General features: G+C 32.6%; 43 protein-coding genes and 4 pseudogenes (2 of these 47 only partly in view). 19 read left to right on the top strand and 28 right to left on the bottom strand.

From position 1 onward, the window contains the following. From JBKA6_RS04535 to glpK, 10 genes are all read right to left on the bottom strand, one after another. Positions 1 to 620: the 5' portion of a vWA domain-containing protein gene (locus JBKA6_RS04535; protein ID WP_096686289.1), read on the bottom strand. The gene continues 385 nt to the left of window position 1, outside the view; 620 of the gene's 1,005 nt are visible here — the first part of the coding sequence; its start codon is at positions 618 to 620; the stop codon falls past the left edge of the window. Continuing rightward, positions 610 to 1,545, bottom strand: a complete 936-nt coding sequence (locus JBKA6_RS04530) for a BatD family protein (RefSeq protein ID WP_096686287.1) — start codon at positions 1,543 to 1,545, stop codon at positions 610 to 612. Before JBKA6_RS04530 ends, JBKA6_RS04535 begins: the two co-directional genes overlap by 11 nt. A gap of 6 nt (positions 1,546 to 1,551) precedes the next feature. Next, on the bottom strand, positions 1,552 to 2,418 hold the full coding sequence (locus JBKA6_RS04525) for a DUF58 domain-containing protein (RefSeq protein WP_096686285.1): 867 nt from the start codon (positions 2,416 to 2,418) through the stop codon (positions 1,552 to 1,554). 38 nt (positions 2,419 to 2,456) lie between these two features. Continuing rightward, positions 2,457 to 3,449 (bottom strand): AAA family ATPase, encoded by a 993-nt coding sequence (locus tag JBKA6_RS04520; protein ID WP_096686283.1) that lies wholly within the window; start codon positions 3,447 to 3,449, stop codon positions 2,457 to 2,459. A gap of 78 nt (positions 3,450 to 3,527) precedes the next feature. Continuing rightward, positions 3,528 to 4,418 carry a bifunctional methylenetetrahydrofolate dehydrogenase/methenyltetrahydrofolate cyclohydrolase FolD gene (folD, locus tag JBKA6_RS04515; RefSeq protein WP_096686281.1) on the bottom strand — a complete coding sequence of 297 codons (891 nt, stop codon included), beginning with the start codon at positions 4,416 to 4,418 and terminating at the stop codon, positions 3,528 to 3,530. Positions 4,419 to 4,454: 36 nt separating this feature from the next. Then, the gene (ffh, locus tag JBKA6_RS04510) at positions 4,455 to 5,789 is read right to left on the bottom strand and encodes a signal recognition particle protein (RefSeq protein ID WP_096686279.1); all 1,335 of its coding nucleotides are present in this window, start codon (positions 5,787 to 5,789) and stop codon (positions 4,455 to 4,457) included. A gap of 30 nt (positions 5,790 to 5,819) precedes the next feature. Next, positions 5,820 to 6,863, bottom strand: coding sequence for a tRNA preQ1(34) S-adenosylmethionine ribosyltransferase-isomerase QueA (gene queA, locus JBKA6_RS04505; RefSeq protein ID WP_096686277.1), 1,044 nt, complete (start codon positions 6,861 to 6,863; stop codon positions 5,820 to 5,822). Positions 6,864 to 7,035: 172 nt separating this feature from the next. Beyond that, positions 7,036 to 8,184 carry an alpha-hydroxy acid oxidase gene (locus JBKA6_RS04500; RefSeq protein WP_096686275.1) on the bottom strand — a complete coding sequence of 383 codons (1,149 nt, stop codon included), beginning with the start codon at positions 8,182 to 8,184 and terminating at the stop codon, positions 7,036 to 7,038. Between the two features lie 35 nt (positions 8,185 to 8,219). Continuing rightward, positions 8,220 to 8,975 carry an MIP/aquaporin family protein gene (locus JBKA6_RS04495; protein ID WP_096686272.1) on the bottom strand — a complete coding sequence of 252 codons (756 nt, stop codon included), beginning with the start codon at positions 8,973 to 8,975 and terminating at the stop codon, positions 8,220 to 8,222. A gap of 51 nt (positions 8,976 to 9,026) precedes the next feature. Continuing rightward, positions 9,027 to 10,529: a glycerol kinase GlpK gene (gene glpK / locus JBKA6_RS04490; RefSeq protein ID WP_096686270.1), complete on the bottom strand. Its 1,503-nt coding sequence runs from the start codon at positions 10,527 to 10,529 to the stop codon at positions 9,027 to 9,029. Positions 10,530 to 10,796: 267 nt separating this feature from the next. On the opposite strand from glpK, the gene JBKA6_RS04485 reads away from it, so the two are divergent. Continuing rightward, positions 10,797 to 13,235 (top strand): YfhO family protein, encoded by a 2,439-nt coding sequence (locus JBKA6_RS04485; protein WP_096686268.1) that lies wholly within the window; start codon positions 10,797 to 10,799, stop codon positions 13,233 to 13,235. Here JBKA6_RS04485 and folK read toward each other — a convergent pair. Next, positions 13,212 to 13,748 carry a 2-amino-4-hydroxy-6-hydroxymethyldihydropteridine diphosphokinase gene (gene folK, locus JBKA6_RS04480; protein ID WP_096686266.1) on the bottom strand — a complete coding sequence of 179 codons (537 nt, stop codon included), beginning with the start codon at positions 13,746 to 13,748 and terminating at the stop codon, positions 13,212 to 13,214. The two genes, JBKA6_RS04485 and folK, sit on opposite strands and share 24 nt — an antisense overlap. Positions 13,749 to 14,025: 277 nt before the next feature. On the opposite strand from folK, the gene JBKA6_RS04475 reads away from it, so the two are divergent. Beyond that, the gene (locus JBKA6_RS04475; protein ID WP_157776948.1) at positions 14,026 to 14,562 is read left to right on the top strand and encodes a hypothetical protein; all 537 of its coding nucleotides are present in this window, start codon (positions 14,026 to 14,028) and stop codon (positions 14,560 to 14,562) included. A 214-nt stretch (positions 14,563 to 14,776) separates the two neighbouring features. On the opposite strand, the pseudogene JBKA6_RS07545 reads toward JBKA6_RS04475, so the two are convergent. The 3 genes and pseudogenes from JBKA6_RS07545 to JBKA6_RS04465 all read right to left on the bottom strand — a co-directional run. Next, positions 14,777 to 15,005 (bottom strand): annotated as a pseudogene (locus JBKA6_RS07545) (transposase); the annotation flags it as partial. A gap of 954 nt (positions 15,006 to 15,959) precedes the next feature. Beyond that, entirely contained in the window at positions 15,960 to 16,553 is a 594-nt protein-coding gene (locus JBKA6_RS04470; RefSeq protein ID WP_096686262.1) for a YceI family protein, read from the bottom strand. A 62-nt stretch (positions 16,554 to 16,615) separates the two neighbouring features. Beyond that, a pseudogene (locus JBKA6_RS04465) lies at positions 16,616 to 17,222 on the bottom strand (IS1595 family transposase); the annotation flags it as partial. Between the two features lie 203 nt (positions 17,223 to 17,425). On the opposite strand from JBKA6_RS04465, the gene JBKA6_RS04460 reads away from it, so the two are divergent. Together JBKA6_RS04460 and JBKA6_RS04455 are read left to right on the top strand one after the other, a co-directional pair. After that, positions 17,426 to 18,850: a BspA family leucine-rich repeat surface protein gene (locus JBKA6_RS04460; protein WP_096686260.1), complete on the top strand. Its 1,425-nt coding sequence runs from the start codon at positions 17,426 to 17,428 to the stop codon at positions 18,848 to 18,850. A gap of 320 nt (positions 18,851 to 19,170) precedes the next feature. Further along, entirely contained in the window at positions 19,171 to 20,901 is a 1,731-nt protein-coding gene (locus JBKA6_RS04455; RefSeq protein ID WP_096686258.1) for a BspA family leucine-rich repeat surface protein, read from the top strand. Between the two features lie 275 nt (positions 20,902 to 21,176). Here JBKA6_RS04455 and JBKA6_RS04450 read toward each other — a convergent pair whose 3' ends face one another. Then, positions 21,177 to 21,992, bottom strand: coding sequence for an alpha/beta hydrolase family protein (locus tag JBKA6_RS04450; protein WP_096686256.1), 816 nt, complete (start codon positions 21,990 to 21,992; stop codon positions 21,177 to 21,179). Continuing rightward, positions 21,989 to 23,350 carry an oxygen-independent coproporphyrinogen III oxidase gene (gene hemN, locus JBKA6_RS04445; protein WP_197703099.1) on the bottom strand — a complete coding sequence of 454 codons (1,362 nt, stop codon included), beginning with the start codon at positions 23,348 to 23,350 and terminating at the stop codon, positions 21,989 to 21,991. Before hemN ends, JBKA6_RS04450 begins: the two co-directional genes overlap by 4 nt. Before the next feature lie 259 nt (positions 23,351 to 23,609). Between hemN and JBKA6_RS07540 the strand changes: the two genes are divergently transcribed. The 9 genes from JBKA6_RS07540 to dnaG all read left to right on the top strand — a co-directional run bounded on the left by JBKA6_RS07540 (position 23,610) and on the right by dnaG (position 33,341). Continuing rightward, positions 23,610 to 23,753 carry a hypothetical protein gene (locus JBKA6_RS07540; RefSeq protein ID WP_157776946.1) on the top strand — a complete coding sequence of 48 codons (144 nt, stop codon included), beginning with the start codon at positions 23,610 to 23,612 and terminating at the stop codon, positions 23,751 to 23,753. Between the two features lie 20 nt (positions 23,754 to 23,773). Further along, the gene (locus tag JBKA6_RS04435; protein ID WP_157776945.1) at positions 23,774 to 24,304 is read left to right on the top strand and encodes a DUF4199 domain-containing protein; all 531 of its coding nucleotides are present in this window, start codon (positions 23,774 to 23,776) and stop codon (positions 24,302 to 24,304) included. Positions 24,305 to 24,463: 159 nt separating this feature from the next. Further along, on the top strand, positions 24,464 to 25,513 hold the full coding sequence (locus JBKA6_RS04430; RefSeq protein ID WP_096686248.1) for an NAD-dependent epimerase/dehydratase family protein: 1,050 nt from the start codon (positions 24,464 to 24,466) through the stop codon (positions 25,511 to 25,513). Continuing rightward, positions 25,506 to 26,846, top strand: coding sequence for a glycosyltransferase (locus JBKA6_RS04425; RefSeq protein ID WP_096686246.1), 1,341 nt, complete (start codon positions 25,506 to 25,508; stop codon positions 26,844 to 26,846). The genes JBKA6_RS04430 and JBKA6_RS04425 overlap by 8 nt, the downstream gene beginning before the upstream one ends. A gap of 12 nt (positions 26,847 to 26,858) precedes the next feature. After that, on the top strand, positions 26,859 to 28,025 hold the full coding sequence (locus tag JBKA6_RS04420) for an AIR synthase related protein (protein ID WP_096686244.1): 1,167 nt from the start codon (positions 26,859 to 26,861) through the stop codon (positions 28,023 to 28,025). A gap of 26 nt (positions 28,026 to 28,051) precedes the next feature. After that, a complete protein-coding gene (gene folP, locus JBKA6_RS04415) occupies positions 28,052 to 28,876 on the top strand; it encodes a dihydropteroate synthase (protein WP_096686242.1) in 825 nt (274 codons plus the stop codon). Positions 28,877 to 28,974: 98 nt separating this feature from the next. Next, entirely contained in the window at positions 28,975 to 30,213 is a 1,239-nt protein-coding gene (locus JBKA6_RS04410) for a BspA family leucine-rich repeat surface protein (RefSeq protein ID WP_096686240.1), read from the top strand. Positions 30,214 to 30,512: 299 nt separating this feature from the next. Further along, entirely contained in the window at positions 30,513 to 31,289 is a 777-nt protein-coding gene (locus tag JBKA6_RS04405) for a DUF3108 domain-containing protein (protein ID WP_096686238.1), read from the top strand. A gap of 84 nt (positions 31,290 to 31,373) precedes the next feature. Then, entirely contained in the window at positions 31,374 to 33,341 is a 1,968-nt protein-coding gene (gene dnaG, locus JBKA6_RS04400) for a DNA primase (RefSeq protein WP_096686236.1), read from the top strand. 201 nt (positions 33,342 to 33,542) lie between these two features. Here the strand turns inward: dnaG and JBKA6_RS07535 are convergent, their stop codons facing one another. After that, positions 33,543 to 33,680 (bottom strand): hypothetical protein, encoded by a 138-nt coding sequence (locus JBKA6_RS07535; protein ID WP_157776944.1) that lies wholly within the window; start codon positions 33,678 to 33,680, stop codon positions 33,543 to 33,545. Positions 33,681 to 33,993: 313 nt separating this feature from the next. Here JBKA6_RS07535 and menB point away from each other — a divergent pair, with 313 nt between their 5' ends. From menB to JBKA6_RS08010, 3 genes are all read left to right on the top strand, one after another. Then, entirely contained in the window at positions 33,994 to 34,809 is an 816-nt protein-coding gene (gene menB / locus JBKA6_RS04395; protein WP_096686234.1) for a 1,4-dihydroxy-2-naphthoyl-CoA synthase, read from the top strand. A 65-nt stretch (positions 34,810 to 34,874) separates the two neighbouring features. Next, the gene (locus JBKA6_RS08015) at positions 34,875 to 35,504 is read left to right on the top strand and encodes a M48 family metalloprotease (protein WP_317044152.1); all 630 of its coding nucleotides are present in this window, start codon (positions 34,875 to 34,877) and stop codon (positions 35,502 to 35,504) included. Between the two features lie 22 nt (positions 35,505 to 35,526). After that, complete coding sequence (locus tag JBKA6_RS08010; RefSeq protein ID WP_317044151.1) at positions 35,527 to 36,126, top strand: M48 family metallopeptidase; 600 nt, start codon at positions 35,527 to 35,529, stop codon at positions 36,124 to 36,126. Here the strand turns inward: JBKA6_RS08010 and JBKA6_RS04385 are convergent. Both JBKA6_RS04385 and fbaA read right to left on the bottom strand, forming a co-directional pair. Continuing rightward, positions 36,115 to 38,145 (bottom strand): putative porin, encoded by a 2,031-nt coding sequence (locus JBKA6_RS04385; RefSeq protein WP_157776943.1) that lies wholly within the window; start codon positions 38,143 to 38,145, stop codon positions 36,115 to 36,117. The genes JBKA6_RS08010 and JBKA6_RS04385 overlap by 12 nt on opposite strands. A gap of 153 nt (positions 38,146 to 38,298) precedes the next feature. Continuing rightward, complete coding sequence (gene fbaA / locus JBKA6_RS04380) at positions 38,299 to 39,357, bottom strand: class II fructose-bisphosphate aldolase (protein ID WP_096686230.1); 1,059 nt, start codon at positions 39,355 to 39,357, stop codon at positions 38,299 to 38,301. Between the two features lie 202 nt (positions 39,358 to 39,559). Between fbaA and JBKA6_RS04375 the strand changes: the two genes are divergently transcribed. Together JBKA6_RS04375 and JBKA6_RS04370 are read left to right on the top strand one after the other, a co-directional pair. Next, positions 39,560 to 43,861, top strand: a complete 4,302-nt coding sequence (locus JBKA6_RS04375; protein WP_096686228.1) for a hypothetical protein — start codon at positions 39,560 to 39,562, stop codon at positions 43,859 to 43,861. Between the two features lie 217 nt (positions 43,862 to 44,078). Further along, positions 44,079 to 45,280, top strand: a pseudogene (locus JBKA6_RS04370) (IS256 family transposase). 575 nt (positions 45,281 to 45,855) lie between these two features. Here JBKA6_RS04370 and JBKA6_RS04365 read toward each other — a convergent pair. Further along, positions 45,856 to 46,923, bottom strand: a complete 1,068-nt coding sequence (locus JBKA6_RS04365) for a hypothetical protein (RefSeq protein ID WP_096686226.1) — start codon at positions 46,921 to 46,923, stop codon at positions 45,856 to 45,858. Between the two features lie 549 nt (positions 46,924 to 47,472). On the opposite strand from JBKA6_RS04365, the gene JBKA6_RS04360 reads away from it, so the two are divergent. Further along, complete coding sequence (locus tag JBKA6_RS04360; RefSeq protein WP_096686224.1) at positions 47,473 to 48,024, top strand: FKBP-type peptidyl-prolyl cis-trans isomerase; 552 nt, start codon at positions 47,473 to 47,475, stop codon at positions 48,022 to 48,024. A gap of 76 nt (positions 48,025 to 48,100) precedes the next feature. On the opposite strand, the gene JBKA6_RS04355 is transcribed toward JBKA6_RS04360, so the two are convergent. The 8 genes and pseudogenes from JBKA6_RS04355 to lipB form a co-directional block, all read right to left on the bottom strand. Next, entirely contained in the window at positions 48,101 to 49,504 is a 1,404-nt protein-coding gene (locus tag JBKA6_RS04355; RefSeq protein WP_096686222.1) for a nicotinate-nucleotide adenylyltransferase, read from the bottom strand. 114 nt (positions 49,505 to 49,618) lie between these two features. Then, positions 49,619 to 50,674, bottom strand: coding sequence for a thiamine-phosphate kinase (thiL, locus tag JBKA6_RS04350; protein WP_096686220.1), 1,056 nt, complete (start codon positions 50,672 to 50,674; stop codon positions 49,619 to 49,621). 34 nt (positions 50,675 to 50,708) lie between these two features. Beyond that, positions 50,709 to 51,212, bottom strand: a complete 504-nt coding sequence (locus JBKA6_RS04345; RefSeq protein WP_096686218.1) for a DUF192 domain-containing protein — start codon at positions 51,210 to 51,212, stop codon at positions 50,709 to 50,711. Further along, positions 51,209 to 52,030, bottom strand: coding sequence for a prolipoprotein diacylglyceryl transferase (gene lgt / locus JBKA6_RS04340; protein WP_096686216.1), 822 nt, complete (start codon positions 52,028 to 52,030; stop codon positions 51,209 to 51,211). Before lgt ends, JBKA6_RS04345 begins: the two co-directional genes overlap by 4 nt. 6 nt (positions 52,031 to 52,036) lie before the next feature. Next, positions 52,037 to 52,279 carry a membrane protein insertion efficiency factor YidD gene (yidD, locus tag JBKA6_RS04335; protein WP_096686214.1) on the bottom strand — a complete coding sequence of 81 codons (243 nt, stop codon included), beginning with the start codon at positions 52,277 to 52,279 and terminating at the stop codon, positions 52,037 to 52,039. A 43-nt stretch (positions 52,280 to 52,322) separates the two neighbouring features. After that, the gene (locus tag JBKA6_RS04330; protein WP_096686212.1) at positions 52,323 to 54,773 is read right to left on the bottom strand and encodes a 3-hydroxyacyl-CoA dehydrogenase/enoyl-CoA hydratase family protein; all 2,451 of its coding nucleotides are present in this window, start codon (positions 54,771 to 54,773) and stop codon (positions 52,323 to 52,325) included. Positions 54,774 to 54,793: 20 nt separating this feature from the next. After that, positions 54,794 to 57,130: pseudogene (locus tag JBKA6_RS04320) on the bottom strand (acyl-CoA dehydrogenase). Between the two features lie 256 nt (positions 57,131 to 57,386). Then, positions 57,387 to 57,671, bottom strand: the end of a protein-coding gene (gene lipB / locus JBKA6_RS04315; RefSeq protein WP_096686206.1) for a lipoyl(octanoyl) transferase LipB. 429 nt of this gene lie beyond the right edge of the window; the window shows 285 of its 714 coding nt (coding positions 430–714); its start codon lies beyond the right edge, outside the window — the gene reads right to left on this strand; it ends in the stop codon at positions 57,387 to 57,389.

Here is a 57,671-nt window from a genome sequence, read left to right as displayed (position 1 = left end):
ATATAACCTGTGTTATTAACCCCATCGGTCAGTAATATTATTACCTTACTCTTAGTCTGACTCTCTTTCAATCTATTTACAGCCACACCTAAGCCTACCCCTATGGCCGTGCCAGGCTCTAAAAGCCCATTTTTAATAGACATAATAGAACTATTTACAACCTTATGATCCGTGGTGAGAGGACACTGAGTAAATGATTCAGCCTCATAGGCTACGATTCCAAATCTATCTGATGATCTCTTATTTACAAATTCCGAAGCAACTTGCTTTACAGCATCTAATCTATTAGGAGCGAAATCTCTAGCCAACATACTTCCAGATACATCTATAGCCATAACTATATCTATGCCCATAGTATTTCTCTTCTTATTGTTAGTCTCTACATACCTAGGCCTAGACATAGCTATTATAAAAAACACTATAGCTAATAATCTCAAAGCATTAAGGATCCACCTATAACGAGACCAAATATCTCTATAAAAGCTAAACCCTTTAATGCTGGAAATCTGTAACTCAGAATGACTTTTTTTACGCCTAAAATAATGCCATACACACAGAAGTGGAATTATAATTAGAAAGTATAAAAACTCCGTATTTAATATTTCGAAATTATCTTTCATTTTCTGCCTCTATAAATTTAGTTTCTACAATTAACTCTTCCACATATACTCTAAATTTTTCAGCTTGATCGTGGGTAGATATAGCTCTGGCAAATTTCACTAAATCAGATATAGATAATAACTCTCTAAGAGTTTCTAAATAATCCTTTGAAATGACCCCCTCGTGAATACCACTCTTATCGAAATATGAAATAATCTCATAAGAAGTTAATTCCATGGCAGAGAAAAAGAATCTCTCCTCAAAGAAAATTCTCAAAATATCTGTCAACTCAGAATAGTATTGCTTAAATAAACCCTCTGTTAATAATTTTTTCTCATCTAATTCCTTCAATCGTTCTAAAGCTATGATATGAGCGGGCTTTTTAATTACTATTTTAGGCTTTACCTCCCTATTCTTCATCATATATCTAATTATCAAATACACTATAAATATGATTATTATCCCTAACAAGACATAAGGCAATATCTCTATAAATGTATAAGGCTCATCTATAATATCTCTGTTTTCCCTGAGTTTTACTTGCCCATTATCAATATCTAATTCAGGAGAAATCACATCTACCATAGTGGGCTTAGAAAATTTGATATCATCTTCAATTTCAAATTTCAGAGGTGGAAGCACGTATTGTCCAGTATCGAATTTTGTTATTACAAAAGATTGTTTTTTTATGATCCTTTCATCTATAACAAGTGAATCCATTTCAGAGGAATCTACGATCTCAAATGGTCCTATGGAATCTTTTATAATAGGAAAAACACTTTCTTTTCCTAACTCAGTAGATATAGATAGGTCGAATTTTATCTGTTCTCCTATCTGAATTTTATTAGTATCTAACACGGCTTTTATCTCCGCCTGACTTTGAGCAAAGACCTTTGCGGATATAAAAAAAGTAGCTACAAATAATAGTCTAACTAAATATCTCATCTCTAACTATCTCTTTTGCTTGAAATATTCTAATAACTTTTTTACGTAAGATTCAGAAATTTCACTCTCTATATTCCCCGCCTTACAACTTGTAAAAGTATCCTTAAAATACTTGGATTTACTCAAAAAATAATCTCTATAAGACCTTCTCACACCTCTAGAGGAAGTATTTATCAGTACATGCTCACCTGTCTCACTGTCGAGCATATCGACCATACCTAAATCAGGCATTACCTTCTCTCTCTTATCGTATACCTTTATACCTACTATGTCGTGTTTTTTACTGGCTACTTTTAAATCTACTTCGTAATAATCATCCATAAAATCAGACAAGATAAAAACTATAGATCTCTTTTTAATAGCTTCTGATAAAAATTTAATAGCCTTGGCTATATCTGTCTTCTTACTTTTGGGGCTGAATTCTACTAACTCTCTTATTATGCGCAGCACATTTTTCTTACCCTTTTTAGGGGGTACGAATAACTCTATTATATCCGAAAAAAGTATTAGGCCTACTTTGTCGTTATTTTGTGAAGCTGAAAAGGCTAATGTGGCACATATTTCTGTTATATTATCCCTCTTTAATTGATCGGTAGTTCCAAAATTCCCCGAAGCACTAATATCAACCAATAGTATGGTGGTCAATTCTCTCTCCTCTTCAAAAATTTTTACATGAGGCTTATTTAACTTAGCCGTCACATTCCAATCTATATCTTTTATACTATCTCCATAATCATAACGTCGGACCTCACTGAAAGTCATACCCCTCCCCTTAAAGGAGCTATGATATTCACCAGAAAATATATCATTAGACAATCTCCTGGTTTTTATCTCAATTCTCTTTACCTTCTTGATCAGTTCTTTTGCATCCATATATCTAAAAAATATATTTTAAAATCGAGATAAAATCACTAAGGAACCTCCACTGTATCTATTATTTTCTTTATAATATCTTCTGAAGTAATATTTTCAGCCTCGGCTTCATAAGTTATTCCTATCCTGTGTCTTAGAACATCTACTACAATATCTCTAATATCTTCAGGTATGACATACCCCCTTCTCTTTATAAAGGCATGACACTTAGCAGCCGTTGCAATACTAATAGTACCTCGTGGTGAAGCTCCAAAACTAATAAGTGGTTTTAACTCGCTCAATTGGTATTTCTCAGGATTACGAGTCGCAAAAATTATATCTAAAATATAATTCTCTATTTTGTCGTCCATATATACTTCCTTGACCATCTCCCTAGCTCTAATTATCTGCTCGGTAGTGATTACAGATTTTACCTCTGTCTTTAAATTACTCAGATTTTGCCTCATTATGTTTCTCTCATCCTCCATCTCTGGATAAGATATAACTACCTTTAACATAAATCTATCCATCTGTGCTTCGGGAAGAGGATAGGTTCCCTCTTGTTCCAAAGGGTTTTGGGTGGCTAAAACCAAAAATGGCTCTTCTAGTTTGAAACTCTCATCATTGATTGTAACCTGTCTCTCTTGCATAGCCTCCAATAGAGCTGATTGCACCTTAGCTGGAGCTCTATTTATTTCATCGGCAAGAACAAAATTTGCAAAAACAGGACCTTTTTTTATAGAAAAATCATTGTTTTTCATATTAAAAATAACAGTTCCTATCACGTCTGAAGGCAATAAATCTGGAGTAAACTGTATTCTGCTAAAAGATCCATCTATACTTTTTGCTAGAGTATTTATAGCCAGAGTCTTTGCCAATCCAGGAACCCCTTCCAAAAGAATATGTCCTGATCCTAAAAGCCCTATCAAAAGGCGTTCTACCATAACCTCCTGACCTACTATAACTCTGCCTATCTCCATATTTAATAGGTCTATAAAGGCACTTTCTCTATGGATTTTTTCATTAATTACTTTAATATCTACTGTGTTCATTTAAAAAAAATTAAATTTTACCTCGCCGCAAAAATATTATTTTTTGCTTTTTTACAAAAAAACATCAATTAAAATGTATCAAGTAGAACTTTTAGTTAAACTAAATTCTCTAGCTATCAAAGTGTTTTTAAGAAGCATAGCAATGGTCATAGGTCCCACCCCTCCAGGCACTGGAGTGATATGAGATGCCTTTTTACTAACCTCTTTGAAATCTACATCCCCCACTAGAGCAAAGCCTCGCTTTTTAGTCGCATCCTCTACCCTATTTATACCTACATCTATGACTACAGCACCCTCTTTCACCATATCGGAAGTTAAAAAATTAGGAATCCCTAAAGCTACTATTATAATATCTGCCTGTAGACTTATACTCTTTAAATCTACAGTATGACTATGAGCCAGAGTTACAGTGCAATTACCTGTCTCTCCCTTTCTACTCAACAACAGACTAACAGGTGTCCCAACTATAGTACTTCTCCCTATTACAACAGCGTGTTTGCCACGAGTTTCTATATTATTCCTCTTTAAAAGCTCTATAATTCCAAAGGGAGTAGCTGGAAGATAAGTATCTAATCCCAACACCATCTTGCCTATATTCTCAGGATGAAAACCATCTACATCCTTCTTAGGATCTACAGATAATGTTACTCTATTAAAATCTATGTGTTTGGGAAGAGGAAGCTGAATTATAAAACCATCAACATTTGGATCTTTATTCAAATCCTGGATTTTATCCAAAAGATCTGATTCAGATATGCTCTCCGATAATCTTATCAACGTAGAGTCAAAGCCAACTTGATCGCAAGCTTTTACTTTAGCATTTACATAGACTTGGCTTGGAGCATGATCCCCAACTAAGACAACAACGAGATGAGGCCGCCTATTGCCTCGTTCAATGAGTCTTTGAACTTCTATAGATATCTCCTTCTTTAATTGAACTGATAGTGTTTTTCCATCTAAAATCTTCATGATAAATATTATCAGTTATTATTTTTTTTTACCTTTTTACCTCTTGATTCCCATCATCTGCATCAAGTTATTCATACCGCCTTTTTGACTATTATTGAATAACTTCATAACCTTCTTGATTTGCTCAAACTGTTTTAATAATTGGTTTAAATCTTGTATAGAAGTGCCTGAACCACTTGCTATAAGATGTTTTCTATTTTTACTTATAGGAACTATAAGCTTTCTCTCTTTTGGAGTCATAGAACCTATAATAGCCTCTATGGTCTTAAAATGATCCACATCACCAATCTCAGTGGACATCTTCCCCATACCTGGCATCATACCCATTACATGCTTAACGCCTCCCATTTTTTTTATATGTTGTATATGTTTTAAAAAATCTTCGAAAGAAAATGTGTTCCTAGCTATATTACCAGATAGCTTCTTAAACTCCTCCTTATCAAACTCTTCTTGTGCCTTTTCCACCAAAGAGACTATATCTCCCATGCCCAATATCCTATTGGCCATCCTATCTGGATAGAACACATCTAGATCCTTTAGCTTTTCTCCAGTACCTACAAATTTTATAGGCTTATCTACCACATATTTTATGGATAAGGCAGCTCCTCCCCTAGTATCTCCATCTAGTTTAGTCAATACAACCCCATCAAAATTCAAATGGTCGTTGAATACCTTTGCGGTATTCACTGCATCTTGCCCAGTCATAGAATCCACTACAAAAAGAGTTTCAGATGGATTCACCCTCTTATGTATGGACGATATCTCATCCATCATCTGCTCGTCTATAGCCAGACGACCAGCTGTATCTATTACAACTACATTATGATTATTTTTTTTAGCATACGATATAGCATTCTCGGCTATACTAACAGGGTTTTTATTGTCTTGTTCATAAAAAACTTCCACTTCTGCCTGCTCTCCAATAATTTTCAATTGTTCTACAGCCGCAGGACGGTATACATCACAAGCCACTAATAATGGAGTTTTTTTCTTTTTACTCTTTAAAAAATTAGCTAACTTCCCAGAAAAAGTGGTCTTCCCAGATCCTTGCATACCAGAGATTAGGATCACAGCAGGGCTGCCATCGATATTTATATCCTTATTTCTACTACCCATGAGCTTTGTCAACTCGTCGTTGACGATCTTTATCATCAACTCATTAGGACGCAAAGAGGATAAAACTTTTTCTCCTATAGCTCTTTTCTTCACCATATCGGTAAAGGTCTTTGCCACTGTAAAATTCACATCAGCACTCAAAAGAGCACGACGGACCTCTTTAACAGTCTCAGCTACATTTATCTCCGTAATCTTCCCATGCCCCTTTAAGGTATGAAGAGCTTTTTCTAATTTATTATTTAAACCTTCAAACATAATTTTAAATAATATTGTTTTTTTAAACTACTACAAAATCAACATGCAGTCTCCATAAGAATAGAAATTATACTTGTGCTTTATAGCCTCTTTATAAGCATCCAAAATAGGATAGTCCCCAGCAAAAGCTGAAACCATCGTCAAAAGAGCTGTTTTTGGCATATGAAAATTGGTCAACATACAGTTGGCAATTGAAAAATCATACGGTGGATATATAAACTTATTAGTCCATCCATCAAAAGGATTAAGCCTCCTATAAGTAGACACTGAACTCTCTATAGAACGAATACAAGTCGTACCTACTGCACATACTTTTCTCTCATTGTCCAAAGCCTTATTTATAATATTACAGGCTTCAACATCTATAATTACCCTCTCAGATCCCATCCTGTGCTTTGGAAGTGCCTCTACCTCTATCACGCTGAAAGTAGGCAAGCCCAAATGAAGGGTTATTTCTGCAAGATTTATACCTTTTATCTCTAATCTCTTTAAGAGGTTTTTAGAAAAGTGTAACCCAGCTGCAGGTGCAATTATAGAACCCTCATGTTTAGAATACACAGTTTGATATCTCTCTATATCGCTTTCATCTGGCTCTCTCTCCATGTACTTAGGTATAGGAGTATCGCCTAAATCCCTCAATTCTTTTCTAAACTCTTCATAAGTCCCCTTGTGTAGAAATCTCAAAGTCCTACCACCAGAAGTAGTGTTGTCTACTACCTCAGCCACTAAACCCGATTCAAAGAACAACTTATTCCCTATACGTATTTTTCTAGCAGGATCTACTAAGGTTTCCCATAACTTGTATTGTTTGTTTAACTCTCTCAAAAGGAATACTTCTATTTTAGCTCCTGTTTTCTCCTTTACAGCATGTGTTTTAGCAGGAAAGACCTTGGTGTTATTCAATATCATAACATCATCCTCGTCGAAATACTCTATTATATCTTTAAACAATCTGTGCTCTATAGTGCCTTTATCTCTGTGTACAACCATGAGCTTACACTCATCCCTTTCCTTAGATGGCCATTTTGCTATTAAATCTTTAGGTAAACTGTAATTAAACTTTGATAATTTCATTAATTTGTATAGAAAAGTACTACTCTGGTCTACGAAATTTAACCAGAAAATCTGCGAATTTACAACATTAGAAAAGGGAAGTCAAATATTTCTAAATAATATTTAGAATACCGCCTCCCTAACCTATTTCTAGTAAATAAATATAATAGATGATATGATATGCTATGTCACACTACATCAAATGATCAGGCAAATCTGAAACCTTATTACAACACAGCTGTTCCATGACTTGATAAAACTGTCTTTTTAATATAGATATTGTGTGATCTCCTCCTTTTTTACCCAAGGCACCCACTCCATACATAAAAGGTCTTCCCATAAATGTAAACTTAGCTCCAGAGGCTATAACTCTAGCTATATCAGGACCTGAACGCATTCCACTATCCATCATTATAGTTATTTTATCAGAGTAGTTTTTAACTATCATATCTAATGACTTTATAGACGATGGACCTGCATCTAACTGCCTTCCTCCGTGATTAGATACTATTATACCATCTAATCCTAACTCTACAGCTATTGCTGTATCCTCTTCCGAAGCTACACCTTTCAAGACCAATTTACCCTTCCACATATCTCTTATAGCAGATATTTTATCTCTATTGAGCTTCCCATCGAAAGTTTGATCCATATAAAATCCCAAATTCTTAATACCCATACCCTTAGGCATATACGGTTTCATATTTGCAAAACTAGGTCTTCCCTGACACAATCCTTCCATAGCCCAACGCGGAGTCCCCATAATTTGAAGTATATTTCGTGGATTTAACCTCGGAGGCATAGAGAGTCCATTTTTAATATCCCTATGTCTATATCCAAATACTGGAACATCACATAAAATTACCAAAACTTTATTTTGAGCCTCCCAAGCTCTTCTTAACAAGTCATCTCTCAGCTTATCCTCTTTTGGATGATATAGCTGAAACCAAGCCTTACCTTCAGTTATTTCAGAAATTCGTTCTATATCACTAGTAGTCACAGTACTTAGTATAAACGGAATATTGTGTTTTAAGGCTGCTTTGGCTAATATCTCAGGAGAATTAGGCCACATAAGCCCTTGCAATCCTACTGGAGATATACCAAAAGGAGCGTCATACACATGGCCGAATAACTCCGTAGATATATCAGATTTAGTGTGATTACTCGATAAATACTTAGGAAGTAACTCTTTCTCTCTAATATCAGAAATATTTCTCTCTAAATTTATGTCCTCATTACAACCTCCATCTAGATAATCAAATATAAATTTTGGCATTCTCTTTTTTGCCCTCTTTCTCAAATCATCAACAGATGGATACCTACAGTCATATTCCAAATTCATAACTCAAGCTTTAAAATTATAACGTCGTTAAAAAATTAATTACTTAACTCTGTCAAAGCTATAAAGCATAAAGCAGCTATAGCTCCTCCCATAATCGGCCCTATCACAGGAACCCAAGCATATCCCCAATCACTTCCCCCTTTATTTTTTATCGGCAAAAACGCATGTAAAATACGCGGCCCTAAATCTCTAGCCAGATTAATAGCATAACCTGTAGGACCTCCTAAGGAAAGACCAATAGACCAAACTAATAAAGCTACAGGAAAAGCCCCTATAGATCCTAAACCTACTATTACCTCATTATCTGACATATTAGGCAAATTAAAACTAGCATGAGTGAAATAAAAAATTGCAAATACTAATACAAAAGTACCTATCATCTCGGTCACAATATTAGAAATGCGATTTTTTATAGCTGGCTTAGTAGAAAATACTGCCAATATACCATCTTTATCTTCGGTAGTTGCAAAGTGATCTCTATACGCTAACCATACTAGAAAAGAACCAAAAATAGCCCCTAGCATCTGAGCTAGTATATAATACCCCACGTTGCTCCAAGCAAACTTCCCAGCAATAGCCAAACCAATAGTAACCGCTGGATTTATATGAGCCCCACTATAAGGAGACACTACAACTACACTTACAAACACAGCAAGAGCCCAACCTGTAGTTATTACAATCCAACCAGAGTTATTGCCTTTTGTACTATTTAGAACTACATTAGCTACCACTCCGTTACCCAGGAGTAAAAGCATAGCTGTACCTATAAATTCCGCTATAAAAGATGTCATAATTTATTTTTTTTTAAGATTTTTTAAGATTTGTAAATATTTCTATTAATTCTAGTTCTCTTCTTCCTCTTCATAAGAAGCCCAAGCCTTAGCAGCGTGAATAGCTCTTCTCCATCCCTTTACCCCTTTCATTACATCTGATCTATTCTTATCTGGATTAAACTCTTTTTCCATTTTCCACAATTTTTGGATCTCTTCTAAATTCTCCCAGTAACCAACGGCTAAACCAGCTAGATAAGCAGCACCTAATGCTGTGGTTTCAATACTTTTAGGTTTTATTATTCTACAGTTCAATAAGTTAGACTGAAATTGCATCAATAAATTATTCGCAGTAACACCTCCATCTACTCTCAACTCTTTTATATCTAGATTGGCATCTGTCTTCATAGCATTTAGAACATCCATAGTCTGATAAGCTATAGACCACAGCGCTGCATGAGCTACATTCCTTCTGGTACTCCCCCTCGTTAATCCTACTACAATCCCACGAGCCCTCTGCTCCCAATAAGGAGCCCCCAAACCTACAAAAGACGGCACCACATATACCTCATTATTATCTTTAATCCCCAATGATAACTCTTCTATTTCTGAAGATTTTTCTATAAACTTTAATCCATCTCTAATCCACTGAACTACAGCACCACCTATAAACACACTCCCTTCAAAAGCATATTGAGTCTTGCCATTTATCTTCCAAGCTACAGTAGTCAACAGATTGTTTTTAGACTCTATGAACTTATCACCTATGTTCATAAGCATAAAACAACCTGTTCCATAAGTGTTCTTAATCATAGCTTTTTCTACACACATCTGTCCAAAAAGTGCCGATTGTTGATCTCCTGCAATCCCAGAAATAGGGATTCTCTTAGAAAAAATATCTATATCAGTCTCCCCATATACTTCACTGCATTCTTTCACCTGAGGCAACATACTATCTGGTATTCCAAATACATCTAAAAGTTCTCTATCCCACTCCCCAGTTTGAACGTTAAATAACATGGTTCTACTAGCATTGGTAATATCAGTTATGTGAACCTTACCCTTAGTTAAATTCCAAACTAACCAGCAATCTATCGTGCCGAATAGAAGATCACCATTTTCTGCCTTACCCCTACCATCTACGTTATCTAAAATCCACTTTACTTTAGAAGCTGAGAAATAAGAATCTATAATTAAACCCGTTTTAGAACGAATCATATCTTCTAAACCATCTTCTTTCAAACTATTACAAAATGACAATGTTCGCTTATCCTGCCATACTATCGCGTTATATACAGGTTTGCCAGTGGATCTATCCCAAACAACAGTAGTCTCTCTTTGATTAGTTATGCCAATAGCACTAACATTATCTGCCCCCACCTCATTAACAGCCTGAATAGCCATATCTATTTGAGTAGACCAAATCTCATCAGCATCGTGCTCTACCCATCCTGGTTGAGGAAAAATTTGAGTATATTCCTGTTGCTTTATGTGCTTTATATCTCCGTCTTTATCAAATATTATTGCTCTGGAGCTAGTAGTTCCTTGATCCAAGGATAAGATGTATTTATTCATAGTTTTATTCTAGGATAATTCGATTGCCAAATCTATGCACAAAGATTTGAATATTTTCTATAAAAAAAGTCTAAAAAAAAGTCTAAAAAAAAGACAAACAAGAAAAAAACACTTTTTTTTTCTACAGTAAAACTAAAAATAACTCTCTATTTTAAATTTCGATTAAAATTTAATAAAATGGACATTTATCAAACCATTAAGACCCTCAATCCCTAATCCTAATGTCTATTTTTAAATTAATTTCGCCGCTGAATAACATTTTTTTTAATGAAGAGATATTTACCACACCTAATAGTCATATCTATATTTTATGTCATTAGTCTAGGATATTTTTCCCCAGATATTTTACAAGATAGACAAATCTCTCCACCTGATATGCTAGCTTGGGAAGGAATGGCAAAGGAATACAACGATTTTCACAAGAAAACAGGAAAACAGACTGGATGGAGCAACAGCATGTTTGGAGGAATGCCTACTTATCAATTTGGAGGAGTCTCGAATTACGATCTGATATCTTATATGGGAATAAAATTCGTAATGAAAAACAGTATTATTCCATATCCTGCAAGCATAATATTTATGTATTTTCTGTGTTTTTACATATTGTTATTATGTCTCAATTTTAATTATAAAACAGCACTTTTAGGAGCTTTATCTTATGGGTTATCCTCTTATTTATTAATCATTATAGATGCAGGACATATTTCAAAAGCACTCGCTATAGCCTATATCCCTCTAGTGGTAGCTGGAACCTGTTGTGTGTTTGACAAAAAGTATATAAAAGGTTTTTTACTCTTATCCATAGGTGGAGGATTACAAATAAATTCAAATCATTATCAGATGACTTACTATATGATAATGAGTCTATCAATTCTAGTACTTACAAGTTTCATAAATAGCTATAAGAATAGGGAATTAAAATGTTTTGCCAAGTCTAGTTTAACGATATTCCTTGCGGGAATAATAGCTATAGGAATTAACATACAACAGCTGTGGACTACTTATTCTTATAGTAAACAAACCATACGAGGAACATCAGAGTTGACTTTAAAAGACTCTAAAAATTCCAAAGTTAAAAGCGGCTTAGATAAAGATTATATAACCGATTGGAGTTATGGAAAAATGGAAACCTTTAATCTTCTAATCCCTAACCTGATGGGAGGATCTTCAATATCTGCACTGCCAGAAAAAGGCGCTGTCTATCAAAAATTAAAAAGACATATTCCAGAAGAAGGATTAACAGAAATCATAAATAATTCGCCCGCCTACTGGGGGCCGCAACCTGGAACCTCAGGACCTGCATATTTAGGCGTCGTAGTATTGTTTTTATTTATACTATCTCTCTTTCTTTACAAAGGCAAATTGAAAAATTGGCTCATAGCCAGCATATTACTGAGCTTATTTCTATCCTGGGGGAAAAATATGATGTGGTTGACAAATCTCTTTATAGATTATTTTCCATTTTACAACAAATTTAGAGCTGTATCTTCCATACAAATTATAATAGAATTTGCAGTTCCATTTATGGCCATGCTGGGCCTTAGAGAATTTCTATCCAAAAAAACTAAACTAGAAAACAAAAAAAGAGCCCTTAGCTTATCAACGTTTGTACTGCTCATTATACCACTATTTTTCTATCTCTTCGGATCTGACATCTTTCCCTTTGAAAAAGCGGGAGATACTAGATATGGCTTTCCATTAGAAGCCCTACGAGAAGATAGATTAACTATGCTCAAAGATGATTCTATGAGAGCCTGTCTGTTTGCTGTAACTATTTTTATAGTGTTATATATTTTCCTGAAAAATAAACTCAAAGAAAATTACTTAATAGCAATCTTAACTGTATTAGTCCTATTAGACCTAGTATCTGTCAACAAAAGATATTTGAATAGTGAAGATTTTATTGATAAAAAAGATGCACTAAATACTTTTATCCCTAACAGAGCTAATTTGGAGATTTTAAAAGACAAAGGTGTATACCGGGTTTTTAATACTTCTAACACTATGAATGAGTCTAGAACTTCTTATTTTCACCATTCCATAGGAGGTTATCACGCCGCTAAATTAATGAGATATCAACAGCTGTGGGACCATCATATTTCTAAAAAAAACACTGAAGTCATAAATATGCTAAATGCAAAATATTTTATTCTACACCAACGAAGTAATGGAAAACCATATGTACTTAAAAACAGACAAGCCAATGGAAACGTGTGGTTTGTAGACAAATACAAAATAGTCGATAATCCAGATGAAGAAATTAATTCTTTATCTAGCATAAAGACTAAAGAAGAAGCCGTGATAGACAAGAGATTCGCTCCACTATTAAGAGATATTAAATCTCAAAAAGATTCCACAGAGACAATCTCCCTGATAGATTATCAGCCAAATAATTTAGTTTATGAATATTCCTCTAAAGACGACCGACTGGCTATATTCTCTGAAATATTCTACCAAGACGGCTGGAATGCCTATATAAACAATGTTAAAACACCACATTTTAGAGCGAATTTCGTCCTTAGAGCTATGATGCTTCCAAAAGGCAATAACAGAATAGAATTTAAATTCGAACCCAAACAGATATATATAGGAACTGGGATAAGCCTTTTATCTTATTCTATAATATTTATAATAATAGGATTCTTAGTGTATAGAAGCATCTCCAATAGAAAAAATAAAATATTAATTAGCAATCAGTCCACTTGAGATTTTTATTACAGAGGAGGAATCTCCTATCTTTCTGACTGCATTTTTATCTTTACACATATTATAAAGTTCGCATATGCTTCTGTTATTTACAGGATGTATACAATTTGGAGCTATATCGATGAGAGGAACCAAGACAAACATCCTCTCACACATCAAAGGATGTGGTATCTGTAAATTTAGTGAATCTATTACTAAACCTTCTGACAGTAGTATATCTATGTCTATTGTTCTAGAATTATATCCTTTTGATCTCTTATCTCTTATTCTTCCAAGTTGTTTTTCTATGTCTAAGATATATGAGAGCACCTTATCGGCCTCGAAATCGGTATTTAATTCTACGGCTATATTTAAAAAGTTATTTTCTGATTCAAAGCCCCAAGCTTGTGTAGAATACAGATGAGAACACTTAGATATTAAACCTATATGTTGTTCTATGCGTCTCAATGCTTTTTTTATTAAACATAGGCTATCGCCCATGTTACTTCCTAAGGTTAGATAATACTTTCGCATCAAATTAAAAATGCAAATTTAATTTTTAAATAAAACTCATTACACAGCTATTTTTCTAGTCTTTTAAACTATTTCTAAACCGTGACTTATCCCTAATCACTTTTAAAAAAAACTCTATTAATATTAAATAATTGCTACTACATTAGCGCTCAGATTTAGTCTTTCCCTTTTAAAAAAAGGCAAAGGGGAAGATTGAATTGTTTTTTTGTCGTTAATGGTTTTTAATGCTTTGGTGTTGGGGCTGTTGACGTTTAATTTTAACTTTATTTTTTTTCAAATGAAACATTTATTGAAAAACCTTTTATCACTGTTAATCATTGTTTTGACTGTTTTCTCATGTTCTAAATCTGGAGAATCAGATATTCCTGGAATTAAACTCTTTGTATTTAGAAAGGATGAAAATGGAACTGGACCTGACAAGAAAAAACCTACTGCTGCTACTGATGCTTATAAAGCCCTTTTTAAGGATGGCGGTAGCGTTGATTTTGCTGCGTTAGGTGAGCAACTTGAAGCAAAAATTGAAGGAGATACCATCAAAGTGGTAGTGCCTTTTAAAGATGATTTAAATATTCCTGCTGCAAAACTAACAGCTGAAATTACCTTTAATGAGAAACCTATTGAAAATACATATGTAGGAGAGACTAAATATACAGATAAAGGTAATATCTGTGATCATGATTTTACTGTTAAATTGGTTCACGCTGATTTAAAAGCTGGTGTTAGTCAAGATTTTAAAATCTCTATAAAAAAAGAAGGCAAAGTTCTTTCTGAGAAAACATACAAGCTAGTATTTATTCATGGTACTGAATCTTAAATTCTTTCAGCTTTAGCTGTTGAAGATTAAGTGTAAAAAAGGGGCTTTTGGCTCCTTTTTTGTTTTTAGGATCTCATGATTTTTTTTTAACTCTCCTAATTTAAATACGGTTCAAGACAACTTAAGGGGATTTTTTTGTTTTTATTCATAGTCGAACTCTTTTGTAAAAAATAGTTAAAAATTGATTCAGGATTATTCCCAAATTTCAGTATCGATTTTCAATCAAGTTAGCCGTGTAAATAATTTTCCTGATTTCTACGGGAAATTCATAAAATGCAGATAATTCCTCCAAATTATCTCGCCAGCTTTCGACAGCGTATGAATACTTAGATTCCCATGTCTTTGTAAAGTCATTTAGGACTGGCCTCAGATGATTGTTTCGTAGGGGAATTGTATATTGATTTCGTGTCATTAGAAAACGTCTTTTTATCCTTACATACTAACCTGAGTTAGATTAATAATTTGTTTAATTAAAGCAGCTGAAAGTCTTGAATTGACTGGGATTAAAGAGACTCGTATTTGTGATAAATCGAGTGTTTTTTGCACGTAAATTGTTAAATTTCTATTAAATCGTCTCATAAACACGCAAAAGAGACAAAAACTAAAGGGGGGATTTCCTTAAATCCTAATAAAATCAAAGGATTCAAGCGTTTTTATTAACCAAACTCAGGTTTATTAGCTTTAAATCTTTTCCCTCTCATATTTTCAACTGTATTTTTTCGTATAACACACTTATAAAAGACACTGTCCCGAAAAGTGTGTAAACAAGGATTCTGGTTGTTATTTTTCTATCGAAAATCCACCGCCTAAGTATTTCTTTTTCTAAATGGTTTCTTTAGGAAAATGTGGAATTTATAGGTATTAAAATAGGAGTGCAGAATCACCCCTATTTGCAATAATTACAGCTGTTTTAGCTACCTTTTGAATAAACGGCTCTGCTTAGGAATTTAAATCGTTTTAGCTCTCTTTAAGTAGGGCTTCTCTGCCAAAATAAAGATTAAAAAGACACTGTCCCAAAAAGTGTCTTATAATACTTTCATTTTCCTCGATTCTCATTTAGTAGACTCTATAGTCTCTTTTGTCTTAGTAATAATGAGATTATCTTTCCTTTGAAAGATCTACCTTAAGATTAGAGGCAGAAGTTTTATATTGTGCTTTGCCGTAAAAGATTTACGCGTTCCTATTTTGTCCTCTGAAGAGTTTATACTTAAAAATAAGAACAATAAGTATAATCCTAATATACTAGTTTTTTGAAATTTTTGCTTAAATATATAGACAGCAACCATTAACATCGCTATAACACCAAAAGGCAATTTACGAACGGGGGAAACTTTAAAGGCATTTCTTTTATAAATCCTTTTAAATTATCTCTTGAACTATATATTCTTATAAGTATTCTAAATTATTTTTAGATCAACCTCTATCTCAATATCCACTTCATTCCATAATTTACTTATGCCGTCTGTACCTTTATGTAAATCAACACATTCCGCATTTAAAGATTTTATAGAAGAAGAGGCATTCCATTTTAAAAGATCCATCTTGGCTGAAATAACTAATACACCATCTTCCCTCTTAGTGTAAGAGGCTGATATATCCTTTTCTGTATCGTTGAGAGTTATAGAAAATACTATATTATTCTCGGCTATCTCTTTTACATACCCTTGTATATTAGATGTCCCTACCATAGAACTAAAGAAATGCTTCATTATTTTCAAGTCTCTACCTTTATCATGAGTATTTATAGAACTTATAGGTATCCTGAATGTCATATTTTTAATGCTTTGTCCTAGGTCATGAGATTTTTCAGCTCCTGATATGTAGACCTCTTCAAATAAGCCAGACACTGGAACTTTATCAGTAGTTTTATAGGCTGTCCACTTCAACTTTATATTTTTAGAAGAAAAGAAATATTCATCTTTATCTGAAAAACACGATACTAAAAGACTTATGATAAATATTTGTATAATTTTTAAGGAGAGCTTTTTCATAGATTTAATAAATTATTTTTTTTTTAAAAAAAAAAGCAGTGACCAAAGCTATTTTTTTAGATTCAAGATAACTTAAGGGGATTTTTTGTCAGCCATTTTAAGAGGCGAAAGTACAAATTTTCTTTTCATCACAATAATTAAATCTCCATTCACACTCTTTTAGGTGATAATAAAACTTGTGTTTATGAAATCCTATAAACCTAGATAATCGGACTTTACATAGTCCCCAAAAATTTTCAATTCCATTAATATGATTTACTGCTTTAGCAGATTCGTTTTCACTATGTTTTACTCTATAATGCCTTTTATAACCGTAATTTACCAAGCCGTCATAAGACTTAAATCCGTCGGTGTAAATTGTACTTTCTTTACTTGCTCTACTCTCTACAATAGGCATTTTATTACTGATGATGATCAGTTTTTTTTTACAATTTGTGTATAAACTCTCCCTCCCCCTCTTTAACATGCCAAATACAGGAACTTTTCCTCCTGATCCTAGCGTCCTCTTTTTCCCCTAACTCGTTTAGATCCAAAATAACTCTCATCTAATTCTATTTCCCCTTGATTAAGGGAACTTTCTTCTTGGCTTTTTTGAGCAATTAACAAACGTAATTTGTCAAAAAATTTGTTGATAGTATAATGACTTACATTAGTTAATTTACTAACCTGAATTCAAATTAACCTGAGTTCGATTAATAAATCACTCGAACCATTTGATCTTATTAGGATTCAAATTACAAATAGTAATATTTTCTCTTAATATTTAAAATAAAACTACTAACTTAGCTTATTTATTAACCGAAGCTAAACAGCTCAAAGATTATCATTGTTTTATCTCTAAAACAAACTTTTAGTTTATTATTTTAAATATTATGAAATCAAAAATTTTACTGTTTTATTTATTTGTTTTTCAAATTATATTCTTTAATTCTTGTGTAAAAGGAATAGAAAATAGTTCAGACATTGATTCTTTACTTTCTTTCGGTTTAAACTTTGATCCTGCTAAGAATAGGGGGTTGAATAAGGAAGATATAAGCATTAATATTGATCCTGCAGATTCTACTAAGATATCTGTTGTTTTACCTTACAAAAAAAGAGAATTAATAACCAAGTTAGTTCCTACAATAAAGTTTGTAGGTAAAAAAATAGAACCTGATCCTATTACAATTAAAGATTTTTCCAAACCTGTAGCTTTTATAGTTACTCCCGAAAAAGGAGAAGCAAAGACATATACAGTAACGGTATCTGTATCAGAACCAAGATCTCAAAATAAAATATTATCATTTAGCATTAAAAAACCAGATGGTGTGAAAGCAAAAATATTGACAAATCTAAATGAAGATAATTCAAGTATATCTATATCACTAACAGATTTATCTTACTATGATTTAGAAAAAGCAAAAAACATAGTGTCGTCAATAGAAATTTCAGAATTTGCTTCTATATCCGATAATTCTAAAATTATAGACCTTTCAACGATTCCTACAGAAGCTCTGAAATACACAGTAACAGCAGAAAACGGAGAAACTAAAGAGTACACTGTGAATATTACCCATGAGTTAAAGAAATTTATCTCTAAGTGGAAAACTACTTCATCCAGCAAACAAATACAATTGCCTATATACAGTGGAGGAAACTATGACTTTACAGTAGACTGGGGAGATGGTACAGAAAAACAAAAAGTTAGTTCTCATGATATAACTAATGCTTCACACACGTATAAAGCAGCGGGAGATTATATTGTGACTATTACAGGTAAGATTGATGGTTTTAATTTTTCTATGGCTCACTCTGATAGCACAAAAATAATAGCTATAACATCCTGGGGGGATTTAAAATTTGGCAGTAATCAAGGAAGATATTTTAAATATTGTTCTGAATTGAAGTCTTTACCTTCAGAGGCTCCAAATTTAGAGGGAATTACTGAGATGGGGCAGATGTTTGAAGGCGCTACATCTTTCAACAGCAATATAAGTTCTTGGGACGTATCTAAGATTACTAATATGGAGGGAATGTTTGATGGTGCTAAAGCTTTTAATAGCAATATAAGCAACTGGGATGTATCTAATGTTACTAATATGGGAGGAATGTTTTCATATACTGATAATTTCAATCAAGATATAAGCGGTTGGAATGTATCTAATGTTACTGAATTTTCAGGTATGTTCAACAGTGCTAAAGCTTTTAATCAAGATTTAAGTTCTTGGAAAGTGCAAAAGACTACAGACATAACAGATATCTTTAACGATTCAGGAATGGATGGAGATAATACTAAGTATCCTATTCCTGCTAACTAATTAACCTGAGTTCGATTAATAATGGAATTAAAGTACTTGAAAACCTTGAATTAACTGACATTAAAGAGATTCGTGTTTGTGACAGATATAATGTTTTAGTGCAAGAATTGTTAAATTTCGCCTAAATCTGCCTCATAAGCATAAAAGAGCCCAAAAACTAAAGGGGTATTTCCTTAAATTCAAATTACAAAGAGTAATATTTTCTTTTAATTTTTAAAATAAAACTACTAACTTAGCTTATTTATTAACCGAAGCTAAACAGCTCAAAAATTATCATTGTTTTATCTCTAAAACAAACTTTTAGTTTATTACTTTATATTATGAGATCAAAAATTTTACTGTTTTATTTGTTTGTTTTTCAAATTATACTATTTCCTTCTTGTAAAAAAGAAGAAAAAGTAGAAAATACTTCATCTGGAGTAGAAAATAGTTCAGATATCGGTTCTTTACTTTCTTTCAGTTTGGACTTTGAGGCTACCAAGAATACTGGTCTGGGTAAAGATATAAAAGGAATTATCAATTCTGAAGATTCTACTAAGATATCTATTGTTTTACCTCATAAAGAAGGAGGATTAATAACCAAGTTAGTTCCTACAGTAAAATTTGTAGGTGAAAAAATAGAACCTGACCCTAGTACAATTACAGATTTTACAAACCCCGTAAGTTATGTAGTTACCCCTAAAAAAGGAGAAGCTAAAACATATACAGTAACTGTTTCTGTGTCAGAACCAAGCTCTGAGAATAAAATATTATCATTTAGTATTACAAAACCTAATGATGTGAAAGCACAAATATCGACAACTATAGATGAAGGTAGTTCAAGTATATCTATATCGCTAACAGAGTTATCTTACTATGATTTAGCAAAAATAACAAAAATAGTGCCGTCAATAAGAATTTCAGAATATGCTTCTATATCTGAATCCGATAAGTCTAAAAGTATAGACCTTTCAACGATTCCTTCAGAAGCTGTGAAATACACAGTAACAGCAGAAAACAGACAAACTAAAGAGTACACTGTGAATATTACCCATGAGTTAAAGAAATTTGTTTCCAAATGGAAAACAATACAATCTAATAAAGAAATAGAATTACCTATATATGATGGAGGGGACTATGACTTTACTGTAGATTGGGGAGACGGTCAGATACAAAAAGTTGATTCTCATAGTTCAAATAATAAAAAACACACGTATACAAGTCCTAGTGATTATACTGTAACTATTACGGGTAAGATTGAAGGGTTTAACTTCAAAAAAGTTGCAATAAGTAAAGATGAGATAATAAGTATAACGTCTTGGGGAGATTTGAAGTTTGGTAATAAGGGAGGGTATTTTAAAGGGTGTAAAAAACTAGAATACTTACCTCTAGAAGCGCCCAATTTAGAAGGTATTACTAATACAGCTTTTATGTTCTATGGAGCTGAATCTTTCAATAGCGATATAAGTTCTTGGGATGTTTCTAAGGTTACTAATATGAGAGCAATGTTTCACACTGCTTCAGCTTTTAATCAAGATTTAAATAAATGGGATACGGGGGAGGTTACTGATATGAAAGGTATATTTTATGATGCTTCAGTCTTTAATGGAGACATAAGTAATTGGAATACATCTAGTGTTACTGATATGAGTAGTATGTTTGAAGCAGCAATACTTTTTAATCAAGATTTAAATAATTGGGATGTTTCTAAGGTTACTAATATGAATCGTATGTTTTCTCGAGCTACAGTTTTCAATGGCGATATAGGTAAATGGGATGTTTCTAAGGTTACAGATATGTTTGGTATGTTTTATACAGCTAAATCTTTCAATAAAGAGATAGAAAATTGGGATATTACTAGTGTTACTGATATTGATTATTTTCTTGCCATAGCTAGCTCTTTTAGTAAGAGCTTAAAAAAATGGAGAGTACCAGCAAAAACAAATATATCAAATATGCTTTGGGGGACAAATATTTGTACTGAAATTTCCGTTAAAGGTTCTACTAATTGTAATTGTACTGAAATTAATTACGATTTCAGAAGGGAAAAACTTCCTACTAAAAGATCTTAAATGTTTAAATAAAAAAAGGAGTTAGTGATATTCTGAATAGTATAATTATTGTGTTATTATTTTACAACCGCTTAAGACAGAAAGCTTAAGCGGTTTTTTGGTTTTACTACTGTCTCGAATAAATTAAAAGGATTCAAGCACTTTTATTAATCGAACTCAGGTTAGTAGTAATTTTTGATTAAAATATTCTTAAATGATAAAGAAAATTTAAAAAAAAAACATTGCAACGAGGTAGATTAATAAAAAATCTAATGCCTTGTAGAAATGAAAATATGTTATTTCTCTAAGAAATTCAGGCATTGTTTTAATACTTCCTCCATCTTTTTTGGAAGGCTCAAATCAATATGAGGGTGCTTTGCTCCAAAAGTATGACCAGTATTTGGTATAACTTTCATTTCAATATTTGGGTTTTGTTTTTCCAATTCATAAGCATCTCGTATATCTACCACAAGATCTTTAGAACCGTGTATTAACAAAAAAGGAATATTTAACTTCTCGCTCGCAGATAAAATGTCTAATCTATCTCTGTTGTCTAAAAAATTTTCATAGAATTGATAATAAAGAGGCATATTTTGTTTGGTTCTAGAATTTTCTACGTATAAAACCTTATCTTTTTGCCATTTCTCAATATTTCCAAATCTTCTAGAAAAATCTGATACAGAAGCCAATGTAACTAATTTAGTTATTCTCTTTTCTTCACTCGCCTTTAGGATAGATATCCCTCCTCCCCTACTGTGGCCCATAAGTGTGATATTTTCCAAATCCATATAAATTTGATACTCCGAATTATGGATATGATCTATTACACTTTGTAAGTCGTCTAGTTCTTTTACAAAATTATTTTTTCCAAAAGCATCTAAATCTGTAAACTCTCCGTCTGTAACGCCATTGTGAGAGAAATTTAACTTTATAAATACAAAATTATTATCTGCAAAATAATCTGACATCAGATTGAAGGGCCCCCAATCTTTAAAGCCTTTGAATCCATGAGAAAATATGATAACAGGATTTTTTTTGTCTCTCTCTTTAAAATTTATATCAAAAGATATTGTTTTGAAGTGTTTGCCCTGTATTGTTATCTCTCTTTTCATATTGTCATTGAAAATATTCTAGTCGAAGGCTTGTCTTTGAGTAATCTCAGATCGAAGGCCATACATATGTTTCTGATAAATGGACGTCCTTTTTTGGTTATCTCAATACCTTCTTGTTTGAAGCTAAGTAGCCCATCGGTTTTCATCTCTTCTAAAAGACTCAACACATGAGGCAATTCAGCAAATTTCATATTATCATCTCTCCATGAAGTCTCTAATAAGCACATCAGATTGAGTATGTGTTTTCTTATAATTAAATCAGTATCATTTAACTCATGACCTCTCATAACAGGCAATATGCCTCTGTCTATTTTTGAATAATACAGACTTAATTTTTTTTCATTCTGACTAAAACAATACCAACTATCACTTATGGAAGAGACCCCTAATCCTATCATCACTTTAGTTTTAGAAGAAGAATATCCCATAAAATTTCGATGTGTTTTTTTATTTATAAAGGATTCATATAGGGAATCACTCTTTAGAGAGAAGTGATCCATGCCTATTTCTACATATCCTACATCGGTCAATTTTTGTTTGCTCTTTTCGTATAGTGTTCTTTTTTCTTCGTCTTTTGGTAAATCTTTTTCGTCAAATCCCCTTTGGGCACTGCCTCTTATCCAAGGAACGTGAGCATATCCGTAAAGAGCTATTCTATCTGGCATTAGCTTTTGAGTTTTTTCTATGGTATCGATAATATCTTCTAGGGTTTGATGGGGAAGACCATATATCAAATCGTGAGAAATAGAAGTGTATCCTATCTCTCTAGCCATATTGTGAACTTGAGAAACTTTTTCGAAAGGCTGAATCCTGTTTATAGCTTTCTGGACTACAGGGCTGTAATCTTGCACGCCCAAGCTTATTCGTCTAAAATTCAAATCATAGAGGACCTTCATGTGATCTTCAGAAGTGTTGTTCGGGTGACATTCGAAGCTGAATTCCGATCTCTCTGAGAAAGAACCTTTGAATAAAATCTTTTCTATAAGTCCTTTTAGATTTTGGGGAGAAAAAAACGTGGGAGTGCCTCCGCCTATGTGGAGTTCTTTTACAAAGGGTTTTTCCTCTAGCAATTTTGTATATAGATCCCATTCCTTTAAGAGATATTCTATATAAACGTCTTCTTTGTCGTGTTTTTTAGTTATGATTTTATGACATCCGCAGAAAGAACAAAGACTCTCACAAAAAGGAAGATGTATATATATGCTAATACCTTCCTCAGAATTACTCTCAGCAAATGCCCTTTTTAGAGTTTTGGTCCAATTTTCTACACCTAAATTCTCACCATCCCAATATGGAACAGTTGGATAACTAGTATATCTGGGACCTGGAACATTATATTTTTTTATCAGTTCATCCAAATGGATTGTTTTTTTGAGTTTGCCTGGAATGTTGCAAACTTATGTGTTTTGAGTAATATCAGAGTTTTTATTTTCTACCCAATCGAATGAGAGTAAAAAAACGCATGGTGTTTTTTTATTTACTTTTGTCCTTTGAAAAACCTTTAAAAACAGTAAGGCTATGATGTATGTATTATTGGTAATAGCGATCATATTTCTCTTATTGAAATTTTTTGGCAGATATATTTTTTCATTTTTTCTAAGCAGCATTATTAAAAACATGAAAGATGAAAATCATAGAAATAGAGCCAGTTATTACGATCGTTCCAAAGAAGGCAAGACTACTGTAGACAAAGTTCCTAAAAGGAATAAGACATATGACAATGTAGGGGAATACGTAGATTACGAAGAAGTAGAAAAATAAACTATCATAAATTGATGGATATGAAAAAAATGTGGAATTACATTTCGATTTCGGCCTTGATAATTACAGGCATACAAATTGGTATTATGATAGTTTTTTACTGTTTTTATACCGATCTGTTTTCCACTGTTATACAGTTGCTATTTTCTTATCCCATCTGGATTATATCAGTCGTATATTTCATAGTTAAGTATAGAAAGACGAGCTTAGAATTATCTTTTAAAGATACATTTACACTTGCTTTTGGAATGATATTATTCTCGGTGATTTTAGAAAAAATGCTTCTGTTTATATTCATCAACTTGTTTGACAGCAATCTCATGGAGCTGCAAAAGAGTAATAATGTCAATTTTCTAATGGGCTTCTTAGAAGATATAGATCACTCTCAAGACAAAACAGAATTACAGAATACTATAGATTATATTAAAAAAATAGATATAAAGAGAATTTCAATAGGAGGCATATTAAATGCTACTATATTTTCAACTCCTATATACTGTATTATATCTTTGATATTAGCCTTTTTCCTAAAAAAAAGACAAAAGACATAGTTGCACTGAATCTCATAAATTCACGTCAAAAATTATATATGATATCTTCTCACATAAAAGACTCTTTTTGAGATAAAGTATAAAATACCTAAAAAAAAAAGTGTTGTTAAGAGTTGTATATCTCAATCTTCTAGAGTGTAAATCTTTATTAATAATAGAATGAAAAATCATCTCATATCAGGAGGATGTGGCTTTGTAGGTAGAAATATGGTCAAAAGGCTCTACAGTACAACTACTGATAGAATATTATTTGTAGATAATCTATCTGTGGGAATGGATCCTAATAATTGGATTGAGGAATCTTTAAATAGGGAGATAAAAAACCTCAGAACATATGGACAAGATGAGAGATTGATCTTTATAAAAAGTGATTTTATAGATGTCTTGAGAAATTTAACAAAGAATCCCGAATGGATTTCACATGAATACGGAATAGATATTGTAGAGTTTACAGATGTATTTCATTTTGCAGCCATCGTAGGAGGAAGGGCTACTATAGATGGTGATCCTATGAAAGTGGCATTAGACCTCTCTATAGATGCAGAGTTCTTTTATTGGATTACACGTTATAAGCCAAAGAGAGTATTATATCCGAGTTCCAGCGCAGCCTATCCCATAAGCAAGCAGACCGAGCAAAACTATATTCAGTTAAGAGAGACAGACATAGATTTTTCTAATATGGGACAGCCAGATATGACTTACGGCTGGACTAAATTGACAGGAGAATTTTTAGCTAAGATAGCTGCAGAATATTACGGTGTTAAGATCGTGTGTATCAGACCTTTTTCTGGTTATGGAGAAGACCAAGATTACAGTTATCCAATTCCGTCTTTGGCTAAGAGAGCAGCCTTAAAGGAAAGCCCTTTTGAGGTATGGGGAACAGGCAATCAGGGGCGTGATTTCGTCCATATAGACGATGTTATCGATTGCACTTTGTTGGCTATGGATAAGATTTCCGACGGAAGAGCAATCAATATAGGAACTGGAAAATTGACAACTTTCAGGGAAATTATAACTATTTTCTGTGAAATAGCGGGTTATCAAACTGATATAAAATGTCTTTTAGACAAGCCCGTTGGAGTTTTCTCTAGGTATTGTAGTCTAGATTACGTCAAAAAACATCTCAACTGGGAACCTAAAATATCTCTAGAACAAGGACTTAGAAGGGTTTATCAAGCTGTACACCAAAGGGAATATCACAATGTCTAGCAGTAGTAAAGTTATAGTCTGTTTTGGAGCTGGTCCTATTTTCAAGGGGGGAATGTCTAATTACAACACCTCTTTGGCCAAATCCCTATCTAAGTTTGAACATACCAAAGTTCATATCGTATCGTGGACACATCAATATCCCAGCATTATTCCTAGGAATTTCAAAGACAAAGTCAGTTCCATAAACTTCCTAGAAGGAACTGATATTGACTGTAAGTACATAACTAATTACAACAATCCTTTTTCTTGGAATGAAACAGTCAAATACATATTATCTCTCAATGCTGATAAAGTTATAATTCAATGGTCTATAGCCATACAGGGACTACCAATATCCTTTATAATTAAAAGCATAAAAAACAATTCCAATTGTGAAGTGATAGTAGATCTACATTTTCTAATCCAAAAAGAGAGGAGTACTTTAGATAAAAAGCTGACCCGCATAGGCATAGAAAATGCCGATAGTTATATCGTTCACGATTTTAAAACTTATATGGAATTAGTAGATCTCTTTCCAGACATAACATTCGAATTGTCCAATTCTGGACAGAGGAATATAAAAAGTGATTCGTCTAAAAAAACAGTTATAAAGCTCTTTCATCCCATATACGATTTGTATAAATCAGATCCTATATTCGATGCTGCCGCCTTCAAAAAGAAATATGGATTGAGAGATAATGTATTTTTATTTTTTGGTTTTATCAGAAAATATAAAGGGCTTCACAATGCTATAAAGGCTTTTGATATAGTAGCTAAAAAGAGAGATGACGTATCATTCCTAATATGTGGAGAGATGTTTTGGAACACCTTAAAATACAATAGTCTAAGAACCAAGATTAAGAAAACTATTTTTTCCATTGCAAAGCGAGTATTTTTAAACTCCAAAGATGAAGATCAAGATTACAATCCACTCAAGCTAATAGATGAATTAAACTTGAGAGATAGGATAGTAGTAGTAGATAAATTCATACCTAATGAAGATGTGAATAAATATTTTGCCGTTTCCAATGCGGTTGTATTATTTTATTCTAGGGCCACTCCCTCTGGAATAGAATCCTTGAGCTATAACTTTAATTTACCTATTTTGACAACTAGAACAGGACATTTCCCTGAAACTGTTAAAGATGGACAAAACGGTTATATGGTCGAAGAAAACACTGTGGAGTCTATGGCTCAAACGATGTTTAGATTTTTGGACAATCCAATTCCAATGGAGAATATAAAATCTTTTAAAGAGAATCTGAGTTGGGAGGTTTATTCCAAAGCTATTATAAAATCTTTTAAAGAGAATCTGAGTTGGGAGGTTTATTCCAAAGCTATTTTGAAGAGTTAAGATATTTTAGTTATGAAAAACAGATACGACAAAAGAGGTGTTTCGCATTCTAAGGAAGATGTTCACAACGCTATAAAGAATATAGACAAGGGCTTGTTTCCCAATGCTTTTTGTAAGATAGTTCCAGATTATTTAAGTCTAGATGAGAACTATTGTTTAGTTATGCACGCTGATGGAGCGGGAACAAAATCTTCTTTAGCTTATGTGTATTGGAAAGAGACAGGTGATATGTCTGTCTGGAAGGGAATAGCTCAAGATGCACTTATAATGAATATAGACGATATATTTTGTGTGGGTGCGACTGACAATATTATGCTTTCTTCCACAATAGGCAGAAATAAAAATAATATTCCAGGTGATGTTATATCAGAGATTATAAACGGCACTGAAAAATTGATAACAGAGTTGAGAAAATACGATATAAATATTTATTCTACTGGAGGGGAAACGGCCGATGTGGGTGATTTAGTTCGAAGCATTATAGTAGATTCTACAGTAATCAGTAGGATGAAACGATCAGAGGTCATATGTAATAGTAATATTTCCCATGGTGATGTTATTGTGGGCTTATCTTCTTTTGGATGTGCTTCTTACGAGAAGGAATACAATGGAGGCATGGGAAGCAATGGATTGACTTCAGCCAGACACGATGTATTTTCTAAATATCTATCTGAGAAATATCCAGATAGTTTTGATCATTTATTGCCTGATGAATTAGTTTATTCTGGGAATATAAAACTCACAGATGGTGTAGAGAATACACTTTTAGATGCTGGCAAACTAATGCTATCTCCGACTAGAACGTACGCTCCCATTATAAAGAGGATATTAGATAAATACAGAGATAAAATTCACGGCATGGTACACTGCAGTGGAGGAGGTCAAACTAAAATACTTCATTTCATAGATAAGATGCACGTTATAAAAGACGATCTATTCGAAACTCCACCGCTTTTTAAACTAATACAAGAGCAGTCCAAAACAGATTGGAGAGAGATGTATCAAGTTTTTAATATGGGACATAGGATGGAGATTTACGTAGAACCTCAAATGGCACAAAATATTATAGATATATCAAATGACTTTGGAGTTCAGGCTAAAGTAATAGGCCAATGTCACAGTCATACTACTAAAAAATTAACTGTAAAAAGCTCATACGGAGAGTTTCATTATTCATAGAACAAAAAAACACAGAGACAAAAGACATGTTTATAAATTGTAAGAGGAAGTTGATAGATTTAACCACCCCAATGGTAATGGGGATTGTCAACATAACTCCTGATTCTTTTTATGAGGGAAGTAGATATAAAAACGACATTTCTCTTTTAAAGAAGGTCGAAAACATGATTGACCAAGGGATGGACTTTTTAGATATAGGCTCTTATTCTTCTCGTCCAGGAGCTAAACACATCTCTTTAGAAGAAGAAAAAGATAGAATACTTCCAGTTATCAAGAATGTAATAAAGCACTTTGGTCATATAATTATATCTGTTGATACTTTTAGAAGTGAAGTAGCCAAAATGTGTGTAAATGAAGGAGCTGCCATTATAAATGATATTTCTGGTGGAAGTATGGACAAAAACATGTTTGAAACAGTATCTAAGTTACAAGTTCCCTATGTGCTCACTCATATGCTGGGAGTCCCCCAAACCATGCAAATGTCTCCAGAGTATGACAATGTAGTAAAAGATGTATTAAAATACTTTTCGACCAAAACACTAGAATTAAAAAAGCTAGGAGTAAATGATATTATAATAGATGTGGGTTTTGGATTTGGAAAAACTATAGATCACAATTATGAATTATTGAAAAAATTAGATCTATTCAAATGCTTTAAATTACCTATTCTAGCTGGAATCTCCAGGAAATCTATGATATATAAACCTCTTGATATCAGTCCTGAAGAATCTATAAATGGAAGCACTGTATTAAACACAATTTTATTACAAAAAGGGGTTAATATACTCAGAGTCCACGATGTGAAAGAGGCAAAACAAGTAGTAGCTTTGACTCAAAAAATAGTTTTGTAATTTTTGTACATTCGTGTCGGGTGTCAGGCCAGAGATTTAATATAAATCGAAGATCATTAGACATTTAACTTACCATTAACTTTTAAATTATTACGGACATGAAATTTAGATATGTACAAATCACCCTTTTAGGTATGTTTTTTTTGTTTGCCTCTTGTTCAAATAAAGAAATTAAAAACCCTATGGAAATAACATCATTTAAATTTGAGGCTGAAAAAAATCCTGGTTTAGATAGAGATATAGTTGGAGTTATTGACAACATTTCTGAAACGATATCAGTAGTCATCAGTGATAAGGATTTAGAAAAACATCTATTTACAACTTTTACTCCTAGTATAAAATTTGAGGGAGTAAAGGTCTATCCTCCCGATGTTAAGTTTGATTTTTCTGACCCTGCAGAATATGTGGTCTATTCTAAAAATGGAGATTTTAAGACATACTCTGTAGATGTATTATTCAAAGATATTTTCATATCCAAGTGGAAAGTAAAAGTAAATGAAGAGGTATGTCTACCAATATACAATGGAGGAACATATGATTTCTATGTCAATTGGGGAGATGGCACAACAGATGAACATATAAGAAATTGGACTGATGGAAGACACAGATATACGGCATCAGATAAATACACTATAACTATCACAGGAAAAATACAAGGGTTTAACTTTGGAGAAGTTAGAGAGAGTAGAGATAAAATAATAGACATTTCAAGTTGGGGCAATTTAAAGCTAGGCAATAGAGGATCTCACTTTAATAAGTGTACTAATTTAAATATCTCATCTAAAGATAACCCTAATTTAAAAGGAGTTACTAATATGTCTGGCATGTTTAGTGGTTGCACTAAGTTTAATGGAAATATAAGTGATTGGGATATGTCTAATGTAACCAATATAGCAGGCATGTTTTCAAGAGCTTCATCGTTCAATCAGGATATTAGCAGATGGGATGTATCTAATGTTATTAATATGAGTACTCTTTTTACTGAAGCTACATTGTTCAATCAAGATATTAGTGGATGGGATGTTTCTAAGGTCACTAATATGGAAGCTTTATTTACTCGCGCTACATCTTTTAATCAAAATATCAATCGATGGGATGTATCTAGTGTTACTAATATGAAAGGAATGTTTTCAAAAGCTGAAAATTTCAACCAACCTTTAAATGATTGGGATATATCTAAAGTTAGGAATATGTCCTTTATGTTTTCTGCGGCTGATTCTTTTAATCAAGATATTAGTCCATGGAAAGTAGAAAAAGTTACTTCGTGTCGTTTATTTAATTACGCAGGTGTTTTAAGTCCTGCTTTCAGACCTAATTTTACAGCTTGTAATTTTTAATTTAAACTGCCAAAAAAACGTGGCAATGTGTTTTTTATATCTGACATGGTTGAAATATGAATAAATCTGTTTGATTAATACGGGTGAGAAGTTGTCCGAATAAAGATTTTATTTATAAAAGTTCATATTTATTTTCTAAAATAAATATGGCCTTGTTGTTGGCAACTAAATGAGTCTCAGTATCGTGCATTATCAATTTTGAATTGATTGAAATAATATTTGTTCAAAACAAAATCATAACTTTGAGAACTTATTTTTTTGACTTTTTTCTCAAAAAAAAATGATACATAAGAGGCACGATGAATAGAGGAATTTTAATCCTAAAACTGTTTTGTTTACTTAGCTCTAGCGCTTTAGGACAAAACCCAGAACCCTTTAAAAGAGGGGAATGGTTGAGATATCAAATCAGCTATACCATTTTAGATTTGGCAGAAGTAGTCTTTGAAGTAAAAGATACGTCAGACAGTTTAGATTACGAAATAGAAGTAAAAGGTAAAACCGTAGATATGCTCTCATGGTTCTATGATGCTGATTATAAATATCTTTCTTTCATGGATAAGAAAAAGAATATCTCTAATCGTTCTGTGCGTAAAATAGTTGAGAATGGGGCCATTATGATAAATAGAGATATAACCTTCGATCAAGACAAAGGTACAGCTACGGTGTTAGACAATTTAGCTAAAAAAGATACCATAATCGATATAATTTCTAATAAAACACAAGATATTGTATCAATGTTTTATCACGTGCGTTTACAAGATCTATCCCCTATGGAGGTAAAGGATACCTTATCTGTTCCTCTTTTTATAGATAAAAAAATGTTCAATTTAAAGTTAATCCTCCAAGCAATAGAAGATGTTAAAACATCCTTTGGATACATACCGTGTTACAAGTTCTTTGCATGGGAAGAAACTGGATCTCTTCTTAGGAATGGCAATACTTTGACCATATGGATAAGCAAAGACGACAACAAAATACCTATAAAAAGTGAAATAACAATATTTTTAGGAAGTGTAAAACTAATGCTCAACGGATTTAAAAAGCTTCAAAATCCCATATATTTTCGCAAAGAATAAATATTAAAACAATATTCACTTTACACAAAAGTTGAGCTCGATTTATACCCGAGTATTAATTCGGTCTTTTTGTAGATTGCACTTATGATAAGCCAAGAAACCATAGATGAGGTCTTTAGCGTCTCGAATATAGAGGAGGTAATAAGTGATTTCATCACACTTAAAAAGTCAGGCCAGAATTACAAGGGATTGAGCCCCTTCAGCAACGAAAAGACACCTTCTTTTGTCGTGTCTCCTAGCAAACAGATTTTTAAGTGTTTTAGTTCTAATAAAGGAGGTAATGTGATCTCTTTTTTAATGGAGCACGAACATTTTACCTATCCAGAGGCCATAAAATACTTGGCCAAAAAATACGGCATAGAAGTAAAAGAAACCCAAAGGACAGAAAAAGAGATAATTGAAAAAGACGAAATGGAGAGCATGTTCTCCGTGTCAGAATTTGCTCAATCATTTTTCGAAGATTCTCTGCACAACACCACAGAGGGAGAAAATACAGGTTTAACATACCTAGAAAAAAGAGGATTCTCAATAGATATAATTAAAAAATTTCATCTAGGCTACTCTCCCAATCAATGGGATTACTTTACAAAAACAGCCCTAAAAAAGGGGTTTAATATTTCTTTTCTCGAAAAAACGGGACTCACCATAGTAAAAGAGGAAATGAAAATAGATAGGTTTAAGGGCCGTGTAATATTTCCCATTCACAGCATGTCTGGAAGAGTCATGGGCTTTGGAGGTCGTGATTTAACCGACAACAAGAATACTGCTAAATACTTAAACTCCATAGATAGTCTTATCTACAAAAAACACAAAATATTATATGGACTCTATCACGCCAAAAAGCATATTTCCAAAGAAGATAATTGCCTCTTGGTAGAGGGTTATACAGACGTTATTTCTCTATATCAAAGGGGAATAAAAAATGTGGTCTCTTCTTCGGGAACGGCTCTGTCTGAAGAGCAAATTATACTTATAAAACGCCTCACAAATAATATCACTATAGTTTATGATGGAGATGAAGCTGGCATTAGAGCTTCTTTCAAAGGCATGGATATTATGTTAGAACAGGGAATAGATGTTCAAGCAGTGATACTCCCAGAAGGTGAAGATCCAGATTCTTATTCTAGAAAACAAGAAACCGATGCGGTAATAAATTATTTAAAGACCCAATCGACTGATTTTATAACTTTTAAGATAAATACTCTTGCAAGGGAGGATTTAGAAAATCCAATTAAAAAATCCCAACTGGTAAAAGATATAGTCTTGAGCATATCTAAAATCCCAGATAGCATTAAAAGAGAAATCTATATAAAAGAGTGTTCTAAACTGATGAATATCAGTGAAAATAATTTATTTAAAGAGGAGGCTCAGCTTTTATATCAGGAAAATGAAAAGAGTGAAAAGAGGCAAGAAAAAGAAGCTTTTAGATTAATAGAAAAAACTCAAGACAGAGATGACTGTTCTATAAAGCATAGAGCTATTAAAGATATAGAAAGAAATATTATAAAGCTACTCTTGCTCAATGGCAATGAAGAGATATTAGTAGATGATATTATAGAATTTAAGGATGACAAAGGAGAACTAAAAACAGAGATAAAGACTTATAAATCTACAGTTGCTCAGGAAATCTGTTACAGAATAAATGAAGATGAATTAGAATTCTTCGATGAGAGATTCAGGAAGATCTTCGTTGAGGTTTGTAATTTACTAGATCAAAACAAAGAGATAAACTCTGAATATTTTTGTAATTCCTCAGATAGAGAGATTTCAGAGGTGACTGCCAATGTGTTGATAACAAAATATTCTCCTAGTCCTCAGTGGGAGGAAAAGAATATATTTTCAAGTAGGAAGCAGAATATAAGTTCTACGGTAATGGAGATGATACTCAAATACAAATCAGCTAGATTGAGTGATATAATAGCCGAAGAAAAAAAGAGATTGAGCGAGGAAGAAGATCAGGATTTTAAATCTAAGATCATACATTCCATTACTAAGCTGATAGTATTACAAAAAAAAATAAACTCAGAATTAGGAAGGATAATCAATATTTAGAATGTGGGGGAACTCTGAAAGTAAAATCCCTAAAGAAATAAAGAGTTTAAAATTAGAATTCTCTAAAAAAATCCTGGAATTAAATACTTATGAATCTATTATTCCAATTACTTAAACAATAGAAGGGAACCCATTTATAAAAGAATATAAGGTTATTGTATACAAAAAGGCTGTTGACCCTGCCCCTAACTCTAATCCGTCTCAAGCCCAGGCTGATGATAGTTCAGAGCCACAACCAGCAGAACCAGCACAAACAGGAACAGCGCCAGTAGAACAAACAACAGCAACATAGGAAGCAACACAAGCACAGGGAGCAGCAGGCACAGAGAACACAAACACAGGGACAGGACAAGCAGCAACAGTAGAACAAGCACCAACACCAGTAGTACAATCAGGAGCAGGAACAGCAGGAACAGGAGTACCAGCATCACCTTCTACACCAATGTCAGGAGAACAAACAGGATAAACTGCACCACCAATATCAGGAGACTAAGACGTTTGTTAACAACAGTCTTCTTAGGATTTTAAAAATGGCTTTAATTCAAAAGAAACTGTCTCAAAACCGAGGCAGCTTCTTTTTTTTATGGTATAAAGTAAAAATCAAAGTAACTATATTCGCGACCTTAAAGAATCACAGATAGAGTTAAAAATTATGGTCGAATGGACAAGAATTAAAGAGTATACAGATATAAAATTTGAGTTTTACAATAACATAGCAAAGGTCACTATAAATAGACCTGAAGTTTATAATGCTTTTCGTCCAGAAACCAATATGGAGATGCTAGACGCCTTTGACATATGTAGAGAGAGGCAAGATATAGGCGTGGTGATTCTCACAGGACAAGGAGATAAAGCTTTTTGCTCTGGAGGAGATCAGAATGTAAAAGGTTTGGGAGGATATATAGGAAAAGATCAAACACCTAGGTTAAACGTCTTAGATCTACACAAAAAAATCCGTTCTCTGCCAAAACCTGTTATAGCTATGGTAAATGGATTTGCCATAGGTGGAGGTCATGTGCTTCACGTAGTATGCGATTTGACTATCGCTTCTGATAACGCCCGTTTTGGGCAGACTGGTCCTAAAGTAGGTAGTTTCGATGCTGGTTTTGGTTCGTCCTATCTGGCTAGGAGTATAGGGCAGAAAAAAGCACGTGAAATATGGTTTTTATGCAAGCAGTATACGGCTCAGGAAGCTTTAGATATGGGATTGGTAAATACTGTAGTTCCATTTTCTAAACTAGAGGATGAAACCATAGATTGGTGTAAAACTATCTTGAAGAGAAGTCCAATGGCTATTCGTATGATCAAAAGAGGATTAAACGCTGAATTAGATGGACAAGTAGGGCTAATGGAATTCGCTGGAGATGCTACTCTGATGTATTACCTAATGGAAGAATCTCAAGAAGGGAAAAATGCCTTTCTAGAAAAGAGAGAACCAGATTTTAGAAAATATCCAAAATTTCCATAAGGAAACTAAACAGCTCATATAATAGATAATTAATCTCTGAAAAAAAGAATAAAAAGAAGAATAAAATGATAATGGACCCTAATTACTTACTTATAATCGCTGTTATACTATATGTTTTTATTTTTGATGAAATAGTAAATTATTTCAACTATAGTTATTATGACAAACCCATACCAGACGTTCTTAGAGATGTTTATGACAGAAAAAAGTATTTAGAATCCCAAGATTATAAAAAAGTCAATTATAAATTTTCTCTATTTAATTCTTTATTTAAAGTTATTCTGATCGTAGTATTTATCCTGTCAAATGGCTTTTCATTTCTAGATGAACTAGTTAGAAATTACGTAGATAATGAATTACTTATATCTCTGATTTTTATAGGAGCATTATCGTTTGCAAACGACATTATATCTATGCCTTTTTCTTATTATTTCACATTTATGATAGAGTCTAGATTTGGGTTCAATACAATGACTAAAAGGTTATTTTTTTTAGATTTAATAAAAAGTTTGATTTTAAAACTAATAATTAGCGCAACATTACTATCGGCGATAATATGGTTTTATCAAGAAACAGGGAAAGACTTTTGGATATACGCGTGGATAGTTGTAATATCATTTTCCGTGTTTATGAATCTGTTTTACTCTTCTATTATAGTCAGTCCCTATTTTCAACAGACAGACTCCATTAGATGAGGGAGAACTAAAAGATAAGATAATGGCCTTTAGCAAAAAAGTGGGATTTAACATCAGTAATATTTTTGTGATAGACGGATCTAAAAGATCTACCAAAGCCAATGCCTATTTCACCGGATTTGGAAGTAGAAAGAGAATAGTTCTATATGACACCCTAATAAAAAAATTAGACTCTGATGAGATAGTTGCTGTTTTAGCACACGAAATAGGACATTATAAAAATAGACATACAGTATACAATATGATAATATTTGGCTTAACATCGTGTATAATTCTATATGTATTCTCCTTGGTAATAGACAATCCTCTTCTATCAGAATTATTAAATGTATCTCAACCTAGTTTTCATATTGGAATTATAATTTTTAGCATATTGTACTCTCCCCTATCGATGATAACTAATTTTATTATAAACTATTTATCTAGAATATTTGAATATCAAGCAGATAATTTTGCTAAAGAAAAACTTGGAGAAAACACTTTGATAAGTTCTCTAAAGAAACTCTCTAGAGATAGTTTGAGCAATTTAACGCCGCATCCCCTATATGTGTTTTTACACTATTCTCATCCGACCCTTTTGGAGAGGGTAAAAAATTTAAAAAAAGAGACTTTAAGAAAATAAATTCCAAACTACTCCCCATCTAATAAACCAATCCCTATAAGGGTAGCCTGGCGCAGAGTAGTAATTGTACTTTTTATTAAATCTTATCCTCAAACCAAGGTGCTTTTCATCGAATGAATCTATGTGTTCTATTCTGATAAATATACGCATGGTCCTAACTTTGGCGTTGAAAAAAATATCAAAAACGGAATAGTTACCTATTTTTGATTCATTCTGCAAATGGAACTCATTCAATAGTGTATTGAATGAATTAGATCGATATTCGGAGAAGTATTTATGAGTTATGCCTGTTTGGAATTTCAAGGCATTATCAAATAACTCTCCAGTGTAATAAAGAGAATTTCTAATGATAAAATTAGGAATTCGGATCACATTGGAACCAATAACTCTTTGATATACAGCCCTGTTATCCAAAGAAAATTGCATATACTCTATTTTTCCATCGTATTCTAATTCAAATATATTTATGGGGTGACTGTGTTTCTTAGGCTCAGAAGACAAGTCGAAATATACGTAATTGCGTATCTTATTTAGCTTGAACCCCAATTTCCCTAATACTTTATCGCTCCAGTTTATATAGAGGTTTTTATTTGAAATCAAACCAAAATCATTTGACCAATTAAACCTATCGTAATTACTGAAATATAACATTTGGTTTATCTGTGGATACTGCTCGTGGATATTTAAACCAACTTGAATTTCTCTAGACTTAGATAAAGGAAAGTCTACTTTAGTATCTATCTCAAAAGCCCCTTTGAATAATCCCTTAAAATTATATGATGCATTCACATTCAAATTAAATATAGACGAATGGACTTTGAACGAAGCATTACTTATGTAGGTTGTACCTCGTGTATTGAGTTCCTTATCTATAAAGATATTTTTAAGCTCTTGAGCTTTTATAACATTTATTTTGTCCTCTTTTTTTTCAGCTTTTTTCCCGTCCTTTTTTTGATCATTTGCATTGTGATCTTTAGCTATTTCATCTTCTATATCCCATTGTCTCTGGAGAAAATCAGTTTGTATAGAATCATTTCCATAAATGGTTTTATTATGTGCTAATCCCACAGATATAGAAAAGTGCTTTATTTTTTTATATTCCACAATAACTGAATTATACTGATTCATAATTCCTAGGCTATCGTTAGTAGAGGTTTCATTTATAACATCAGCCATATATATAGGTCCAGTCTCTTTGCTACTTACATCCTTGTATAAATAATGATTCTTATTCCGTTTGAAAATGTGTTTTAACTGAAGACTATGGTCTATATCTTCTCCTTGTAAAAAATCGAGATAGTGTTCGAAATAAAATCTCTTCCCAGACAAGGCCGTTTCTACTTTGCTCTGATCCGTAAAATTAGTCTTGAGCAATCTTCTGTTGTCTACGTATTCTAGCTCTCCTGACTCAAACTCTGATTTTCGACTTTCTTTTGTAAGTCCACCATTCTCCCTGTTGGAGAAAATCTGATATGCATAATGTGTTTTAATTCCATAAACATCTCCAGAGTAATGAGACGATGCCACAAAATTGGTGGATTCGCAACGGGAAAAATTATAATCCCCTTTGGAATCGTTACCCTTATAAGTAACTGCTATATTAAATTTTTTAGAACTGCTTCCAGATAGGGTTCCAGAGGCTGATTGGCCTTCTTCTATTCCTTCTAAATAAAATATTTCTGTAAAAGGCAGTTTTACATCATAGTATCTAACATCTCCGACGTCCCAATAGTGAATTCTTTTATTTGTGCCTATAATTGGGATAGAATAAAAATCTGAATTGTATCTGAGATTATTGTAATGTTCACCTACATTAGAAAAACTAGAATAATTGAATAAGTCTCTACGTATGAGGTTGTGTTTGTAATGTTTTTTTATAGTTATGGTAGTATCAATTACAACAGTGTCGAGTTTCACGGTGAAATATCTCATTTCTCCAATGGTATCTCGAACTATTTTTTCTTTGGATTTTTTAGTATTCTGATCTATAAGTCTAAGTTGTTCTTGGCTAAAAGACAAAATTGATTTTAAAATAAAAAATATGAGAAATAACTTTTTCACAATAGATAAAAACCGGATTAGACCCCTTCAATGATATAAATGTTAAAACAATATCTTAACAATATTTTTTTATTTCAAACTTAAAAACAGCAACATCCTATGAGATAAACTCTATAATTGTACGTTGAGATCTATAAAAGATTTTTTTAATCTAGCTTTAAAACTCTCTTCCCCTTTTCTAAGCCAAACTCTAGGATCGTAATATTTTTTATTGGGTTGTTCTTCAGATTCTGGATTGCCTATTTGAGACTTCAAGTAGTCTTTTTTATCTAGAATATAATCACGTACTCCTTCTAAAAAGGCGTACTGCAAATCGGTATCTACATTCATCTTGATTACTCCATAAGAGATAGCCTCTCTTATCTCTTCTTGACTAGAACCAGATCCCCCGTGGAATACAAAGTTGACTGGATTTTTTTCGGTATTGTATTTTTTCTCTATGTAATCTTGGGAGTCTCTCAGAATCTTAGGAGTCAAAACCACATTTCCTGGCTTGTACACGCCGTGAACATTCCCAAATGCAGCTGCAATAGTAAAATTATCACTTATACTTTTTAATTCCGAGTAGGCATAAGCCACTTCTTCAGGTTGTGTATATAATCTGGAATTATCTACATCGGTATTGTCCACACCGTCTTCTTCACCTCCTGTAATGCCTAACTCAACCTCTAAAGCAATATCAATTTTAGACATTCTCTTTAAATATTCTTTACATATTCTTATGTTCTCTTCTATAGGTTCTTCCGATAGATCTATCATATGAGAAGTATAAAGCGATTTTCCTGTGTTTTTATAATTTATTTCGCTAGCATCTAAAAGCCCATCTATCCAAGGCAGATTACCTTTTGAACAATGATCAGTGTGTAGTACAACGGTTACTCCATATTGTTTAGCTAGAATATCTATGTGCCTTGAACCAGCAATACTACCAGATATAGCTGCCCTTTGGTCTGCATTAGAGAGAGATTTGCCAGCATTAAAATGAGCGCCTCCATTAGAAAATTGAATTATGACAGGTGATTTTACCTCCAAGGCCGTTTCCAATACAGCATTGATCGTATTGCTGCCCGTTACGTTTACAGCAGGCAAGGCTAATTTTTTTTTTTTCGCATCTATAAAAATACTTTGCATTTCTCTTCCCGTAGCAATTCCTGGTTTAAGATTATTCATTTTTATATGGTTTTAAAATTAACACAAGTGATATTCATAATTGGCGCGAAGATAGTGTTTTACCCCCTAAAAAAATAGACTGAGTATAATGGCTTGGTATTCATCAAAACATCATTTACAAAGAATATCAGACCTCTAATTTTCACAAATTTATCTATAATTTTATGCCCTAAAAGATCAACCAAGTATTCAAAAATATTTTATGTTAAAAAATGTATTTGTATGTATAGCCTGTGCAATAGCTACGAGCTCATACAGTCAGTCTAAGGATGTTTTTAGTTATGAACTAGATACTTTTAAAAATCAAATAACACTGCAATTACAATCTGCTAGAAAAAATAACAATACAGCAAATAGTCTTTCAATAGTAAATCACTTAGATAAATTATCCGAGCAAGAGCTAAAAATACTAGTAGATATATATAATATTTTAAAAAAAAGACGTTATTCTAAAGAGGTATATATAGATGCTTCTGTTGTTTTATCTGTATTCTTAGATAAAGATGGAGTATCCACTCAAAAAAAATTGGAGTTCTTTAAAGACACTCTTTTAGAAAAGGACATTAGTACTATTAAAAAATATATGTCCATTTTTATAAATGTCTTCTTTGATAGTAAATTAAACACATCCAATTTGTTTAGTTGGAATATAGATGGGGAAATGGATTTAGTAGGAGACAAACAACTCATAAAAATTCATTTAAAAGAGGCAAAACTATTGTGTAAAAACAAAGTTGATTCATTCAGAATAGATGATTTTGATGGAATTTTTGATCCTATTGAGGGAAAGATTAATATGTCAAAAGGTAAGATTAATGTAGTTTTTGACAATGCCAATGATACTATAATTGCTTTTGCAACTAAAAAACAAGATATCTCTACATCTAGCAGTTATCTAAAAATAGACAGTGTACGATTATCACAACTCGAAAAAAACAAGGATATATTCGCAGATTTAGAACTTAAACTAAGGATGTCAAAAAAGGATAATAACTATCCTATAGTCACTTATTCTAACTATGACTCTTATAAAAACATATACAATAATGTAGATTTTGAAGGAGTTTACAAGATAACTCCCAATAGTAAGATGGGCATTAACCATGAAGAGAGAAAAGCCCTTTTAAATATAAAAAGAAATGACTCATACCTTTTTAAGGTTAAATCATCTTCGTTCTTTTTCAAGGAAAACTCTTGTTATTCTCCAGAGGCATCACTGTCTATTCACATAGGGAATAACGACTCGATAAATTACGATAAAGTTATGTTTATATATGATTTAGATAAAGGGACCCTTTATGCTAAACAACATGAAGATAAAGAAACAAAGATAATATCGATAAATACCAAACATAAAGTAGACATGTATTTGTCATCTGTAAGTTGGAAAACAGGAAGTGAAAAAATATATTTTTTATTAGATAAATCAAAGACTGCCAAATATATGTCAAATAGATTTTTTTCTAAATCTCTCATGTCTAAATTTAAAGGAGTAGAAGGCAGTGATAACATCCTTAAAAAGATAGGAGAATTAATTTCAGAAAAGAAAACAGATAAGTTTGAATTAGATTATCTAAGTAGATACTTTGAGATAACTAAAGCATATATGTTAAATATTTTAAAAGAAATGTACATATTGGGATATAGTGTCTTTAATCACTTAGAAGAGAGTGTAACTTTTACAGATAAATTTAAAGAGCTATTAAACAATTCTCAAAATCCCGACTCAAATCCAGATAAGATAGTTTTTCACACTGAAGAAGATCACTTATCCTCTGCAATGCTTGATTTACGCGTAGACAGCTTAAATATGAATAGTTTGTATGTAAAAGGAGTATCCTCTATAGATATAAATACAGAAAAAAAAACTTTTTTATACAACACCGATAGTATTACCATTGGTAAGGATATGAATATGTTATTCGATGGAAATGTAAACGTGGGAAATTTTATTCTAGAGGGGAAGCTTTTTAATTTTAATTATGAAGAGTTTAAAATATTTCTGAATGCTACAAAATGTAATCTAGATCTTAAATCTAACCAAGACGATCAAACAGTATTATCTAAGAGCAAATTGGAAAATTTAAGTGGAGCTGTACTATTAGATGATAAATCAAATAAATCGGGCAGAAAAAATCTCGCTAAATATCCGATATTAGATAGTATAACAGGAGCTCGTATCTATTATGATAATAAAGATATTCACGGAGGAATCTACAATAGAGAACATTTCTATGTGGAGATAGATCCCTTCACATTAGATAGTTTGACAATCAGATCATCTAGTGATATAAATCTTTCTGGAACCTTTTATTCTAAAGATGTGTTTCCCCATTTTCGCAAAAAGATAAAACCTCTAAAAGATTTAGTTATAGGATTTGAAGATCATAAAACTCCAAAAGAAGGATATCCCATATATGGAGGTAAAGGAAACTTTAAAGGAAATATATCTATGGATTCCAGAGGTTTAACAGGTAATGGGGAATCTTCTTTTTACAATATAAAAAATGCATCTAGAGATATGTTATTTTTTCCTGACACTTTATTTTTAAATGATTCTAAACTAAATATTTCATCTACAGAAGATATGGCAAGTGTAAAGTCTGAAAGTGTAGATCTAAAGTGGATGATGAGATCTGATAGTGTATTTATAAAATCTTTAAAAGAATTTAGCATATTCTCTGGAGAGTTAGTAGGACAAGGGAATATGATATTTAAACCCCAAAGATTAGTGGCAAATGGAAAATATAATTATAAAAACTTAAAATTATCTTCAGATAGTATACTCCTCAAAAAAGATAAGTTCTATGCTTACAAAAGCACTCTGTCATTCTATGACAGACAAGACGATGATTTATTATTACTGAAATTTAAAGATTACGATATAGATGTTTCTATATCAGAAAAAAAAGGATATCTAAAAATACCAAAAGATAGCATCATTGGGTTATTTAGTGATAGGATACAATTCCATTTTGATCAAGCTATATGGGATACAGAAATGTCAAATCTTTATTTTCATAACGATGATAATTCACCTTCAGATTTCATATACAGGCCTGTTGAAAACGATTCTATACTATTTAAAGGAGAATCCTCAACTTTTGATTTTAAAACTCTAAAAACAAGTGGAACTAAGAGTATAAAAATAATAGATTCACATGTATATCCCAATGAGGAAATTGTAACCATAGACAGTAAAGGATACATGGAGGAATTCAAAAAGGCTAGCCTCAATATAAATGATATGCATGAAATAGTTGACGCTAATATCAAAATATGGTCTGGGAAAAAGTATACAGGAAACGGAACCTATAATTATATAGATAGAGATAGTATAGCCTATCCATTGATTTTTGATAATATAATCGGACTTGACTCTATGACCATCGCTAAGACTATGATTACTAAAGATAAACCCTTACAATTAAGTCCGTATTTTAGTTTTAGTGGAGAGATTAGCATAATGGGTAATGAAAAAAATATTGAAATAAATGGTTCTATAGATATTTTTAATGAGTGTGAAAAAAATAAAGTTTTACCAATCAGCATAGACAGGACCTTTATAAACAAGGATAGTATAGAAATAGTACCAAAAAATGAGCGGATAAGTGGTTTTTATTTACATGAAAAAAGTGTAAAATCTACATTATTATCTCGTAAAGAGATTTTTAAAAAAGATTCTTTGATATTAGTATCTGGTAATCTTTCGTATAACTATAAAAAAAGTGCTTATGAAATACGCAAGTATAAAGAGGATAAATTATTAGCAGAAACATATTATTTCAATGATAATTGTAGTATTACAAGTAGCGGGAAAGTACTTTTTTACAATTCTAATGAAGGCTTAACTATTAACTCTTTTGGAACGGGATTTTATAAAGATAAAGCCTTCAATTTAGATTTAGCTTTAGGATTAAATTTTTTCTTTAATAAAAAAATACTAGAAAAATTATACGAGAAATTCACTGTTGCAGAAAGCATAGATATATCAAAAGAAGATAATCTTCCATATAAGTTAGCATTAAATAATTTGCTTTCTATCGAAGAGATTTCTGAATATGAAAAAGATATAGAACAAGAAGAGTTAGATAGAACAGTGCCTGAAAATTTCCAACATATACTCTTCCTAAATAATTTAAAATTAAAGTACAATAAAGAACGAAGTGAATTTTTCCCCTCAAAAAAACAGATTAGTATAAGTCAGTTAGATGGCAAATTTGTGAATAAAGTTATACCAGGATATGTCAAACTAAAAAGAAAAATTGATTATTGGGAAATTGAAATATATATGAAACTGTCTTCCAAAGAAGAAGTGTATTTTACATATTCAGATAGTGTATTAGAGTTTTATTCTACAGATAGTAGTATAATGAGTATTTTCGATAATTTAAAGGAATCAGATAGAGAACAAAAAAACAAATCTGGATACCTCATCTACAGCAGGGGCAACCAGTTGAGGATGAACAGTTTTAGAGACAGTTTCTCTAGCATTGAGGATTAAAAAAGACCTAATCTGTAACTAGCTGATCACAATAAAGTGTTTAAAGCACATATAAAATCTCCTCAAAAGAATAAAATCAGAAAAATAAAAAAGAGGCTGTAAGTTATTTTATACAGATCATTAAAAGATTTGACACTATCCTGTAAGGTGTGAAAAGTTTATATTTAGGATAAAAAAATCTAGATATTTTAAAAAAAACAATTAAAACTTTATACAAATGAAGAAAGAAGATTTATTAAAAGATGAATTCTTAAAGCAATTCAAAACAGGAGAAGATCTGCTATCATTTCTAAAAGATATTCAGAGACGAGATATTGAAAAGATTCTAGAAGGGGAATTAGATTCACATTTGGATTATTCTAAATATGAGCAATCAAAGAATACAAATTTTCGCAATGGCTATTCTACAAAGAATGTTAGGATATCATTAGGAGAGAGCAAAATTTAAAGTTCCAAGAGATAGAGACTCTTCTTTTAATCCTATGTTAATCCCTAAACGCAAGAATATAGCAGATGGATTAGAAAATATAATTATCAGTTTTTATTTCAAGGGGATGAGTAATTCAGACATAGAGGATCAAATACAAGAGTTATACAATTTTGATATTTACCACATCTACCATATCCCGTATCACAGATAGAGTGATAAATGATATCATAGCCTAGCAAAATAGACCTCTAGAGCCTGTACATTTGATAATTTGGATGGATGCTATAGTATTACAAGGTTAGGGAGAATTCCAAAGTGATCAACAAGAGTATGTACATCGCTATTGGCCTTGGTAGAGATGGAAAAAAAGAAGTATTAGGCTTATGGTTAGGGAAGAATGAATCCTCTGCCTTTTGGATGAACGTATTAACAGATTTAAAGGCTAGAGGAGTTGAGGATATACTTATCACAGCTACGGATAATTTAAATGGCTTTACCCAAACTATAAAAAATGTATTTCCTGAATCCACGACACAAATATGTGTAGTGTCACCAAATCAGAAATTCCAGCAGATATGTAGTATGGAAGGACAAAAAGGCATTTTCTAATGATATGAAATCAATATATAATTCCCCTACTAAACAATCAGCTTAGGCCAGCCCTAAATGACTTTGCAAAAACATGGGAATCTAAGTATTCCTATGCTGTTAAAAGCTAGTGAGATAACCAGGATGAATTATCTGCATTTTATAAATTCCCTTTAGAAATCAGGAAAATTATTTACACGACCAACTTGATTGAAAACCTCAATGGAAAAATCAGAAAGTATACCAAAAACAAATTGTCATTCCCAACAGATGATGCTGTTATGAAATCTACTTTTTTAGCTCTGAGGGAGGCTACAAAAAAATGGTCCAAACCCATACCAAATTGGGGAATAATTTTGAATCAATTTTTAACTATTTTTGACCAAAGAGTTCGACTATGAATAAAAACAAAAAAATATGTCATTTTTTAGTTACACACTTTACGCGATAGTGTCGATTTAAGAAAATACCCCTTTAGTTTTTGTCTCTTTTGTGTGTTTATGAGACTATTTAATAGAAATTTAACAATTTCGTGCAAAAAACACTCGATTTATCACAAATACGAGTCTCTTTAATCCCAGTTAATTCAAGCCTTTCGGCTACTTTAATTAAACAAATTATTAATCGAACTCAGGTTTTAAGCGATAGTGTCTTAACCCAGATTATTCATGGTTATATTTCAATTTGAACATAAAGTGTTATTTTTAAAGGGTTTCAACCAAAAATAACCATTTTAGATATTCCCCAAAAATGAGGAATAAAAATATACCATTTATAACTCTGAGTTCATCAATGACTACTTATAAATACTGGATAAAGCAATAGATTCTATCCGAAAAATTCATACGACTATGAATAATCCAGGTTAAAAAGGAAACTAAAATGTAGCGCTAAATACCAAAAATTAAAAAACCGCCCCATTTCATTAATGAGACGGCTTAAAACTGTTAGCTAAATTAATTAATCTTCCTAACTACTAACTAGGCGCATTAGCGTTAATTGTTAACTTATAGTGTTTTTTAGTAATACCATCTTGAGCTACAACTCGGAATGTATAACTAACACTTGATTGACCAGAAGCTCCCTTGAGGTCTGTCTGACCAGCCGTAACAGTCCCACCAGTTTTTTTAATTCCAGTAATTGGGTCTACATCATCTTTATCAGTAGTCCCGAGTTCAATAAACGCCCCATCAGGTAGTATTAAAGCATCTGCTTTGAAGTAAGCTGTATCTAAAGCCCCACTAGTTGTTAGCTCACCACCAGTAGGATATGCAGTGCTAGCTTTACCTTTTCTAAGCTCAAACTCAATAGCATTAGCAGCAGTTAAGCCATCCTTACCACTATTATTACCAGTAGAATAATGCGCAAATACCTTAGTCCCAGCCGCAGGATCAGAAGTATGCGAATTAAAATTAGCCTTAGCATTAGCACCAGTCTCAGCAACTATAAATCCAAACTCACCTTGTTCTATAGTACATTTGTCAAATTTATTATTAGAGAATTTAAAAACTACAGTATATTTTTTTACTGCGGAAGCACCTCCAGCTTTAGAGAATTCGAAGTCTTTTCTGAAAGAGCCAACTTCTAATTTCTCTTTAGTAAGTTCTGTTGCAGGTATTTCAAAAGGGATCTCCGCAGTCTTACCTGTAATAGCAGTCCCACCTAAGGTAATGCCTTCAACAGCAGATTTAAAAGTAATAGTAGCCTTAACTGTAGCATTAGTTGTTAAGTTTGTAAACTGTGAGTTATACGGAAGATTTACGTTTATGATACTGTCTCCTTCTATATCTGTAGCTGCGATTACAAACTCATTTGCATATCCGTTAGTAGCACCTGCAGCAACATTTTTTCCTTTAGCTCTAGCGGGAGTTTTTGTAATAAATAACTTTTCGTAAAATTCAGAAACATTATCTCCATTTAGATTTTTTCTCTTCTCAAACTTCACAGAAGAGATTTCTAAAGCTTTTTCAGCTGTATCATTTGGTTTACTACATGAGAAAACTACCAGACCAAGTGTTAGTAGTGAAAAAAGGTTTTTAAACATTTTTTTGATTTTTTTTAGGTTTAAAATTCAACAATTAATAAACTACTCATTTACTATATGAGTAGGCGGCGAAATTAATGTTAATTTTTTAAAACTTTTTTTTTAAAAAGGAAAAAAATATTTGATGGATGTGAAGAAAATATTTCACGACAGAACGCACTACGCGGCAATGGAAGAACTTAATTTGGAAAAGCCCTGACCGATGACTGGCAAAAACAATTTCCTATATACCTGAGTTCGATTAATAATTTGCTTACTTAAAACAATTAAAAGCCTTGAATTAACTGAAATTTAAGAGGCTCATATTTGTGACAAATAGAATGTTTTTGTGCAAAAAGTGTTAAAATTCCATTAAATCGCCTCATAAGTATAAAAGGATTCCAATAACTACATTAACAACTTCTTAAACCCGATAAATTTAAAATGAGCCCCGTAAATAAGTCTTAAAAAAAAAGGATAATTGGTTGTTTTATAATCTTATTATACTTTTGTTTTCCCAATATAAAAGAAAAGAATATGAGACTTAACAGGCATATATTATCATGTTTAATGGCGGTTCTAATTTTTTCTTGTGACAAAAAAGAATCTCAATGGAGTTTGGAAGAACAAGAAGCTTACGATAAGGAGGTAATAGTTAATTTTTTAAAACAACACACTCGTATAGACGGAAACATAAAAAAGATAACTAACAGCGACACGAATGCGGTACCTTTTATAAAAGGAGCTAAACTCTTAGAAACAGGAGTGTATTACTTAGTGGAGAACGTAGGAGCAGGCTCTAATCCAAGTGATGGAGATACTATTTTAATGACTTACAAGGTTATAAGACCTGATCTATCTTTTGTAAGTGACACAAGAGATAGTGGCTATAAGAAAAAAATAATATTGGGATCTCGAGATAATATAGAAGGGCTCAATGATGCCATGTCTTTCTTCAAGGGAGGAATAAAAGAGTCAAAACAAGGTAGAACTGTATATAATAATGTTGGAAAGGGTATATTATTTATCCCAGCTACAAGTATTAATCAACAATTCAGAGGTAAAAATGGAGTTTTGATATATGATCTAGAATTAGATTATGTAGAGAAAAAAAAGAAATAATTATTTGTTTTTTTAAGAGGATAGGGGGTCATGAGTTCACACACTTTAAGCAATAGTGTCGTATAATTGAATGATATTAACCATTTTTATATCCAAAAAGTTTCAATTTTGTTATAATATCGTGTACTTTTTTCGGCACCATATCTTCCCATCCTTTTTCGTTATTTGAAATCATACTCAATATTTTGGAAGAATTTATATGAGAGATGTCTTTATTGGCATTTTTTATATCTGTGATATGTTTGGTAAACTTGAAGTGCTTATACAGCTCTTTTAACCTAGGATGGACCCTTAAATTTGTACTATTTATGGTAACCCCATCTTCCCTTTGTAATGGATAGAGATATATTTTTAAATCTCTGGCAAATAATTTTCCAAAAGCTTCTAGTATTCCTCCACTTAACTCTTTATAATACACATCGTTAAATATGTGCAATAGATTATTTATTCCCATTATCAGCCCTAATCTAGCTTTAGTGATTGTAGAGAAATAGTCTACCAATTTATAGTATTCCGAAAAATCGGAAATCAACACTGTATAACCCAAAGAACAGAGAATATTAGCTCTGTCTAAAAAATCTCTTTCATCTATATTTTTATCACTTGAAGTTAAGTTAGACAGGGTTATTTCAAAGAGTATCTGAACGTTATCTCTATCGACTTCTCTAGCTTCACAAAAAGCTTTATAAGAAGTTTCTAACATATCCATATTCACCTTTGTAACAGGTCTAAAACTCCCTCTCATTGTGAGAATGTTTTTTTTATACAACAATTGTGCAGGCAATATGTTATTTCCATCGGGACCAAATATTACAGCATCAGTCATTTTGTTTTTCAACAGCTGCAAACTCATCAAACGATTGTCTACATTCTCGAATCTGCATCCAGAGAAATTGATCATATCTATCTCCATGCGTTCACCCTCCATATTATCGTATAGAGAGAGTAACATTTTTACAGGATCATTGATATAAAAACAGCCATAAATCAGATTTACACCTAAAACACCTAGTGTCTCTTGTTGAAATTTAGCGTCCATCTCTTTGAAACGTATGTGTAATACAACTTCATTATAGCCTTCAGATGGATCTAATTGAAACTGGATTCCGACCCAGCCATGACCTTTAAACCTAGTGCTAAAGTCAATAGTCGCCACAGTATTCGCATATGCGAAAAAACATTTATCTGGATGAATTGTTCTACTTAATCTCTCTTCTATTAAACCAACTTCATATTTCAACATATTCTTTAGACGAGATTCTGTGACATATCTATTATCCTTTTCTCGTCCGTATATGGTGTCACTAAACTGCTTATCATAAGCAGACATAGCTTTGGCTATAGTTCCCGATGCACCACCCGCTCTAAAGAAATTTCTCACAGTCTCCTGACCAGCACCTATCTCAGCAAAGGTCCCATATATCTTATCGTTTAGGTTTATTTCTAAGGATTTTTGTTTTGAGGTCAAGACTCTTTCCATAATATTAGAATTTTTCAGTGAAATATAAAAACCGCTCTAGTTGTAATATACAATAAACCTAAAACCAAACTAGATTGATATTTTTCACAACCGAATTATTATACTAAATATTTACTATTTATTCTCTCTTTTTAAAAGAGCATTCCACCCTTGGGCAGTTAAATCTACAATGGAATCAGAAAGTGTTAAAAGCTTCATTTCCTTCTCTTCTGTAATATGCCCTATGATAGATAATTCATCACATACTTTAATCTTATCATAGCATTCCATGGGAACAGTAAATAGCAATTCGTAATCTTCACCCCCATTTAGAGCTACAGTAGTGCTATTCATATTCAATTCTTCACATGTAAATGATACAGCGGTATCTATAGGTATTTTATTTTCAAATAGATGACAGCCCACATTAGATTGTCTACACAAATGAATTATTTCGGAAGAGAGACCATCTGAAATATCTATCATAGATGTAGGTTTTATATTTAACTCTTTTAAAAGTTTAAAAATATCTCTTTTAGCTTCGGGTTTTAATTGTCTTTCTATTATGTATTCATATCCCTCTAATTCGGGCTGTATACTTGGGTTCTCTTGAAAAATAATTTTTTCTCTTTCTAATATTTGCAACCCTAGATAAGCTGCTCCTAAATTTCCTGAAACTACTATTAGATCATTAGGTTTAGCCCCACTTCTCTCAACTACATCTGCTTTATCTACCTTCCCTACAGAAGTTATGCTCAATGTCAACCCCGATGTAGAAGATGTGGTATCTCCACCTACTAAATCTACACGGTATACTTCGCAAGCTAGATTTATTCCTTCAAAAATTTCTTCTACTGACTCTAGACTAAATCTATTAGACAAAGACATGGAAACTATTATCTGAGTAGGAGTAGCATTCATAGCATAGATATCCGAAATATTAACTATTACAGACTTATACCCTAAATGCTTTAGGGGCATATACGACAAATCAAAGTGTATGCCTTCTACTAACATATCGGAAGATATGACAGTGTATTTATCTTCGAAGTCTAAAATGGCAGCATCATCGCCTATACCCTTTACAGTAGAAGGGTTTCTTATGATTACTTTCTTACTTATATGCTCTATTAATCCAAACTCTCCTAAGCTGCTAAGAGGTGTGCTCTTTTTATCTGTAGACTCAAACATGGGCTTATTCTTTCTCTATCCAATCTATTTGGGCTTATTCTTTCTCTATCCAATCTATTTTGGTTCCCTTTTTTATGTTCCACTTACTAGACAAACCTCCATTTATTTCCAATACATAGAGACAAGGGCCATCTGAAGATGGAATATTCTTTGTGTTTTTAGGCCTTGCATTCTCAACTATGTTTATAACCTCTTTATCCTTGTTTATATATAATATATCCAAGGGTATTCTGGTGTTTTTCATCCAAAAAGAATGCACCTGATCTACCTCAAAGATAAATAACATGCCTCTATTTTCTAACATTTCACTCCTATACATGAGTCCCTGAGCTCGCTCTATATCTGTATTTGCAATTTCTATATCTAATTTTATCTCTCTGTCTTGGACGAAAATACTCAGCTCACCTTCCTTTTTAAAAGGGACTTCCGCCTTTTTATATTTCGACACCTTCTCATGGCTAAGAGCTTTGTACAGCTGTGTACCAATTATCACTGATATAATTAGACATAAAACTATCAGTATACTCTTTTTGCTCATACTATAGACTTGCTTTTTCTGTTTTTTAAAATCAATATTACGCCTACCGCTATAAAAGGTAAACTCAAATACTGCCCCATATTAAAGACCATATCATTTTCAAATGACTCCTGATTTTCTTTTAAAAACTCTATGAAAAATCTAAATGTAAATAACAGAATAAAGAAAACACCTGTTAAAAATCCTTCAGACTTACCTTTATCTCTTTTATAATACAAGTGATTCAGTATTAAGAATATTATAAAATAAGCCGCAGCCTCATACAGTTGAGTTGGATGCCTAGGCTCCTCTCCTATTCTTTTAAATACAAATGCCCAAGGTACATCTGTGGTTTTACCTATTATTTCGGAATTCATCAAATTGCCGATCCTAACAAACATCCCTCCAATAGATGCCGCTATAGTCATCCTATCTATTATCCATAGAAAAGGTCTTTTGGAAATTCGCTTACTGTAGATATAGAGAGCTAATAATATCCCTACTGTAGCCCCGTGACTAGCTAAACCTTGAAATCCTGTAAATCTAAAAGGAGAAAATTCAAATGGCAGAAATATTTCTAATAGATGGTCTTTGTAATAATCCCATCCGTAAAATATGACATGTCCCAACCTAGCTCCTACAAGAGTTGATATAACCATATACATCAACAGAGTATCTGCACCTCTATCTGTAGATACATTTTCATATTTGAAGCTGCTTCTCATTTTCATGTATCCAGACCAAAAAGCCAAACCGAACATCAAGCTATAAAAACGTATTTGAAAATCGCCAATAGGAATTCCTATTGGCGGATCCCAATCTATAAAAAGTAGATTCATATTATATTATGATATTGTTTTTTTGATAGGCACAGGGTCATATCCATTTTTCTTATTCAACGGATTGCAACGTATAATTCTATTTAGAGATAGATATAATCCTTTAAACAACCCGTGGCTTTGAAAGGCACAGATTGAATATTTAGAACAACTAGGCACAAATTTGCAACACTGCATTTTAAAAGGAGAAATAAATATCTGATAGAGTCTAATAATAAAGACTATTGACGATAATATTAACTTTCTCATAAAAATAGATAACAACGTCGCAATATTTAAACTTGCATTGCGATTAATTCCTCAAAGGCTTACCAAACCTCAACATATTCTCTATACGATCCTGGCTTTTACCAGTTTCCAACAGCTTGCAAAAGTATTTATTTTCTAGTGATAACAGATATTTTTCTGTTATAAAGCTGCCTTGTACATCATCTGCTGAAAAAATCCTAGATATGTAATCAGCTATTAAATAATCGTGTTGGGATATAAACTCCCCTTCTTTCATATTTACCACCTGTGACATTATAGTAGCTCTTCCACTTTTATTTATGGTTTTTATCCTTCCCGCATCTGGAACGTGAAAGTCAGATTCATACAGTGCCATAGCCTCTGCCCTAGCTACATGGAGCAATTCATTGGCATTCATAACTATTTTATCACTAGGTCTTACATATCCCATTTCTCTAGCTTCGTAGGCACTAGTAGCTACTTTACCCATTGCTATTTGTTCGAAAAATTTTGCTGATCTATCAAACAGATCTTTTTCATTCACGGCTTGTTGACTAGCTCTTAATATCATTTCTTTAGTTCCTCCTCCAGCAGGCAATAACCCCACTCCTACCTCTACTAAACCTATATAACTCTCAAGGGCTACAACAGATGAATTACAATGTAGCATCAACTCACAACCACCTCCTAAGACTAAACCTTGAGTAGCCGAAATAGTAGGAAATGAGCTATATCTTATTTTCATAAAAAGCCTCTGTAACTGATCTATTACCTCTATTATAGGAGGCAGATTATCATCTATCTTAGGCATATTCTTCATAAAAGTCTCCATAGCTAGCTTTTTAGTCTTAGCCAAGAATCCTGCTTTTTTATAAATCATACCCAGCTTTGTAGCCATTAATATCTCGAAAATATTTGCCCCTGCACAAAATGGAGGATTTTCTTGCCAAAAAATTAAAGCCTTATATTTCTCTTCCACCAACTCTAACAACTCGAATAAATCTTGTATTAGCTGATAACTCAAAGTATTCATCTTTGTTTTGAAACTAACGGCTATTACCCCATCTCCTGTATCGAATGCACATAGGCTTTCAGTGTCTAAAACTACCGTTTTAGTTTTTCTTTTCTCTCCAAAGACTAAAGGTAAAGTCTGACGCTTGTAAACTAGATGAGAAGACCTGCTCAAATAATCCTTTTTATCTACACTATAACTACCTCTTTCATTGTGAACCTCATCTATCTCGAACACCCACTGCGGCAATGGCTCATCAGTAAAAGATTTCCCTTGTTTAATATCTTCGTCTATCATCTTTACTACTTTGGCAAAATCGCCTTTTTGCCAGCTTTCAAATGGACCTTCTTTCCATCCAAATCCCCATCTCAAGGTGAAGTCTATATCTCTGGCACAAAAAGATATCTCCCCTAATCTACAAGCGCAGTAGTGATAAAGGTCCCTCAGTATATCCCATACGAACTGTAATTCCTTAGAATCACTATTTCTGATTTGTTCTATACGCTCGGAAAAACCTCTGCCTAAAATCTTTTTGATATCCTTACTTACTAATTTCTCTTTTATTTTAGGCCTATACTCATCTTTATCTTCATCGTATACGAAAATATCTTTGCCTTTTTTCTTATAAATGCCTTGACCAGTTTTATTTCCTAGAGATTTATTCTCTATTAGCTGATTCATCCACTTAGGGCTTTCAAAAATTTCGGACCAAGGATCTCCACTCAAATTACTTTTAAAGATGTTTAAAACATTAGAAAAAATATCTATTCCAACCAAATCAGCTAGTCTATATGTGGCTGTTTTGGGTCTACCTATTAAAGACCCTGTAAGCTCATCGACCAACTCTATACTGAAATTGTATTTTCTTCGGTAATGATCCACCAGAGCTAGAGCCATTATACCTATTCTATTACCTATAAAACCAGTGGTGTCTTTGGCATATACTACCCCTTTACCTAGTCTTTGAGTTATAAACCCTTCTAACTTTTCTAAAACATCTTCTCTTGTATCCTTTCCCTTTATCAACTCGACTAAATACATATATCTAGGTGGATTGAAAAAATGAATATTACAGAATCTCTTTTTTATATCATCATCTAATGCAGCAGTTAACTTTTCAATGCTAATACTAGAGGTATTACTGGCTAAAATAGCATCTTTAGATAAAAATTTCTGTACGTTTTTATACAGATTTTGTTTTATCTCTAAGTTTTCTACCACAGCTTCAATTACCAAGTCGCAATCGCATAACAGATTCAAATCATCTTCTAAATTTCCTAATATCAATCGGTCTTTAAAAGATGGATGAGCAAAAGGAGCGGGCTTAGCTTTTAACATTTTTTTTACAGAGTCCTCCACTAATTTATTCTTTCCTCCTTTAGATTGAATATCCAAAAGCACCGTTTTAATACCTGAATTAGCGAAATGAGCTGCAATCTGTCCTCCCATGACACCAGAACCAATTACCGCAACCTTATTTATGTCTTTATTGTATAAACTCATTATTCTTTGATAAAAATTATTTAAACAGTTTTTCGAAACAACTCTTCGTTTGCGAATTCATCAACACTAATAACCTTGTGTAATTTATTTTCAAAGTCTTTGTATTCATCCGCCTCTTTTTGTGTGAGTATAGATTTCTCTACAGCTTCTTTTAGCATTACATCACCATATGATTGTGATAGCTCTTTCTTTCTTGCTAATTTCATTATCTTCTTATATGTAGTTTCCATCTTTTCTAATAAATCATAAGCTTGATATAAAGCCCCCATAGCGAGATCATTTTTATAGATGAAAATCCCTTTGGTATGCCTGTCTACAAATTTTCTATCACTCAACAGTTTATGAGATAATTTTGAATAATCTTTATCCTTTTTTATATTTTTAGGTAATGAGAAAATATCTCTGAAAGTACTCACCATAGGCAAATTATTAACTACTAAAGATAGATTTTCACGTATTCTATCTAATCCTTCCTCCATGCTCAATTTCAAGAGTAATTTGTCCGAAGAGGGAGCCTTATTATCATTGTGTTTTTTCAACACACAACTCAAAATGTACAAATCTGATAACACATCAGCCATACGTCAAGATATTCTCTGCTTTGCCTTTAATTTTCCTCCCAACAGTATACAGCATAGATCTGCTACTACTGAGAAATTAAGAGATGCTAAAGTTAATTTCTTACTGTATTTTTTCACCTTCGATGGGGCTCCCTTAGCTCCTATGAACACCCCCCTAGTGAGATTATGCCACATTACAGATAATACATTACATATTAAGAATCCTACGTGTTTGGATATAGCTTTGTCAAAAATTACTTTTCCCTTTTTTGAATCTTCCATCCCTATAGATTGGATTTCTTTCAAGAGATAAGGATGACAACGTATAGATCCTTGTCCAAAGACAATCAAAGTACGAGTCAGTATATTAGCTCCTTCAACAGTAATACATATAGGTGAAGAGTTATAAGCAGAGAAAAGATAATTATTGGGACCATTAGAAATTCCCTTACCGCCGTGAATATCCATAGCGTGATTAAGAGTCTCTCTCAATTTTTCAGTTCCTTGATACTTGAGAATAGCTGATATTACAGAGGGCTTTTCTCCCCTACTGACTATATCGGCAGTTACCGAACGTGCCGCCTCAAATTGATAATTCATCAGAGCCATATCTGTCAATCCTTCTTGCACTCCTTCCATTTGCCCTATAGGCATATTAAACTGATATCTAATAGAGCTATAAGCTACTGTAGATTTAAATAACGACTTAATTCCAAACGCAGATACGGCAGGTAGAGATATAGAACGTCCAGTCGATAAACAATCCATGAGCATCTTCCATCCTTTTCCTATGTATTCTTTTTCTCCTATTATTTGATCTATGCCTATAAACACATTTGTGCCTCTTACAGGACCATTGTAAAAAGCCTGATTCCCAGGGTAATGCCTACTACCTATTTCTATTCCCTTTGTTGAACTTTCCACAAGCGCCAGAGTAATCCCTAAATCTTGTTTATCTCCCAATAATCCATCGGGATCTGTCATCTTAAAAGCTAATCCTATCAAGTCGCTTATAGGAGCTAGAGTTATATATCGCTTTTCGAAATTCAGCTCTATTCCCAATTGCTTCTTACCATCTATCTCTCTCTCACACACTACACCAATATCTCGCATATTAGCAGCGTCAGATCCTGAATAAACTCCTGTCAAAGCAAAACAAGGTATCAACTCTCCACTGGCCAATTTAGGTAAATATTTATTTTTTTGTCTTTCAGTTCCATAGTGGAGTAATAATTCTCCTGGCCCTAAAGAATTAGGCACCATTACCGTTATGGCCAAAGTAGAACTATGAGATGAAAACAACTTTCCTATAACTGCCGATTGAGCTTTAGGAGAAAATCCCAATCCTCCGTAGTCTTTGCTTATTAGCATTCCCAAAAAACCCTTTTCCTTTATGAATTTCCACGCATCTGAAGACATGTCTCCTTTTAAGAAAACATCCCACTCGTCTATCATATTACACACTTGTTCTGTAGGACCATCTAAAAATGCTAACTCTTCTTTAGTTAGATCTACTTCTTTGTAATCGTATAATTTTTTCCAGTCTGGATTTCCAGAGAAAAGTTCTTTGTCAAACCAAGTAGTCCCAGCTTCTAAAGCCTCCTGTTCTGTCACAGATATTTTAGGCATTGTCTTCTTTGACATATTGTACACTCTGTCGCTGAATATGAATCTTCTGACAATCGGTATATTAATCAACAATAACATCGACCACAATACTGATAAAACAAGCAGAGAAAAAGGAATATCACTAAACGACAAATGTGTAAAATTATCTGATACTATCCCATAATACATCAGTATAGGTATTAGACATAGAAAAGTGAAGACTTTTAGGCTGACTCTAAATAAAATAGTGCAAAACAAACACTGAAGAATCAATAGAAAAATTATTAGTGTGGGGATCATAATTTGAAATAAAATTTTAAAAATTAATAATTACAGATGTATTTTTTATTCTTTTCCGCCCCTAGATGTGAAAAAAAATTGGAGAGGGACCTGAATACCGTGGCGCTAATTTATACAAAAAAGTATAACTTCCTAAAATCAGGCTCTATTTTCGGATTATTTCTGCTTTAAAAACCTCAGCGAAAGCATTTGAAATTATGTTTTTTTTGAGCTCTTCTGTATCTACTTTATACCCTAATTCTTTTTCTAAAGAAGTCACTTGTCTATCTCTTATCCCACAAGGAAAGATATGCCTGAAAAAATCTAAATCCGTATTGGCATTTAATGCAAAGCCATGCATGACTGTCCATCGAGATGAGCGTATTCCTATAGCACATATTTTTCTTGTAGATGGCTTATCTACATCTAACCAAACTCCTGTTCCATCTTT

This window comes from Ichthyobacterium seriolicida (genome assembly GCF_002369955.1).
Lineage (GTDB): Bacteria > Bacteroidota > Bacteroidia > Flavobacteriales > Ichthyobacteriaceae > Ichthyobacterium > Ichthyobacterium seriolicida.
The sequence above is the reverse complement of the archived record's forward strand: the minus strand, read 5'-3'. Positions and strand labels throughout refer to the sequence as shown.

Excerpts from the sequence above, each read along its gene's own strand:
- menB (WP_096686234.1), top strand. The coding sequence starts at position 33,994 with ATGGTCGAATGGACAAGAATTAAAGAGTATACAGATATAAAATTTGAG.
- JBKA6_RS04470 (WP_096686262.1), bottom strand. The coding sequence starts at position 16,553 with ATGAAAAAGCTCTCCTTAAAAATTATACAAATATTTATCATAAGTCTT.
- JBKA6_RS04425 (WP_096686246.1), top strand. The coding sequence starts at position 25,506 with ATGTCTAGCAGTAGTAAAGTTATAGTCTGTTTTGGAGCTGGTCCTATT.
- thiL (WP_096686220.1), bottom strand. The coding sequence starts at position 50,674 with ATGTTTGAGTCTACAGATAAAAAGAGCACACCTCTTAGCAGCTTAGGA.
- folP (WP_096686242.1), top strand. The coding sequence starts at position 28,052 with ATGTTTATAAATTGTAAGAGGAAGTTGATAGATTTAACCACCCCAATG.
- JBKA6_RS04530 (WP_096686287.1), bottom strand. The coding sequence starts at position 1,545 with ATGAGATATTTAGTTAGACTATTATTTGTAGCTACTTTTTTTATATCC.
- fbaA (WP_096686230.1), bottom strand. The coding sequence starts at position 39,357 with ATGAATAATCTTAAACCAGGAATTGCTACGGGAAGAGAAATGCAAAGT.
- yidD (WP_096686214.1), bottom strand. The coding sequence starts at position 52,279 with ATGAGAAAGTTAATATTATCGTCAATAGTCTTTATTATTAGACTCTAT.
- JBKA6_RS04330 (WP_096686212.1), bottom strand. The coding sequence starts at position 54,773 with ATGAGTTTATACAATAAAGACATAAATAAGGTTGCGGTAATTGGTTCT.
- dnaG (WP_096686236.1), top strand. The coding sequence starts at position 31,374 with ATGATAAGCCAAGAAACCATAGATGAGGTCTTTAGCGTCTCGAATATA.
- JBKA6_RS04520 (WP_096686283.1), bottom strand. The coding sequence starts at position 3,449 with ATGAACACAGTAGATATTAAAGTAATTAATGAAAAAATCCATAGAGAA.
- JBKA6_RS04355 (WP_096686222.1), bottom strand. The coding sequence starts at position 49,504 with ATGGAAAGAGTCTTGACCTCAAAACAAAAATCCTTAGAAATAAACCTA.
- JBKA6_RS04450 (WP_096686256.1), bottom strand. The coding sequence starts at position 21,992 with ATGAAAAGAGAGATAACAATACAGGGCAAACACTTCAAAACAATATCT.
- JBKA6_RS08010 (WP_317044151.1), top strand. The coding sequence starts at position 35,527 with ATGGCCTTTAGCAAAAAAGTGGGATTTAACATCAGTAATATTTTTGTG.
- ffh (WP_096686279.1), bottom strand. The coding sequence starts at position 5,789 with ATGTTTGAAGGTTTAAATAATAAATTAGAAAAAGCTCTTCATACCTTA.
- JBKA6_RS04485 (WP_096686268.1), top strand. The coding sequence starts at position 10,797 with ATGAAGAGATATTTACCACACCTAATAGTCATATCTATATTTTATGTC.
- JBKA6_RS04410 (WP_096686240.1), top strand. The coding sequence starts at position 28,975 with ATGAAATTTAGATATGTACAAATCACCCTTTTAGGTATGTTTTTTTTG.
- JBKA6_RS04455 (WP_096686258.1), top strand. The coding sequence starts at position 19,171 with ATGAGATCAAAAATTTTACTGTTTTATTTGTTTGTTTTTCAAATTATA.
- JBKA6_RS04405 (WP_096686238.1), top strand. The coding sequence starts at position 30,513 with ATGAATAGAGGAATTTTAATCCTAAAACTGTTTTGTTTACTTAGCTCT.
- JBKA6_RS04365 (WP_096686226.1), bottom strand. The coding sequence starts at position 46,923 with ATGTTTAAAAACCTTTTTTCACTACTAACACTTGGTCTGGTAGTTTTC.
- JBKA6_RS04495 (WP_096686272.1), bottom strand. The coding sequence starts at position 8,975 with ATGACATCTTTTATAGCGGAATTTATAGGTACAGCTATGCTTTTACTC.
- JBKA6_RS04375 (WP_096686228.1), top strand. The coding sequence starts at position 39,560 with ATGTTAAAAAATGTATTTGTATGTATAGCCTGTGCAATAGCTACGAGC.
- JBKA6_RS07540 (WP_157776946.1), top strand. The coding sequence starts at position 23,610 with ATGAAAGATGAAAATCATAGAAATAGAGCCAGTTATTACGATCGTTCC.
- JBKA6_RS04475 (WP_157776948.1), top strand. The coding sequence starts at position 14,026 with ATGAAACATTTATTGAAAAACCTTTTATCACTGTTAATCATTGTTTTG.
- lgt (WP_096686216.1), bottom strand. The coding sequence starts at position 52,030 with ATGAATCTACTTTTTATAGATTGGGATCCGCCAATAGGAATTCCTATT.
- JBKA6_RS04345 (WP_096686218.1), bottom strand. The coding sequence starts at position 51,212 with ATGAGCAAAAAGAGTATACTGATAGTTTTATGTCTAATTATATCAGTG.
- JBKA6_RS04420 (WP_096686244.1), top strand. The coding sequence starts at position 26,859 with ATGAAAAACAGATACGACAAAAGAGGTGTTTCGCATTCTAAGGAAGAT.
- JBKA6_RS04360 (WP_096686224.1), top strand. The coding sequence starts at position 47,473 with ATGGCGGTTCTAATTTTTTCTTGTGACAAAAAAGAATCTCAATGGAGT.
- JBKA6_RS04435 (WP_157776945.1), top strand. The coding sequence starts at position 23,774 with ATGAAAAAAATGTGGAATTACATTTCGATTTCGGCCTTGATAATTACA.
- JBKA6_RS04460 (WP_096686260.1), top strand. The coding sequence starts at position 17,426 with ATGAAATCAAAAATTTTACTGTTTTATTTATTTGTTTTTCAAATTATA.
- glpK (WP_096686270.1), bottom strand. The coding sequence starts at position 10,529 with ATGAATAAATACATCTTATCCTTGGATCAAGGAACTACTAGCTCCAGA.
- queA (WP_096686277.1), bottom strand. The coding sequence starts at position 6,863 with ATGAAATTATCAAAGTTTAATTACAGTTTACCTAAAGATTTAATAGCA.
- JBKA6_RS04500 (WP_096686275.1), bottom strand. The coding sequence starts at position 8,184 with ATGAATTTGGAATATGACTGTAGGTATCCATCTGTTGATGATTTGAGA.
- folK (WP_096686266.1), bottom strand. The coding sequence starts at position 13,748 with ATGCGAAAGTATTATCTAACCTTAGGAAGTAACATGGGCGATAGCCTA.
- JBKA6_RS08015 (WP_317044152.1), top strand. The coding sequence starts at position 34,875 with ATGATAATGGACCCTAATTACTTACTTATAATCGCTGTTATACTATAT.
- JBKA6_RS04525 (WP_096686285.1), bottom strand. The coding sequence starts at position 2,418 with ATGGATGCAAAAGAACTGATCAAGAAGGTAAAGAGAATTGAGATAAAA.
- folD (WP_096686281.1), bottom strand. The coding sequence starts at position 4,418 with ATGAAGATTTTAGATGGAAAAACACTATCAGTTCAATTAAAGAAGGAG.
- JBKA6_RS04430 (WP_096686248.1), top strand. The coding sequence starts at position 24,464 with ATGAAAAATCATCTCATATCAGGAGGATGTGGCTTTGTAGGTAGAAAT.